Genomic DNA, 57,671 nt, shown 5'->3' with positions numbered 1-57,671 from the left:
CCGACCGCGATCCGGCCCGCATCCTCGACACCAAGCTTCCGCGACGCTTCAGGCCCCGCCATCCGCCACACCTGCTCGCGCGGGACACCGGCCGCCTCGAAGGCGCGCATCTCGTCATGCAGGGCGATGCCGGGGATGATGAAGGGTTGCTGGGTATCGGTGCCGAGCCTCAGGTCGACGCCCGCCTTGACCGCCTCTCCCACCACTTCGATCTTGCGCGCAAAGGCATCGCGGGCGCGGTCGAAATCCTCGGGCGTGATGCCGCGATAGACCGGCAGGCCGTGGTCAGGGTGCCAGACGATGTCGGTGTAGAAGCCGGGCAGCAGCCGGGTGTCGGGCGCGGTGCGTTGTGCTTCCCAATCCTCCATCCGCAGCAAGCCGCGGGTGGTGACAAGCGTGGGTGTCATGGCAAGGCCGTGGGCGAGGCATCCCTCGATCACCTGCTCGATCCGCGCGCGATCGACCGATTGCCAGTCGATGTTGCGATTGAGGATGTGATCGCGCCGCAGCGAGGCGGGTCCGGGGATGCCGAAACCGTGCTGCGCATCGGGAAGGCGCGCATCCTCGAGCCGGAGCGGCGTCGGAACGTGCCCCATGACCTGCATCCCCGCAGCCTCGGCGGCGCGGCACAGGGCGGCGATGCGCGGCGCATCGAGGTTCTCGTAGGCCTTGATCCAGCTTGCGCCGGCGAATTTGAGGCGATCGACAATCGCCTCGGCCTCGTCCGGGCGCGTCATGGCGATGGTGTTGCCCCAGCGGGCGCGACCGTCACCGACGAAGGCGTAGGCGTAGTGGATTTGCGGTCCGGGCAGCGCGCCCGACTGGACCAGTGCCAGCGCCGCCGGGGTCGACGAACCGTCCGGATCGCCCGCATCGCGCGCACGCACCACCCCGAAGCGCAGGTTCAGCAGCATGAACAGCGGGGTCAGCCGCAGGATGTTGTCCGGCGGCATGTGGATATGCATGTCGGTCAGCGCGGTTGTGACGACATGGCCGCGCAGTGCCTCGATCACCCGCACCGCGCCGCCGATGGTGCCGGGCGCGTGGATACCGGCAATCCGCCCGCCCTCGACCAACAGATCGACCAGCCCTTCCGGTGCACGGCCCGCCTCATGGAGGGTGACGCCCGGCAGGACGAATGGCCCGCGTTCCACCGGGACTTTTGGACGCGCCCCAGCCACGCTGTCGCGCCAGGCGGCAAAGCCTTTGTCCAGCAGCACGGCAGGCTTCGTCGCGCCGCTCGCCAGAGGCGCGCTCCCGCCGCCGCCCCCGCCGCAGCACGAGGCGTTGGTCATCTGATGGGCTGCATCGAGGAACGCAGGCCAGTCGTCGCCCGGCATTGTCGGGGCATGGTGATGATGGTGCAGATCGGGCATGAAGATATCTGATCATACGTTCAGATAGGAGTCGAGTCCCTATGCGAACATTTGTTCAGATTTCTGGCGGCAGCGAGCATGAGCCTTCGCCTGTCTGTCGGGGCGCATCAAAACGCTGCGCCCAGATGCCGACACTGAACTCGAAGCTGGAGATCCTGCTGTCGCAGACTGCGGTCCAGTGATCCTGATCTAATCGTACAACGAAAAAAATCATGCTGGCCGACTGCGGATCATCGCGGGCGGCGGCGTCATGGCTCCGAAGCAAAGGAGCAACGGCGTGACCGATCCCCAGCGGCGACTTGTGTGCGAGACCTATTCGCGGGCCTTCGGTGCCTGCATCGATCCTGCCTCCCAACAGTTCCTGTCCGAGACCCGGGCCGAAGTGCCGCTCGCCGTGCTGGGCTACACCCGCGCCGGGCCTGAGCCGCTGTTCCTCGAGCGTTATCTCGACGCGCCTGTCGAGACATTGGTCGGCGCGGCGTTCGGCTGCCGGGTGGGGCGTTCCCAGATCGTCGAGCTGGGCAATCTGGCTGCCTGCAACGGCTGGGCTGCGGTCAAGCTGTGGAGCCGGGCGGCCAATGATCTCGGCGCCGAGATGGAATTCGCGGTCGCCACGCTGACCGCTCCGCTCAGGGAGATGTTCGCGCGCATCGGCCTGCCGATCGCGGTGCTCGCACCCGCGCTGCCGTCTCCCGCCGAGCGCGCAAGCTGGGGCTCCTATTACGACGCCGACCCGCAGGTCTGCGCTGGCCGCATCGCTGCCGGGCAGGAGGCCATCGCCCGCTTTTTCGCCAACCGTCGCACCGGAGTTGCTGCATGACCCTGATGATCGAAACCCTGCGCCGTCACGCCGCCACGATCCCCGAACGGATCGCCATCGATCCGCTGGTTGGCACGCCGGTGTCCTATGCGGGACTGCTGGGGCAGGTCGAGACGGCGGCGGCGCAGCTGCATGCCGATTTCCCGCAGGGAGAAGCCGTCGCGCTCCAGTGCGATCACGGGGTGACGGCCACGGTCCTCGAACTGGCGCTGCTCGAGGCCGGCCTGCCGGTGCTCTCGCTCCCGCGCTTCTTCACGCCCGAGCAGACCCGCGGGGCGCTCGCCGCAAGCGGCATCGCGGCGGTGTTCGAGGAGGGCGAGACACTGCGCCGCCGCAGGGCCGCGCCCGCACCGTTGCCGGAGGGGACGGCGCGGATCACCTTCACCTCGGGCTCGACCGGCGATCCCAAGGGCGTGTGCCTTTCGGCTGCGCATATGCTGGAAGTGGCCGCTGCGATCGTCGCAGGCGTCGGGGCGCACCATGCCGGGCGCCACCTTGCATTGCTGCCGCCGGGAATCCTGCTGGAGACGGTCGGCGGGCTGTTCCCGACGATGCTTGCGGGCGGCACCTATGTCTGCCCGCCGCAGGCCGCCGTGGGCCTTGCCGATCCCTTCCGCCCCGACTTCGCCGCGATGCTCGACACCATCGAGACCGGCCGCATCACCTCGCTCATCCTCGTTCCCGAATATCTCGGCGGCCTCGTCCGCGAGATGGTCCGCAGCGGCCGGCGTCTCCCCCAATTGACGCTGGTCGCGGTCGGCGGCGCGCGTGTTCCCGCAGAACTGGTTGAGCACGCGCGTTCGCTGGGGCTGCCGGTGCGGCAGGGCTACGGCCTCACCGAATTCGGCTCGGTGGTCTCGCTGGAGAGCGAGCAGCCGGTGGGAACGGGTTCGGCAGGCCAGCTCCTCCCCCATGTCACCGCGCGCATCGCCAAGGATGGCGAGATCATTCTGTCCGGCCCGCAATGCCTCGGCACGATCGGCGCGCCCTCGGCGGGCGGCGAATATGCGACCGGCGACATCGGCAGGATCGACGCGGCCGGGCAGCTGTGGATCGAGGGCCGCAAGTCGAACCTCATCGTCACCAGCTACGGCCGTAACATCTCGCCCGAATGGATCGAGAGTGCGCTCGTCATGCAGCCGGAGATCCTCCAGGCGATGGTCCACGGCGAAGGCTTGCCGCAGCCCGAGGCGCTGATCGTTCCGGCCCATGCCGATGCCGACATCGCCGCCGCCGTCGCCCGGGCGAATGACGCGCTGCCCGACTATGCGCAGGTCGCCGCGTGGCGGGAGGTGGCGCACTTCACCCCGATGAACGGCCAACTCACCGGCAATGGCCGCCTGCGCCGCAAGGCCATCGCCGACCACTGGCTGTCCGGGGAGCTGAGCTTCTCCAAGCAGCTCGAGGCAGCGACGATCCGTGACCGGCTGCGCTTCCTCGCCGTGCCGCAGGTGCAGGCGGGGCTTTCCGGCGACATCAGCCTCACGGTCTATCGCAACTACCTCGCGCAGGCCTGGCACCATGTGCGCCACACCGTGCCGCTGATGGAGGAGGCCCGCGCGCGGCTTCTCCACCGTCCGGAGCTGGTCGAAGCCCTCGATGAATACATCGAGGAGGAGACCGGCCACGACGAGTGGATCCTCTCCGACATCGCGGTCGCCGGCGGGGATGCCGAAGCCGTGCGCCGCAGCGCCCCGGCACCCGCCACCGCCGCGATGGTCGCTCACGCCTACGAGACGATCCGGGGCGGCAACCCCGTGGCCTTCTTCGGGATGGTCTATGTGCTCGAAAGCGTCTCCGTCGCCCTCGCCTCACGCGGAGCCGGCGCGGTGGCCGAGAAGCTCGGCCTGCCCCCGCAAGCCTTCACCTACCTGACCTCGCACGGCGCGCTCGACATGGATCACATCGTGTTCTTCGCAAACCTTGTCGACGGGCTCCCGCACGAGGAAGACCGCGCCGCGATCACCCAGATGGCGCGCGAGATGTTCGGCCTGTTCGGCGGGATGTTCGCCGGGCTCGATCTGGAGGCCCAAGCCCATGAAGCCGCTTGAGGGAAGGATTGTCGCGATCACCGGCGCGGCAGGCGGGCTCGGCGCGCCGGTCGCCCGGGCGATGCGGGCGGCAGGCGCGCTGGTGATCGGGATCGACCGCGTGCCTTGCGCCGATTGCGATGCGAGCATCGTCACTGATCTGGCCGACGATGCCGCGCTTGCCGCGCTGGCCACAAGGCTGTCGCAGGACACGCCCGACATCCTCGTCAACATCGCCGGGGTGATGCGCTTCGGTCTCCACGAGAGCCAGCCCGACGAGGCCCTGGCCCTGTGCTACCGCGTCAACCTGCTCGTCCCCGCGATCCTCGTCCGCGCGGTGGCAGCGCCGATGCAGGCAAGGGGCAGCGGGCAGATCGTCAACATCGGCTCGGTGCTCGGCGCGATCCCCTATCCGTGGTTCGCCGCCTATTCGAGCAGCAAGGCGGGTCTCGCCGCCCTCAGCCAGGCGCTGCGGCGCGAGCTGGCGGGGAGCGGGGTGGTGGTCACCCACGTTAATCCGCGCGCGGCGAGGACACCGTTCAACAATGCACAGGTCAACCGCTTCCTCGAGATCACGGGGATGAAGGCCGACGAGCCCGAATGGGTCGCAGACCGCATCGCCCGCGCCATCCTCGCCCGCCGCGAGACTGTGTCGATCGGGTGGATGGAGCGGATCTACGCCGCGCTCAACTCGCTCGCCCCCGGGCTGATCGACACCGGCCTTGCCCCTCAGGTGCGCAAGGCGCGCGCCGAATTCCAACTGCCTTTCACAGGAGCCTGAACCATGAAGACCATCCCCACCCGCCTCAAGCTTGCCGCCGCCGCCGCGCTGCTCGCCTTCACCCCCGCCGCCGCCTTTGCCGGCATGAAGGAGGACGTGAAGGCCATCAACGACGGCTGGGCGCACATCGCCTACGAGGTGAAGGGATCGAGCACCCAGACCAAGGCGCTCGACAAGCTGGCCGCGCAGGCCGCCGCGCTGGTTGCGCGCTATCCGGGCAAGGCCGAACCGCTGCTGTGGCAGGGCATCGTTACCAGCGAACAGGCCAACCGCGCGAACATGTTCCACCAGCTCGGCCTGGCCAAGGAAGCGCGCGACATTCTCGTCAAGGCCTATGCCATCGACCCCAGGGTGGCCGCCGGCGGGGCGGCGATGAGCCTTGGTGTGCTCTATTACAAGGTGCCCGGATCGCCGATCGGCTTCGGTGATGATGCCAAGGCGAAGAAGCTGCTGAAGGAGGCGCTGGCGCTAGACCCCCAAGGGATGGATGCCAACTACTTCTATGCCGACTTCCTCCACGATCAAGGCGACGATGCCAGCGCCAAGCTGTTCGCCGAAAAGGCTCTGCGCGCCGCGCACGATCCCGCCCGGCCGGCATGGGATGCGGGCCGTCGCCGCGAGATCCAGGCGCTGCTCGCCAAGCTGCGCTGACCGTGACCGCCAGGGGACTGACCCGGACGCTGGCGCGGCAGCTCGCTCACCCGTCTGGGGTGGGCGGGCTGCTTCTCGGCAAGGCGATGGACCTCGCCAACCGCCGGCCGACGCGCCGTGCGGTCGAGCTGCTCGACCCGCGTGCCGGAGAGACCGTCTGCGATGCAGGCTGCGGCACCGGCCGCGCGCTCGGGCAGGTGCTGGCGCGGGCCGATTGCAGGGTGACCGGTATCGATCCCTCCGAGCGGATGCTGTCCGACGCGCGGCGGCATCTGGGCGGGCGCGCCGAACTCCTGCGCGGCACGGTCGAGCAGCACGGGCCTGGCGCGCGCCGCTTCGATGCGATGCTCGCGCTCAACGTACTCTACTTCGCCCGAGACGACGGTGCGATGCTGCGCGCGCTCCATGCCATGCTCGCCCCCGGCGGACGGCTCGTCGCCTATGTCACCGCGCGCGAGACGATGGCAGGATGGGGCTTCACCCGCGCCGGATATCACCGGCTCTACGATCCGGAAGAGCTGCTCGCCGCGCTGGTCGGCGGAGGTTTCCAGCCCGATCGCATCGCCATCCATCGCGAACCCGTCGGCTTCGGCGCGGTCGGGCTTTTCGCCATTGCCCAAGGCTGAGGCCTGCCTATGATCCGTGCCATGACGGCTGAGGGGCCCGGACGCACCAGCGCAGGACTGGCGGCGCTGATCGAGGCGCACCGGGGCGAGTTGCTGCGCTTTCTCGCCTCGCGCTGCGGCGATGCCGACGTCGCACAGGACCTGCTTCAGGAATTGTGGCTGAAGCTGGCCGACACCGATCCCGGCCCTATCGCCAATGGTCGCGCCTATCTGATGCGCGCCGCCAACAACCTCGCGCTCGATCGCCTGCGCGCCCGGCGCCGGGCCATGACCCGCGACCGGCGCTGGCTGGAGGAGGACGCGGGCGGCGACCTGCTGAATCGTCCCGACCCGGCCCCACGGGCGGACGAAGCGCTGCTCGAGGCGGAGGAGGCGGCCGTGCTCGAAGCGGCGATCACCCGCCTGCCGGACGGCGCGCGCCGGGCGCTGCGCCTCTACCGCTTCGAGGGGATGAAACAGCACGAGATCGCCGAGGTCATGGGCATCACCCGAAGCGGCGTCGAGAAGCACCTCGCGCTCGCCATGAAGCAACTGCGCGACAGCCTCGCCGACTGCGGATTTTTCGATGCGGCGGCGTCTCGGGAACAGCCACACACCAACCGCGGGGGCAGCCGCCAGGACGAGACGACATGAACAGGGACGCAGACACGATCACCGCGCGCGCCGCCCGATGGCACCTCGCCACCGCAAGCGACGACATGGACTGGGACGGCTTTGCCGACTGGCTCGACGCCGATCCGCGCCACCGCGCCGCCTATGACGAGATCGCGCTGACCGACGCCGCGCTCGGCGAAGTCGGCATGGCGGAAGAAGCGCCCGCACCCCTCGCCGCCAATGACGACGAGCGGCCGCCGCGCCGCCGCGGATGGGCGGTGTGGGGCGGCGGGGCGCTGGCGGCGAGCCTTGCGGCTCTTGCGCTTGTCACGCAGCTGTCCGACCCCGCGCCGGTAACCTATGCCACGCAATCCGGGGCGCAGACCATCGCGCTGGCCGACGGCTCGCGGATTGCGCTCGCCCCGCACAGCCGCCTCACCATCGAAGGCCGCCGGCAGGACCGCATCGCGCTCGAGGGCGGGGCATGGTTCGAGATCCGCCACGATCCCTCGCGCCAGCTGGTGATTGACGCGGGCGGGGTCGCGATCAGCGATGTCGGCACCAGCTTCGATGTGCAGACGACGGCCGGTCAGGTCGCCGTTGAGGTGGCCGAGGGGCAGGTCGCCCTGTCGAGCGATAGGCTCGAAAAGCCGGTGCAGCTCGTCGCCGGGCACGCCTTCCGGCTCGATGTGAAGGCCGGAACCGCCGTCACCCGTCCGTTGGAAGAAGGCGAGGCGGGCGAATGGCGCGAGGGGCGGCTCACCTATCGCAACGAAGCATTGGGGCTGGTCGCCGCCGACCTCGCCCGTTATGCCGGGGTCCGGATCGAACTGTCCGAGGGGATCGCAAATCGTCAGTTCTCAGGCACTCTGGCAGTGGGGAACGGCGAGGGCGCCGTGCGCGATCTCGCGCAGCTCATGGGCCTTGGCCTTGAGCGTAGCGGTACTGGCTATCGCCTGGTCGCCCGCTGAGGCGCAGACCCCGCCCGGCGCGGCACAGATCGACATCGCTCCGGGCTCGCTTCCCGCGGCCATCGCCGAACTCTCGCGCGAGGCGGGGGTGTCGATCGGCACCGAGGGCAGCCTGCCCGCCTTGCGCACCCCGCGGGTGAAGGGCCCGATGAGCGTCGATGCCGCGCTCGCCCGCCTGCTGGCAGGATCGGGCTACACCGCGCGCCGCGTCGGCCCGCGCGCCTGGCGGATCGAGCGCGCGCGGCCTGCTCCGCCGCCGCTCCCTGCCTCGCCTGCGCCGCCGATCGCTACGCCGCCGCCCGAGGCGATCGGCGAGCCCATCATCGTCACCGCCAGCAAGCGCGCCCGCGATCTCGCGGGCCTGCCGATGGCGGCGAGCGTGCTACGCTTTGCCCCAGATAGTATCGCCAGCACCGTCGAAGGCAGCGCCGGTATCGCCGGATCCATCGAGGGACTTTCCCTCAGCGGCCAGGGCCCGGGGCGAAACCGCATGTTCCTGCGCGGCATCGCCGACAGCCCCTTCAACGGCGAGACACAATCGACCGTCGCGGTGGTGCTCGACGACAGCCGCCTCACCTACACCGCGCCCGATCCCGATCTGCGGCTGGTGGATATCGAGCAGGTCGAAGTGCTGAAAGGCCCGCAAGGCTCGCTCTATGGTTCCGGCGCGCTCGGCGGCATCTACCGGATCGTCACCCGCAAGCCCGAACCGGGCGAGACCAGTCTCACGGTGTCGGCCGGCGGGCAGGTGATGGCGGCGGGCAGCACCGGCTATTCGCTCGCCGCTGTCGCAAACCTGCCCTTAGCCGGTGAGAGCGCCGCGGTGCGGCTGGTCGGCTACAGCGGCTATGACGCAGGCTGGATCGACAGCGGCCCGCGCGACGACGGCAACGCCACGCGGATCTTCGGCGTGCGGGGCGGCGTGCGGGTGCTGCTCGGCGGCGGGTGGGAAGCCGAGGCGGGCGGCGCGCTGCAATTGCTGGATTCGCAGGACACCCAATATGTCTACGCTCCCGAAAGGCGCAGCCGCCCCGCGCAGCTTGCCGAGCCGCACGACAATGACCTCACCCACGGCACGCTGCGGGTGACCGGGCGGATCGGCAGCGCCAACCTGACGGCCAGCACCGGCTACACCACGCACGAGATCAGCGAAGCCTTCGATGCCACGCAAGGCGCGCGAGGGTTCGGGCTGGCCGAACCCCGCCGCCTCGCCGACGACCGGCAGTTCCGCGTGTGGGACAGCGAGGCGCGGCTGAGCGGCAGCCTCGGCATGAGCGGGGACTGGCTGATCGGGGTCAGCCATCTCGAAGCGCGCCAGATACTTCGCATCAGCCTCGACAGCTTCAGCGTGCCGGGCGTCCTCGTGCTCGACGATGACCGGCGCACCAATGCCGACACCGCATTGTTCGGGGACATCTCGCTGCCGCTGAGCGCGAGCCTGCGGCTCGATGGCGGCGGGCGACTGTTCACAAGCACCACGCTCGAAAGCCGCGATCTTGCGGTCGGCCGCGTTGCGCGCCGCCAGACCAAGCGGGGTTTCACGCCGACGATGGCCTTGGCCTGGACCCCGCGCGCGGACCGGCTGATCTATCTGCGCTACGGGTCGGCGTTTCGTCCGGGGGGCGCGGATATTGCGGCGGACGGAACCCTCGAGCCGCTCGAGGCCGACGAGCTCCAGACGATCGAGGCAGGATGGCGCGAAACGCTGGCGGATGGCGGCACGCTGGAGGTGGGCAGCTATTTTTCGCACTGGGAGAATATCCAGTCCGATCTGCTGCGGCCCGACGGACTGCTGGAAAGCGCCAATGTCGGCACTGCGCGGATCATCGGCGCCGAAGCCAGCGCGTCCGTGCCCGTGGCGCCCGGCTGGCGGCTGGATGCCGGGGGCAGCCTTACCCATGCCACGCTGGTGAACGTTGCGGTGCCGCTGGGCCGCGATGATCTGCACCTGCCGGTGGTGCCCGATTTTACCCTGCGCGGCGGGCTCGACCACCGCTTCACGCTCGCCGGTGCGCCTGCCCGCATCGGGGTGCAACTGCGCTATCTCGGCCCGGCACGCCTGAGCTTCGACCCTGCCATCGACCAGCCGATGGGCAAGGTGCTGGAAAGCAACCTCACCGCGCAGGCGCGTCTGGCCGGGTTCGACCTCAGGCTCGACATCGACAATCTCCTCGACCGGCGCGACAACCTCTTCGCTTATGGCAACCCGCTGCGTTTCGCCGCTGGCCGGCAATTCACGCCGCAGAGCCCGTTCAGTGCAAGATTGACGTTGCAGCGGTCGTTCTAAGGTCTCGGGGACAATCCTGCCGCCAGAAGCGGCCTCGCCAAACAGTGGGTTCAGCCGAGAGCCGTCAAGCGACCCTTCAGAGCCCGACTGCCGACTTTGGACGGTTGCGTGCTCAGGCGATCACCGTCGGCAGCGCAGGGCAAATCGCGCTCGGCGGTGTAAGTTTCGGCAAGATCGAACTGGACCCATATGGCCTCCTTCGGCGCAAGGCGATCCGTAAGCTTACCCAGTCTCTCGGGCATAAACTGTTAGTTTACCCGTCTCCGCTATCTACGGCGTCGGAGTTTCCGTTCGACACGGCGGCGACCGCTGGAAGGAGCCCGGCCGGTTGCCGATCCTTTCGGGAGCCCTGTGTTCAAGAGAGGTGTGAGTCATGAGGTTCATTGCGCTGATCCTGGCTGCCGGCCTGATGGCCGCTCCGGGCGCAGCCGTGGCCCAGACCGTCACCTACAACGTCAATGCGCAGGTCCGGCAACTGTGCGGCGCCTACAACACCGAAGGCCAGGTGGTCGCGGTCGATTTCGGCGCGCTCGCCGACACCCCCCCCGCACAGTTCGTCCAGCGCGATGCGGGCGACATCACCTATCGCTGCAATGTCGCAGCCGGGTTCACCCGCACCGTCAGGTCGCAGAACAACGGTTGGCTGACGCTGGGCGGACAAGCCACCACCAGCGCCAACCGCCGCATCCGCTTCACCATGCAGCATCAGGGCGCCGACGGCTTCGGTTACGCCCAGCTGACCGCCCCGCGGGTGCGCACGCTGGTCGATGCGCCGGGCAGCCGCCGATACCTCAACGGCCAGACCGCGGTGATCCGCTTCCGCGCCTATGGCGTGCGCGGCCCCGCGACCACCGCCGGACCGGTCGGCACCACCGTCTTCGCGGGCAATTACCGCGACACCGTCACCCTCACCATCACCGCCAACTGACATGCGAAAGAAGGACAAGATTTTGCGCAAGTCCGCCCTCCTCGCCGCCGGCCTCGCCGCGCTTGCCGGAGCCCCGCTCGGCGCACAGAACCTCACCTACCAGATGAGCGCGCAGGTCGCGCCGGTGTGCGGCGTCTACAGCTCGAGCGGCACGGTGATCGACGTCAACTTCGGCTCGCTCGCGACCGTCGACCCCGCCACGACCGTGAACGCGGCTGCGGGCAGCGCCACCTATCGCTGCAACTCGACCGCCGGCTTCACCCGCACGATCGCCTCGCAGAACAACGGCTGGCTGACGCTCGACGGCGCGCCGACCACCCAGGACACCCGCCGCATCCGCTTCACCCTCGCCCACGGCGGCGGCAGCGGCCTCGGCTTTGCCGCGCGCCAGCTCACTGCGCCGGTGACCGGCAGCTTCCCCGGCAGCGGCACGTGGCTTGGGGGCCAAACCGGCGGGGTCTCGTTCCAAGCTTCCGGGGTGCGCGGTGCCCCGGCGGCCAACGGCGTGCCGGGCACGACCGTGCTTTCGGGCAACTACCGCGACACCGTGACGATCACGCTCACGGCCAACTGACCAGCGCTTGACCAACCGACCAGACCTTTCATTACCCAACCAGAGGACCAGACCAATGAAGACCAAGATTGCCCTTATCGCTGCCGGCCTCGCCGCTTTCGCTGCAGTCCCGGCCTCGGCCCAGAGCCTGACCTACAACCTCAACGCCCAGGTCGCGCCGACCTGCGGCGTGTACAACTCGGGCGGTGCGACCGTGCCGGTCGATTTCGGCCAGCTCGCCAGCGTTGCGACCAGCAGCACCGTCGACGTGGCGGCGGGCGAGGCGACCTATCGCTGCAACAGCGTGAACGGCTTCACCCGCACGATCACCTCGCAGAACAACGGCTACCTGACGCTCAACGGCACGACCACCACCGACAATGCGCGCCGTATCCGCTTCAACATGGCGCACACCGGCAACGCCGGTCTGGCCTTCACCGCCCAGCAGCTGGCCTCGCCGGTGAGCGCGACCTTCGGCGGCAGCACCGCGTTCCTCGCGGGCGAGACCGGCACCGTCAGCTTCCAGGCTTTCGGCGTGCAGGGTGCCGCAGGCGGCAACGGCGCACCGGGCACCACGGTCTATGCGGGCAACTACCGCGACACCGTGACCATCACCGTCACCGCGCTCTGAGTGTCCGGCCGGGGGCGCTGCCCCCCGGCACAGGGCCTGCGAAAAGTGGTGGAGCCCCGCTGCGGGTTCCACCACTTTTTTCATGCGCCGCTTGTCCGCGCTCCGAGTTAACCCTTATTAGCAAATCAGGTTAATTTCGCGGCACGAACGGCTCCCATCATCATGAACATCGGTACGAGGCTTTCGCTCATCGCCGGGCGCAGCACGCGTCCCCTGCGGCATATCGCGGTCGCCATCGCGGCGGCGCTCGCACTGGTGGTGGCGGGCGCGGTGCAGGCCTACGAGGTGACGCCGATGCGCGTCTTCCTCCAGCCCGGCGGTGGGCAGAACAGCGCCACCATCACGATCAACAACATCCGCACCGAGCCGCTCCCGGTCGAGATCCAGGTGTTTCGCCGGGTGGTCAAGGCGGACGGCGAGCAGGTGTTCGAGCCGGCCGACGACGAGTTCATCACCTTTCCTCCGCAGGTGCAGATTCCCGCCGGACAGTCGCAGGCGATCCGCATCCAGTATGTCGGCGAACTGGGCGAGACGTCGCAGGCCTTCGTCGTGCAGGTGACCGAGGTGCCGGTGAACAAGCTCGAGGGCACCGGCATCCAGTTCACCTACAACTTCGGCGTGGCGGTCTATGTCCAGCCGCCCCGGGCCCGCGCGCGGCTGGCGGTGAGCGAGGCGGCGGCGGCGGACGGCGTGCTGCGCTTCAAGGTCGCCAACAGCGGCAATGACTACGGTTTCCTGACCGGGCAGGTGCTTGAATACAATGTCGGCGGCACGCGCGTCACCTTGACCCCGGACGATGTCGCGACCCTCGTCGCCAACCCGATCGTGCCGCCGGGCGCGACCCGCGAATTCGCGCTGCCGCTCGACAAGAGCATCGCTGCCGCGGCGGCCACCGGGCCGGTCGACGTCCGGCTGCTGCGCGGTGAGAGCTGAGGCAGGCCGCCGTGCCCCCGCCCGGCCATGCGACGGGGGCCGGCGGGTGATGACGGCCTGACCGGTGGGGCGCGGGGGGCGTATTTCGGGCGTGACGCGGCACGGGCGGCTGATGCTGGTCCCGCTGCTGACGGCGACCGGCAGTGCCGCCTGGGCCGCGCCCGCGGCCATCGGCACGGATGCCGGCGCCGCGCCGATCCCTCCTGACCCGATCGCCCCCGACGTCGCCGCCGCCGTCGCCGCGACCGCCGCGATCCGGAACCCGCGCGCCCCGCAGGCGAGTCTGTTCATCATGCACCCCGTGCTCGAGGGTCACCGCCTGCCGCAGGTGACCGCCGAGTTCGATGCGATCGAATTGCGGGGGATCGAGGCGGGCTCGCTCTACTTCGCGCTCGGCCAGCGCCTCTCGGCGGTCCACCGCGACGAGCTGCGGCGCGAGGCGGGGCGCTTCCTGCCGGTGGCGCGGTTGCAGGACATGGGGATCGTCGCGGCCTATGATCCGGCAAACCTGACACTCAGCTTCGCGCTGGTGCCCGAGGCGGCGGCCGCGCCCGTGTTGTCACCTCCCGCCGACCCTCGCCTCATCGCGCCGCTGCGTGCGCTCGATCTGCGCGGGGGCGAGGCGCCTGTCCTGTTCGGCGCCCTTACCGATCTCGCCGAACAATCGCTGCGCAAGTTCGAAGGCAGCCGGCTGGTCGCGGTCCGGGCCGATGGCAGCGTGGTCCCGGTCGATGCCCCGCAAGGTCCGGCACCCAAGCCTCCGACGCTCGCCGCCGCCGAGCCGCGCGAAGGTGCCCGGGACATCCCTCCGCCCGCCCCCGCCCCGCCCCCGGCCGACCCCGCACCGCCCCCCGCCCCCGCAGCCCCGCGCCCGCCACGCGTCAGCCGGATCTCGATGCCACCGGTGCTCGGCGGCAACCGGCTCGCGCTGGTCACCGCCGAGCTGACCCTCACCGAACTGCGCGGCATCGAGGCCGGCTCGCTCGAAAGCGCACTCGGCGACAAGCTCGCCGCCGCGCGGCGGGGCGATCTGAAGCGCGAGGCGGGCAATTTCCTGCCCGTCGACCGGCTCGCCGCGCTCGGCATCACCGCCGCCTATGATCCGGCCAACCTCATTATCAACCTCGCCATCGCGCCCGAGGCGGTGGGGGCGCAGACCTTCGACTTCATGGGCGATGTCAAGCTTGGCGCAGCCGAGAGGGTCCAGCCCGCCGATTTCGCCCTCGGCATCACCGGCAATCTCGTGGGCAGCCACGATTTCAGCGATCCGCAGCGCAGCACGCGGCTCGCCTACAACTTCGCCGGCTTTCTCAACATCGGCGGGCGAGACCGCGGCGGCTATCTGCTGTTCGGCGGGCTGGTGAACCTTGCAGGCCGGGCACAGCGCACCTTCGAGCGCGACCGGCTGGTGCTGTTCAAGGACTTCGAGGGCCCGGCGCTGCGGGTGGCGGCGGGCGATCTCAACGCGGGGCTCCCGCTGATCGCGGGCGAGGTCGATGTCGCGGGAATCTCGCTCGAGCGGCGCTACGATGCGCTCCAACCCTTGCGCAACATCCGCCCCACCGGCCGCCGCCAGTTCACCCTCGACCGCCCGGCGCGGATCGAGATCTACGCCAACGGCGCGCTGGTCCAGGCGCTCGACGTCAATGCCGGGCCGGTCGATCTCAACCGCATCCCTGCGCTTTCGCTCTCGACCAACATCCGGATCATCGTCGAGGATGCGACCGGGCGGCGCGAGATCGACAGCTTCACGCTGGCCAACGACATCGAATTGCTGGGCAAGGGGCTAAGCGAATTCAACGTGACAGCGGGCTTCATGCGCAAGCCCGCCGCGAGCGGCTTCGCCTATTCCGCAACGCCCCTGCTGACCGGCCAATACGCCCGCGGCTTCAGCGACCTGCTGACCGCGGGCGCGCATTTCGCGCTGATGGCCGATTACCAGAACGTCGGCGTGACGGTGGCGGGCGTCGTGCCGGGCGGCACGCTGATCGCCGGCGCCAGCGCGAGCCACCACCGCCCCAGCGGCGATCTGGGATATGCGGTCAGCCTTGCCTATCGCGGCGATCCCTTTCGTCTCTCGGACCTCGGCGGCCAGCTCAATTTCCGGCTTGATTACCGGTCCGCCGATTACCGCCGACTGTCGCAGTCGCTCGCGCCCGATCCGGTCAAGCTCGACATGGCGCTCGATTACCGGGTGAGCCTGTCCGAACGCGTGGCACTTTCGCTCGGCGGCAATTATCTCGAGAACCACGGCGGCGCACCTGCCACCCGCGCGGTGTTCGCCGGCGTGCAGGCCTCCTTCGGCCGGGTGCTCGCTTCGGCGACCGCGCGCTATGCCGATATCGGCGGGCGCGAGGATCGCGGCATCCTTGCAACGCTGACCATCCCGCTCGGTCGGAGCCATTTCTCCACCGCGAGCTACGACACCGTCACCCGCCAGGCGCGGCTCGAGGCGCGGCGGGTGCGCGACATTACCGTGCCCGAGTTCGATTACGGGTTGATCGCAGAGCGCACTCCGCTGTTCGGCCGCCTCACCGGACAGGCGCGCTATGCCAATTCTCGGCTCAATCTCGATGTCGAGATGGTGGGGACCCGCGCGGAAGCGGCGAGCGGGCTGCGCGATTCCAACCTCGTCAATTTCCGCCTGCAATCGGGCATTGCCTTCGCCGACGGCGAGTTCGGCATCGGCCGCAACCCGGGGCGCGGCTTCGTGATGGTCGATCGCCACGCCTCGCTCAAGGACGCGCGCGTGGAGGTCGAGACCAGCGGCATCGGGCGGCGTGCGGGGCAGAGCAACCAGATGGGGCCCGCCGTGGTCGGCCAGCTTTCGGGCTACCGGCCCGACAATATCCGCGTCAGCGTGCTCGGCGCGCCGCCGGGTTACGATATCGGCGCGGGCGAATATCTCACCCTGCCCGGCGCCTTCAGCGGCGTGCGGCTGACGATCGGAAGCGACGCCTACCGTTCGGCGCTGGTGACCTTCGTCATGCCCGACGGCGCGCCGGTGAAGCTAGCCGACGGGGTGGTGCGCAACCTTGCGACGGGCGAGACCAGCGGGGTGTTCACCAATGCGGCAGGGCGCGCAGTGCTCTCCAAACTTGGCGCAGGGCACTACCGGGTGGAATTCGTGGGCGGGGACCTGGTGTTCGAATTCGCCGTGGCCGAAGATGCTCCAGCGATCATCCGGCTGGGGACGCAGAAGGTCGAGGTGGCACGATGACACGCGGTTGGATCACACCTTTGGTGCGCGCGGCTGCGTTGCTGGCGGTGTGGGCGGGGCTTGCGGCCAGCAGCGCCGCGCTGGCGCAGAACGGCGGCGGCGCCTGCCCGGGCGGCTACCAAATCACCGGGCGTCAGGCGAGCGGGCAGAGCTATGACCCCAACCAGGCCAACCGCACCGTGCTCCAGATCACGCTCCAGGCTGCGGGCGCGGACATCGCCCCCGGCTGCACCAGCGCGCCCGTCACCATCACCCCGCAATCGAGCACCGCCTTCGTTTTTGCCAACGGGGCCTATCAGTTGGGCTTCGTCCAGCTCAATTCGAGCCAGGTCTCGCGGGCCAACGTCACCCGCTTCGAGCTTTCGGGCAACGCCCGCAACCGGCTGGTGCGCGGCGAGGCGGTGACGATCGACCTGTTCGAGATCAGCGCCGGGCAGTTCCCCGCCGCGGGCGAATATCGCGGCACGGTGCTGGTGCAGGTCGGAAGCGCGCTGCCGCAGGCGGTGCTGTTCACGATCGCGGTGCGCCCGGCGATCAAGTTCCTCGCCGAGCAGGGCGCGACGACCCGCGATCTGAGCTTCGGCGAGGTGACCGCGGGCTCGGTGATCCGCACCGCCGTCTTCTACCAGAGCAATGCGGCGGTCAGCATCACCATCCAGTCGCAGAACCGCGGCCAACTGGTCCACACCGTGCTGGGGCCGATCCGCGCGATCCCCTACCGGCTGAGCTATGATAGCGCAGCGGTCAACCTTTCAACCGGGGCGCAGGTCAGCCGCCCGTTCCGCGGCCTCATCGCCCAGCGCGACGAGATGGTGCTCGAGGTCGCGCCCGGCACCGGGCGGCTCGCGGGCGAATACCGCGACGTGCTGACCTTGCTCTACACAGCCTATTAGAGCGGCTGGAGCGTCACGGCCACCTGCCCGGCGCCGACAGGCTGGGCGAGCTCGATGGTGGTCAGGGCATAGCCGGGGCGAAGGCTGCTGATGGTAACCGTACTGCCGCTGATTTGCACCGGCCCGGCTGTGCTGCGCGCCGCACGCAGGCTCCCCGCGCCGGTGCCACCGGAGACATTGAGCTGGTAGCGCTCGGCATTGCAGTTGGTGGCGACGGCAATTCCCGCATTCTGATCGCCAGGTGCTTCCACCGAAAGGATCGCACAGATTACCGGGACGCTCGCCTCGATCTGCCAGCGCAAGCCATCTGCCGCCGATGCGGCCGGGACTGAGACCGATGCAAGGGAGGAGCCCAGCATGAGCCCGAGCCGACCAGGCAAAGCAAGTCCGCGCGAAAGTCCGAACGGATGCGACATAGCTCGGCCTCCCTTGCCAACGGCATGACCTTTCGCGCGCCCTCCTCGAACGCGCCACGAGGCCCGTTGGGAGGCAGGACGGCGCGAATGTGATGCTCTTAAGGGGCTGTTAGCAATTGCCCGGGCTTGCGCGTCTTGGCGCTGTGCCGATGGGAGACGACCGTGGAGGCAAGCCTTAAGCGCCCGACGCTCGATCGATGTCTTGGCCGGTTCGCCTCACGCGGCGGATGGTTTCTCACGCCCGGACGATGCCGGAACCGGAGTGACTGCTTCTGTCGAAAGCCTGCTTGCGGGTGACGTTCTGGATGCTGCACATGGCCGTGGCACCCTGTTGTGGTGCTTCGGCCGGATGCGGTTGCAAGAAACGCGTTCTTTCGGTTTCTTGGATTTCTTCTGGCTGAGCATTCTTCCGCCCCAGCCCACCCCATTTTCGCAATGTTTCACGGGAAACACCGCCGCCAAGCGTCGCTGCGCTGGGGGGTAGAGGGGGTCTGAGCGGGGCTGGCGGGGGTCTAGGCGGGGTCTAGCGCCGGCCTGCCCTCAGCACAGCGCCCGCTCGCGCGCGATCATTGCGGCGTGGGTGCGGTTGCGCGCCGAGAGCTTGCGGCAGATCGTCTTCACATGGAGCTTGATCGTCGGCTCGCGCAGGTTGAGTTCGCGCGCGATCTCCTTGTTCGCCTGGCCCGAGCACAGCCGCGCCAGCACCTCGATCTCGCGCGGGGAGAGCCCCGAGGGCGCGGGCACCGTCGCCTGCGAAGGCCGATGCAGGTCGAGGGGCATATAGACCTCGCCCGCCGCCATGAAGCGGATCGCGTTGACCAGGGAGCGCGCCGGGAGCGTCTTGGGCAGGTAGCCCGCCGCGCCCAGGCCGAGCACCTTCGCCGCCACCCCCGGCGGGGCGAGGCCCGACATCAGCGCGACCGGCCTGCCGCCATTCGCGGCGATCGCCTTTGCGAGCCCCTCGTAGCCGTCCATCCCGGGCATCCCGTAATCGAGCACCACGAGATCGAAGGGCGCCTCGCCTGCGGCTTCGGCGATCCGGCCAAGCGCGGCGGGCAGGTCGGCGACCGTCTCGACGGTGAAGCCGCCCTCGGCTTCGAGATAGGAGCGCAGCACGTCGCGCAGCAGCTCGTGATCGTCGGCGATCAGGATGTGCATGACAGGGTCCTCTCCCGGGCCGCGGCGATCGCGGCGGCGGCGGCGGCGGCGAGCTGCGCGGTGGTGGCGGGCTTGCCGAGCACCCCGTCGAACAGCCCGACCTGCTTCTGGTGGAGCTTGTGGACGCGCGGCAGCGCGGTGAGCAGCAGGATCGGCAGGCCGGGCCGCAGCTTGCGCAGCCGCCGCGCGAAGTCCGCGCCGTTCATGCCGGGCATGTCGTAATCGGTGATGACGAGGTCCCACTGCGCGCGCGCCCCGCGCGCATCGTCGCGGATCGCGGCGATCGCGTCGCGCGCGTCGAGGCACGGCCCCGCCTCGGCGCCCACCTCCTCGAGCATCGCCACCAGCGTGTCGACCACCGCCGGGTTGTCGTCGACCACCAGCACGGTCCGCCCGGCAAGCGCAGCGAGCGGACCGCAGTCCTCGGCGCGCGCCGCCGCATCGCCGCGCTCGCTGTGGAGCGGCCAGAACACCTCGAAGATCGTGCCGACCCCGGGCCAGCTCTGCATCGCGAGCGCGCCGTCGTTGCCCGCGATCACCCCGGCGACGACCGCGAGGCCGAGCCCGGTGCCGGCCTCGCCCTTGCGGGTGAAGAAGGGCTCGAACACCTTGTTCATCTCTTCGGGCTCGATCCCGCAGCCGGTGTCGCTGATGCGGATGAGGACGCTCGGCACCGTCGGGACCCGGCCGATCACCAGCCGCCCCTCGGGCGCGAGGCCCTCGCCCGCCAGCACCTCGACGCGGATGCGCCCGGTCTCGCCGGGGCGCAGCGCGTCGCGGGCGTTGAGCACGAGGTTGAGGAGCACCTGATTGAGTTCGGTGTCGTCGGTCTGGAGCATCACCGGCCCCTGCGGCAGGGCAAGCTCGATGCGGTGGAGCGGATCGGCGAGGCTCGGCGCGGCGAGGTCGCGCACGTCGCGGACCATGCGCGCGAGGTCCACCATCTTGGGATGCGGCACCTTGCGCCCGAGCGTGAGCATCTTCTCGACCAGCCGCGCCGCCGTTCCCGCAGCCGAGTGGATGCGCTGCGCATGGGGCATGATGCGCGGATCGCCGAGGCCCCGCAGCAGCTCGGCCGTGCCCGCGATCGCGGTGATGAGGTTGTTGAAATCATGCGCGATCCCGCTCGCCAGCTGGCCGACCACCTCCTGCCGCTGGGAGAGCATCAGCTGTTCGCGCAGGCGCGCCTTCTCGCGCTCCATCGCGTGCCGCTCGCCGACGTCGCGGGTGACGCAGACGATCCCGTTCTCGGGGGACAGGGAGAGCGCGATCTCCTGTTCGATCGGGCTGCCGTCGCGCTTCCTCCCTTGCGTCTCGCCGCGCCACTGGCCCTGCGAATAGAGGATCGGCAGGGCCTCCTCGGCGATGCGCCGGGCCTCCGCGGCGTCGTAGAGCACGCTCCACGGCTTGCCGATGAGATCGGCGGGGTCGTCATGGCCGAACATCGCCGCGTGGGCGCGGTTCATGAAGATGAAGCGACCTTCGGCGTCGGTGATGCCGATGCCGTCGTCCGAGGCCTCGACCGCGGCGAGATAGCGCGCGTCGCGCGCCTCGGTGGCGGCGCGCTCGGCCTCGGCGGCCTTGCGCGCGGAGACGTCGCGCATGATCGCCGCGAAGCCCGCCGGCTCGCCGCTGTCGGACCCTTCCGCGGGCCACATCGCGAGGCTGAGTTCGATCGGCACCTCGCGCCCGTCGCGGGTCAGGGCGGGCACCTCGACCGTCTTGCCGACGAGGCGCGTGGGGGCGCCGCCGCGCAGCCGCTCGACCCCTGCGGCGTGCCCGGCGCGGTGCCGGTCGGGGATGATGAGCGCGAGCGGCTGGCCGATCGCCTCCTCGGCGCGCCAGCCGAACAGCATCTCGGCGGCGCGGTTCCAGAGGGTGATGCGGTTCATCGCGTCGGCGCAGACGAAGGCATCGGTGGTGGTGCGCGCGATGAGGTCGGAGATCTGCTGGCGCTGGCGGATCTCGCGGCTCTCGAGGAAGGCGACGACCTGGCTTGCCATGAGCCTGAGGATGCCGCGGTCGTGCGCGGACATCGCCTGGCGCGGCGCGGGGTCGATGACGCACAGCGTGCCGACCGCGTGGCCGCTCTTCAGCACCAGCGGCGCGCCCGCGTAGAAGCGGATGTGCGGCGGGCCGATCACCAGCGGGTTCGCACTGAAGCGCGCGTCGCGGCTCGCATCGGGGACGACCATGACGCCCTCGCCGGCGATGGCGTGGGTGCAGAAGCTGTGGCTGCGGCAGGTTTCGGTCGCGGCGAGGCCGAAGCGCGACTTGAACCACTGGCGCTCGGCATCGACGAGGCTGACCAGCGCGATCTGGGTGTTGAAGCGGTCCGCGGCGAGGCGGGTGATGACGTCGAGCTCGGCATCGGCGGGCGTGTCGAGCACGCCCAGCGCATCGAGCGCGGCGAGCCGGCCGGGCTCGTCGGCGCCGAGGGGAAGGTTGATGGGCTGGTGCATCGACATGGCAGGCGGTTTCCGGTTCGCCGGCGGGCGTGCGCGGCGGATTGTCCCGTCTCACGCGGCCCTTGCCGGCACAATCCGCCCCTTAGGCGAGGAAGTCTTATCCTTTCGTATAGGTTGCCCCCCTCCTCCGGCGATTTCGCTATTCCCCGGGGTGCCTGCGTTAACCGGAGGCGGGCGGCGGGCCATCCTTGCGCGGCGTCTTCTATACCCTCGCCCAAATGACAGGCCCGGTCCTGCCGGCCATTGGGAGCGGGCCACGGCAGAACCCGCCGCTGGTTTTGACCAGACCGAAAAGGACCAATGACATGAACAAGATGCTTGCAATCGCCGGCGCCATCGCCGCGCTCACCGCCGCCACTTCGGCGCAGGCCCAGTCGGCCGACGCCGGCGCGGGCGCCAAGATCGTCGCCCCGCTCGAGATCAGCAACGTGACCGACCTCTACTTCGGCACGATCGCCCCCTCGACCACCGTCGCCGACAAGGTGGTCGTCGGTTCGGACGGCAGCCGCAAGTGCGGTCCGGCGCTGACCTGCCTCACCGCCGACCACACCGCCGCGGCCTTCGCGGTGACCGGCGAGGCTGGCGCCTTCTACACCATCTCGCTCCCCAAGGAGATCAAGATCGTCAACGAGAACGGCAACGCCATGCTCGTGTCGGACTTCTCCGGCTCGAAGGACAAGGGCCAGCTCCTCAAGGGCGAGGACAGCTTCACCGTCGGCGGCACGCTCGATGTCGGCGTGCGCCAGGAAGCGGGCAAGTATACCGGTAGCTTCACCGTCGCGGTGGAATACCAGTAAGCCCTCCGTGGCAGGGGGAGAAGGGAGCCGCGTGTCCCCCGCGCGGCTCCCCGATCCGAGTCCTTGCCGCCCTACCGCTTCGCTACTTGAGGGCGGGTGGCCCCAACCCCCCAGCCGGCACCCGCCCTCCCCTTACTCGAGACCACCCCTGCCAATGTGAGGTCTTCCCCCATGCTCCGTTTTCCCCTCGCCGCGGCCCTCGTCGCGGCGCTCGCCCTTCCCGTGCCCGCCGCCGCCGAGCTGCTCGTCGCGCCGACCCGCGTGGTGCTCACCCCCGAGACCCGCGCCGCCGAGCTGGTGCTCGTCAACAAGGGCACCGAGACCGCCGCCTTCCGCATCGGCATCGAGAACCGCCGGATGAACCCCGACGGCAGCCTCGAGGACGCCCCGCAGGCGCAGGACGGCGAGCTCTTCGCCGACGACAAGCTGCGCTACTCGCCGCGCCAGCTGGTGCTCGAGCCCGGCGCGCGCCAGGTGGTGCGGATCATGGCGAGCGCGCCCGGCGATCTCGCCCCCGGCGAATACCGCTCGCACCTGCGCCTGATGTCCGCGCCCGTCAGCGCCGCAAGCGCAGCGCCCGCCGCCGCCGGGCAGCAGCCTGCCGACAACAGCCTCTCGATCGAGCTCGTCGCGATCCGCTCGATCACCATCCCCGTCATCCTCCGCGTCGGAAAGCTCGAGGCGAGCGTCACGATGGACGGCGCCGCGCTCGCCAAGGACGCGCCCGAGCAGCTGACGGTGCGCCTCACCCGCGCCGGGACGCGCTCGACCTATGGCGACCTCAGCCTCACGCCCGAGGGCGCGAAGGAGCCCGCCTGGGTGGTGCGCGGGGTCGCGATCTACACCCCCAACACCGCGCGCGACGTGATCGTCCCCCTCCCCCCCGAGGTGCGCGCGGCGCTGGCGGGCAGGCAGGTGCGGATCGACTACACCTCGACCGACGCCGCCGACCCCGCGAGCGCCGGCAAGCGCCTCGCGACGCTCACCGCCCGCCTCTGACCCCCGCCCCCGTGCGCGCTCCGGCCTGCCGCCATGCCCCGCCCCGCGCACCGGCTCCGCCGCCGCCTGGCCCTGCTCGCCCTCGCCCTCGCGGCAGGGGTGGCAGGGCCGGTCCCGGCGCGCGCGCAGGACGGGAGCGTCTTCGACCGCCTGTTCGGTAGCGACCCCGCCGCCGAGCGCGCCGGCCTGGCGGCGGACGGCCTCGCCCTCCCCGCGCTGTTCGAGGGCCGCAGGCGGATCGCCGAGGCCCTCCCGCTGCACGATCTCGGCGCCACGGGAGGTGCCGCCTGCGTCGCCATCGTCCCCCTCCTCGATGCGCTGGAGCTCGCCCACGAGGACGCGCCCGAGGGGATCGCCGTCACCCTCCCCCAGCCGCGCCGCACCGTCATGCTCCCCGCAAGCGCGCTGCTCGACAGCCCGAGCGGCTCCTGCTTGCCGCTCGCGAAGCTCCCCGATCTCCTCCCCCTCTCGCTCACCCACGACACCGCGAGCCAGCGCCTCCTCCTCACCGCGAGCGCCGCGCTCCCCGTCCTGATGCGGCTCGAGCGCGAGGAGCGGCGCGCGCGGCTCGTCCCCGAGACCCTGCGCCCGGCCTTCCCGCTGCTCCCCCGCGCCCCCCGCGCCGCCGAGCTGTGGAGCGCCGACTTCGCCGCCAGCGCGGGCCTCTCCGGGGGCACGCGCCGCGTCTCGGCGAGCCTCCTCGCGAGCGGCGCGGTGCTGGGGCTCGCCGGACGGGTCAACCTCGTCGCCGACGAGCGGGGGCGCATCACCCCGGGCGTGACCTTCTCCGAGAGCCGCGACACCCCCGACCTCCTCGGCCCCCTCAAGGCGCGCAGCCTCGCGCTCGGCGACATCGCCGCCCCCGCCCAGCCGCTGATCGCCGACAGTCTCTCCGGCCGCGGCCTCGTCGTCTCGAGCCGCGCGGGCTGGCGGGCCGATCTCGTCGACACCATCACGCTTTCCGGCCCTCTCCCGGCCGGATGGGAGGCCGAGCTGTGGCACGAGGAGCGCCTCGTCGCCGTCACCCGCGAGGGCGGTGCGGCGGGCCAGTGGCAGTTCGCCGACGTGCCCCTGCGCATCGGCGAGAACCGCTGGGAGGTGCGCCGCTACGGCCCGGGCGGCGAGACCGACAGCCAGGTCTTCACCCGCCTCGTGGGCACCGAGATGAACCCCGAGAACGAGGTCGGCTACAGCTTCGGCTTCGTCGACGGCGGGCGCCCGCTGGTCCCTGCGGGCGCCGCCGCCGGGACGACGAGCGAGCCCGCGGGGCCCGCCGCCTTCGCCACGTTCGACTACGGGCTGTCGGGCGCGGTGACCGCGCGGCTCGACATGAGGGTGGGCACGCGCGGGGAACCGGCGGTGGCCGTGGGGCTCAACGGCGCGCTCGGCGGCGGGCTGTGGGCGGTCACCGGCGCGCGCGACCGAGAGGGGGGACTGGCCGGCGCGCTGCGGCTGGCGCGGGCCTTCGGCTCGCAGGACCTGAGCTTCGACCTCGCCCGCTACGGCCGCGACACCGGCCCCGGCGCGCCCCCGCAGGCGCGCGAGTTCGAAGGGCTCCTCGCGCTGAGCGGCCAGGGGCGCATCGGCCTCGGGCGCCTCAGCTTGCCCTGGCAGGCGCGCTACCAGGCGGGGGCCTTGCGCAGCGGCGGCACGCGCGAGGTCGCCGCGGCGCGGATCGTGCTCCCCATGCCCGACTGGCAGGCGAACCTCGCGCTCGGGGCGACACGCGAGGGCGGGGACGGTTGGCGCCCCACCGCCGCCCTCGGCCTCACCGCGCGCCGCGGCGAGTGGCGGCTGCGCAGCGGCGTCTCGGCTTCGGCCGATGGCGGCGCGTGGCGCGTGGACGGCGCCTCGCTCAGCGCCGCGCGGCGGCTCGGCGGCTCGGGCAACCTCGCCTTCGACCTCGACTGGCAGGCGCGGGACGGCACCCTGGGCGGCGGGTTGACCTATGCGCGGCAGTTCGGCCCGCTCGGCCTCAGCGCCTCGGCGGGGCGCGACGGACAGGGGTTTCGCGCCGGGATCGGGGTCACCCTCGGCCTGTTCCGCGGCGCGGGCCGCTGGCACGCCGCGCCTTCCGGGGTGGCACGCTCGGGCGCGATCCTTGCCGAGATGTTCGTCGATGCGGACGGCGACGGCGTGCGCGGGCCGCAGGAGGAGGCGGTCGAGGGCGGGCGCTTCATCGTCGGCGCCGCGCTGCGCAAGGAGGCGACCGACGCCGCGGGCCGCGTGCTGATCGGCGGGATCGCGCCCGGCCCCTCGGTCGCAATCGAGACCCAGATGTCCTCGCTCACCGACTTCACCCTGCGCCCCGCGCGCCCCGGCGACCGCGTCGTCCTGCGCCCCGGCGAAGTCCGCCACCTCGCCGTGGCGCTGCGCCCGACCGGCTCTATCGAAGTGCAGGTCCTGCTCGTCGCCGGAGACCGCCGCACGCCGCGCTCGGGCGTCCCGGTGGTGCTGCGCGGGGCGGACGGCCGGGAGGCGGCGCGGGCGGTCACCGATTTCGACGGCTTCGTGCTGTTCGAGGGCCTTCCCTTCGGGCCTTTCCGCGCCGAGGCGGCGGGGCAGGTTTCCGAGGTCCTCGCCGTCTCGCGCGAGAGCCCGGATGCGCGCGCCAGGGTGCTGATCGCACCGGCCTTGGGCGGATAGTCGCAAAGTGCTGGAAAACTCGCGGGTACCGCTTTGCCGCCCGCGCCCGCGCCCGTAACGCTCGGGGGCATGACGGCACGGATCGAAATCGGGCGCGACGCGGGCGGGCAGGCGGTGGGGATCGACCTCGCCGAGCTCCTCGCCACGCGCCTGCTCGTGCAGGGCAATTCGGGCTCGGGCAAGTCGCACCTCTTGCGCCGCCTGCTCGAGGAATGCGCCGGGCAGGTCCAGCAGATCGTGATCGATCCCGAGGGCGATTTCGTCACCCTCGCCGACGCCTTCGGCCACGTGGTGATCGACGCCGCGGCCTATTCCCCGCGCGAGATCGAGGCGCTTGGCCAGCGCGTGAGGCAGCACCGCGCCTCGGTGGTGCTGGCCCTCGACGAGCTCGAGGTCGAGCAGCAGATCCGCTGCGCCGCGCTGTTCCTCACCGCGCTCTTCGACGCCCCGCGCGAGCACTGGTATCCGGCGCTGGTGGTGGTCGACGAGGCGCAGATGTTCGCGCCGGCTGCCGCGGGCGAGATGAACGACGAGGTGCGCCGCATGACGCTCGCGGCGATGACCAACCTGATGTGCCGGGGGCGGAAGCGCGGGCTGGCGGGGATCGTCGCCACCCAGCGGCTCGCCAAGCTCGCCAAGAACGTCGCCGCGGAAGCCAGCAACTTCCTGATGGGGCGGACTTTTCTCGACATCGATATGCAGCGCGCCGCCGACCTTCTCGGCATGGACCGGCGGCAGGCCGAGCGCATCCGCGACCTCCAGCGCGGGCAGTTCCTGGGGCTCGGCCCGGCGATCAGCCGGCGGCCGGTGGCGGTTGAGGTCGGCGCGGTGCGGACCGCCGGGCGGGGTGTCGCGCAGGGGCTGATCCCGCTCCCCGAGGCTGCCGCGGGCGGGATGGAGGCGCTGCTCACCGAGCGGCTTTCCGAAGCCGCCGCCGCGCCGCAGCCGGTCCGCCGCGCAGCCCCGCCGCCGGTTCCGAAGGCCGAGGTGGAGGAAAGGATCGCCCTCGCCCCCGTGCTGCCGGAGGTCGTTCCTACCGCCGAGCCGCTGCCGCTGCCGGAGCCCGAGCCCGCCCCCCCTCCGCCGCCCTCGGGCGAGGTCGAGGGCGTGGTGCGCGAGATCGCGGGCGAGGAGGGCGCGAGCTTCCGCCCGGCGGCGGCCCTGTTCCGCGACTTCGCGGTGCGCTGCCGCCAGCGCGGCATTCCGTCAGCGCACATCGACCTCCCCCGCTTCCGGCGGCTTTTCGCCATTGCAATCAGCGGCCTGGACCGCCTCGCCGAGCCCGCTCGCAGCGCCGTCGAGGGTGCCGCCGAGGGCATCGAGGACGACCTCCTCGCCCCCTATCTCGCGATCCTCATCGCCGCGCACCTCGGACGCCCGATGCCGGGCGAGGAGGAGCTGGGGCGCCTCTACGGCAGCGCCTCGCCCAGCCGGGTGCGGCGGCTGCTCGACCATCTCGAGCGGCTCGGGCGGATCGTGGTCCGCGAGGATTTCGGCGGGGAGCGCACCATCACCGTCCCCGCGATCCCCGAGGCCGCCTGATCGGGCCGTGTTTCACGTGAAACCTCGCTCCAGCGGGGGTCTGGAGGGGGTCTAACGGGGGTCTAGGCGGGGTCTGGCAGGGTCCGAGGGCCGCTTGGGACCGGCCGGCGACAGGCTCAGAACAGCCTCGCCCCGAGCGGCACCGCGCGGTCGGGCTGGAACAGCACCACCCGGCCTTGCTCGTCCGGAAAGCCGAGGGTGAGCACCTCGCTCATGAACTTGCCGATCTGGCGCGGCGGGAAGTTGACCACCGCCGCGATCATCCGCCCCTCGAGCGCCTCGGGCGTGTAGAGCTCCGCCACCTGCGCCGAAGAACGCTTCACGCCGACACCTGCGCCGAAATCGATGGTGAGCTTCAGCGAGGGCTTCCGCGCCTCGGGATAGGGCTCGGCCTTTACGATCCGCCCGGCGCGGATGTCGACCTTGAGGAAGTCGTCGAAGGCGATCGTTTCGGCGGGCGGCGCGGCGGGGTCGTGGACAAGGTGCATGAGGAGGGGCTTCTCCCGATAGGTTGCATTTGACAATGGTTTTGCGCTCTTGCAGCTAGACCGCGATAGAGAGAGTTCGGGAAAGGGATCGACCGATGCAAGCGCAAATGCTCGCGCCCGCCGCCGTGCTGGTGGTGTGGTCGCTGATCGTCATGCTGTGGATCGTGCCGGCGCGGTTCGGTGCGGTGGCGAAGATGGAGGACAAGTCGGCGCTGCCGCGCAAGCCAGGCATGCGCGGCGCCGATCTCGAGGGCGTGCTGCCCGACAAGGCGAACTGGCCGGCGCACAATTTCACGCACCTGATGGAACAGCCGACGGTGTTCTACCCGACCGTGCTGATCCTCGCCGTGACGGGTCCCGGCGCGCTCGACGTGGCGCTGGCCTGGACCTACGTCGCGCTGCGGATCATCCACTCGCTGTGGCAGGGCCTCGTCAACACCGTGGTGGTGCGCTTCGCGCTGTTCATCTCCGCGAGCCTCGCCCTCATGGCGCTCGCGATCCGCGCGGTGATGGCGACCGCCTTCGCGGACCCGTCGGCGCTGCCGGTCTGACCTGATCCAAAGGGGGAGAGAAACACATGATCGAAGCCGCAATCCTGAAGCCCGTCGTCGCGCTGCTGGCGTGGACGATGGTGATGTGGGTGTGGATGTACGTGACCCGCATCCCCGCGATGCTCGCGGCGGGGATCGACGCGAAGGGGATGGTCGGCTCGACCGGCGCTTCCTTGCGCGCGCAGCTCCCCGACCGGGTGAGCTGGAAGGCGGACAACTACAACCACCTCCACGAGGCGCCGACGCTGTTCTACGCGGTCGCGATCGTGCTGGCGATCACCGGACAGGGCGACGGCCTCAACGCCACCATCGCCTGGGCCTATGTCGCCTTCCGGGTGCTGCACTCGGTGGTGCAGGCGACGTGGAACAAGGTCGCGGTGCGGTTTGCGCTGTTCGCGCTGTCATCGCTGGCGCTGATGGCGCTGATCCTGCACGCGGCCATCGCGGTGTTCTGAACTTCGTGCCCACCCCCGACCCCTCCCGCAAGCGGGAGGGGTACTGGAAGCGCTGATCCTCCCCTCCCGCTTGCGGGAGGAGTCGGGGGTGGGAATTCCTTACTCTGCCGCTTCCGCCTGCAACCCGGCGTGGGCGCGCGAAGCGAGCCAGCGTTCGGCATCGAGCGCGGCCATGCAGCCCATGCCCGCGGCCGTCACCGCCTGACGATAGACGTGATCGGTCACGTCGCCGGCCGCGAAAACGCCGGGGATCGCGGTCTTGGGCGTGCCCGGCTCGGTGAGCAGGTAGCCGCTCTCGTCCATCGGCAGCTTGCCGACGAACAGCGAGGTCGCGGGCGCGTGGCCGATCGCGACGAAGGCGCCGTCGACTTCGAGCGTGCTCGCCTCGCCCGTCACGGTGTCGGTGAGCGCGAGATACTCGAGGCAGCCGGTCGGACCCGCCTCGAAGCTGTCCACCGCCTTGTTCCACAGCACGGTGATCTTGGGATGCGCGAAGAGACGCTCCTGGAGGATCCGCTCGGCGCGCAGGGTGTCGCGGCGGTGGATCAGGGTCACGTTGTCGGAATGGTTGGTGAGGTAGAGCGCCTCCTCGACCGCGGTGTTGCCGCCGCCGATCACCGCGACGCGCTTGCCGCGGTAGAAGAAGCCGTCGCAGGTCGCGCAGGCGCTGACGCCCTTGCCGCCCAGCGCGAGCTCGCCCGGGACGCCCAGCCACTTGGCCTGTGCGCCCGTCGCGATCACGAGGCAGTCGGCGATGTATTCGTCCCCGCTGTCGCCGATCGCGCGGAACGGCGAGCCGTGCTCGAGGTCGACCGAGACGATCGTGTCCCAGATCATTCGCGTGCCGACGTGCTCCGCCTGGGCGCGCATCTCCTCCATCAGCCACGGGCCCTGCACCACGTCGCGGAAACCGGGATAGTTCTCGACATCGGTGGTGATGGTGAGCTGGCCGCCGGGCTGGAGGCCCTGGACGACGATCGGCTCGAGCATCGCGCGCGCGGCGTAGATCGCGGCGGAGTAGCCCGCGGGGCCGGAGCCGATGATCAGGAGCTTGGTGGTGTGGGTGGCCATTTTGCGTGTGCCTTGCGGTGGGAAACTCAGGTGAGCGATATGGGGCTGCGGCGCGCGATTGTCACGCCACGAACCGGGCGCGGAGACGCTCTTTTCTTGCCCCATCCACACCCAGGATTGTCTCGCAATAGGCGTCGAGCGAGCCGTGCTCGCGGGTCACCTCGGCGATGTAGGTGTCGATGTATTCGGGGAGCACGCCCATCAGGTTGTGGAGGGCCTCGGGGTCCATCTTGCCGTAATGCGCCTCCATCCGGGGGAGCGACTGGCGCTCGAGGATCGCGCGGGTGGGCGCGTCGTTGGTGCGCAGGAACTCGGCGGTATAGTCGTCGCGGTGGACGCCGAGGACGTGGAGGAGGAGGCTCGCGGCGATCCCGGTGCGGTCCTTGCCCGCGAAGCAGTGGACGAGGCTTGCGCCCTCGTGCTCGCCCAAGGCGCGGAAATATTCGCGGAACACCCAGATCATCGCCGGGTTGACCGGCATCCGGGTGTAGACCGCCAGCATCCGCTCGCGCGCCTTCTGCGGGGTCATGACGACCTGCCCGCCGCCCCCTTCGTGCGGCGGCGAGTTCGAGGTTTCGCCGTCATAGGCGATCACCTGCGCCGCGAAGGCAGGGTGGCGGCGGCAGGGGAAGCCCTCGCGCTCGGAGGTGCCGCGCAGGTCGATGACGGTGCGGATATCGAGCGCATGGACGAGCTCGAGGTCGCGGTCCGAGGCCTCGATGTGCTGTCCGGAGCGCAGCAGCAGGCCGGTCCGCACCCGCCCTCCCCCGGCGACCGCATGGCCGCCGTAGTCGCGCAGGTTGTGGATGCCCTCGGTGACGTAGAAGGGGCCGATCCGGGGGTGCTGGGGAGAATCGCTGGTCATTGCGGGCGACCCTTACAGCGCCCCGGCGGCGGCACAAGCGGCGCTCGGGGGAAGCCCTTAGGGTGCAATGCGGGGGGGCGCGGCAGGCGGCTCCCAAGGCGCGCGTGGTTAACCCTCGATTTCCCCTTTCGAGAAACCACGGCAGACCCGCAAATGGCCCGCATCCTGATTGCCGACGACGACGAGCTGATCGCGGAACTCGCGAGCGAGGTGCTGATCGATGCGGGCCACGCCTGCGGCTGGGTCACCACCGCGTCGGCCGCCTGGACCTGCGTGCTGAGGAAGCGCCCCGACCTCCTGCTGCTCGACCAGGGGATGCCCGGCGAAAGCGGCCTCACCCTGTTGCGCCGCCTGCGCCGCTCGGCCGAGCTCTACGACCTGCCGGTGATGATGTTCACCGCGATGCACGGCGATGAGGACAAGGCGCAGGCGATCTTCGCGGGCGCGCAGGACTTCCTCTCCAAGCCCTTCGAGCCCTTCGATCTCGTGCGCCGCGTCAACCGTCAGCTCAAGCTGCGCGAGAACCGTCCGCGTCACGTCGACCTCAGGCAGGCGGTCGCGCCCGACCCGCACCGCGCGGTGCTGCCCGACGTCGCGGTGCGGCGCCTGCTCTAGGCCGCCGCGGCGGTCGCCTGCGCGGCGAGCAGCCCGCGGCCGATCACCTGCGCCTGGATCTCGGCGGCGCCCTCGAAGATGTTGAGGATCCGCGCGTCGCACAGCACCCGGCTGATCGGATATTCGAGCGCATAGCCGTTGCCGCCGTGGATCTGCACCGCGTTGTCGGCCGCGCTCCAGGCGACCCGCGCGGCGAGGAGCTTGGCCATTCCCGCCTCGATGTCGCAGCGCGTTCCCGTGTCCTTGGCGCGCGCGGCGGCATAGGTGAGCTCGCGCGCCATCACCGTCTCCACCGCCATAGCTGCGAGCTTGTCGGCGACGCGGGGGAAGCGGGTGAGGCTCTCGCCGAACTGCCTGCGCCCCAGCGCATAGTCCATCGCGAGGTCGAAGGCGTTCCACGCGACGCCCACCGCGCGCGCGGCTGTCTGGATGCGCGCGCCCTCGAAGGTGCGCATCAGCTGCTTGAACCCCTGCCCCTCGCGTCCGCCGAGAAGCCCGTCGGCCGCCACCCGGAAGCCGTCGAGCCCGAGCGCATATTCCTTCATCCCGCGATAGCCGAGCACCGCGATCTCGCTGCCTTCGATCCCTGCGTCGGGGAAAGGCACGGTCTCGCTGCCGCGGGTCTTTTCCGCAAGCAGCATCGAGAGGCCCCCGTAGCCCGGCGTGCCGGGGTCGGTGCGGACCAGCATGGTCATGAGGTCGGCGCGCGCGGCGTGGGTGATCCAGGTCTTGGCTCCCGTCACTGCCCACGCGCCGTCCGGCCGGCGCTCGGCGCGGGTGCGCACCGCGGCGAGGTCGGAGCCGGTGTCGGGCTCGGTGAAGACCGCGGTCGGCAGGCACGATCCGTCGGCGATGCGCGGGAGCCAGCGCGCCTTCTGTTCCGGGGTGCCGTTCTCGCCGATCAGCTCGCCCGCGATCTCGCTGCGGGTGCCGAGGCTCCCGGCGCAGATCCAGCCGCGCGACAATTCCTCCGAGACCACCGCCATCGCGAGCTTGCCGAGGCCGAGGCCGCCATAGGCTTCCGGGATGCACACCCCGAACACGCCGAGCGCCGCCATCTCGGCGATCACGGCGTCGGGGATCAGCGCGTCGGCGAGGTGCCAGCGTTGCGCGTGGGGGGTGATCGCCTCCGCCGTGAAGGCGCGCATCTGGTCGCGCACGAGGTCGAGCGCCTCGTCCCCTAGACCTTCGTCGGGCCGCGCGCCCTCGGCGAGCAGCGCCGCAAGGCGGGCGCGGGTTGCGGGGGTGCTGCCCTCGGCGATGCAGCGCGCCGCCGCCGGGTGCGCCGCGAGCGCGCGCCCCGCCTCGGCGGTGCCGAGCGCGGACGGGCGGACGATCTCGTGGGCGCTCATCGGCAAGCCGCCCGCGATCTGCGCGCAATATTCCCCGAAGCCCACCGCCAGCACCAGCGCCTCGACCTCGCCGAAGCGCCCCGCCCTCTCGGCGCGCACCGCCCAGTCGAGGGTCGCCTCGAGCGCGGCGATCGTCGCGGCGACCCAGGCGAAGCCGTGGACGCGGTGCTGCTCGCGGGTCAGCAGGCCTGCATCGGGCACCCCGCCGGGCGCGACCGCGCGCGCCGTCTCCGCGCGCACCGCCGCGCCATAATCGCGCAAGGGCCCGAGCGCCGCGCGCGCGGTGGAAATCCAGTCGTCTCGGGTCGCATCGCTCATGACGCAAGGTGCTAGCAGAGCGCGCCCGGGCCTGCGAAGCGGCAATTTCGCGAGGCGCCCCGGCCGATTGTGGCACGCGGGACACACCTCGCGCGCGATCGCGCCGGAGCGGGGCGGCTTACGTCAAACGACCACTAACCACGAAAAGCGTCAAACGTAATACCGAGGCTCGGGGAAGCCGGAACACCGGCACCCCGATCGTCTGGGGGCAGACAAACGACAGGGGTGCAACAGGCCCTGCATCTGACCCTCGCGCAGGAAGGACCGACAGGACGCGGCGCTGGCCCCGGGGAGAGCAACAGGCTCCCCGCCCGCGATGCCCCTGGCGACGACGGCACGGCCCGGCCGGTTCGTAGCCGGCAGGCCCTGTCCCGGGCACACCCACGCGAGGACTAACCATGCGCAACCTCAAGCTCTCTCTCCGTTCGTCATCCCTTCCCGCTCTCGCCGCCGCGCTGCTGCTTTCCGGAACCGCTCCGGGCGTCGCCCATGCGACGGAAAGCGCCGAGGAAGGCGTCGCCGAGGAGGCCCTCGTGCAGGACAGCGTGGCCGACGAGGACCCGGCGAGCGAAGATTCCCAGCCGATCGTCGTCACCGGCTCGCGCATCGCGCTCGACAACGTGACCTCGGCGGCGAGCCCGATCACCGTGGTGACCGGCGAACAGATCCTCACCAGCGGCCAGGCTGACGTCGGCACGCTGCTGCGCAGCATTCCTGCCCTCCAGGGCACGCTGCCGGGCATCGATTCGGTCAACCAGGACGAGCCCGGCGCCGGGGCCGGCGACAGCTCCGACCTCGGCCTCAGCGTCCTCAACCTGCGCAACCTGGGCTCGGTCCGCACTCTGGTCCTGGTCGACGGGCGGCGCCACGTGCCCGGCACCGGCGGTTCGGCGGCGGTCGACATCAACCACATCCCGCAGGCACGCATCAAGAGCGTCGACGTGTTCACCGGCGGCGCCTCGTCGGTCTACGGCGCCGACGCGGTCACCGGCGTGGTCAACTTCAACCTGCGCACGGGCCGCGACTTCGACGGCATCGAATACAACTTCCAGGGCGGCATCTCCGATCGCGGCGACGCCGAGAGCTTCACCGGCTCGATCGCGTGGGGCGGCGAGTTCGCCGACGGTCGCGGCAGCGCGGTGATCTCGGCCGAGTACCGCAAGCAGGCCTCGCTGATCGCCGCCGACCGGCCCTTCGCGGGCAAGGGCCAGTTCAGCCTCAGCGCGGCGAGCCAGCGCACGCTCGACCTGCTCGGCATCACCCAGGATCAGCTCCGGCTGCCGGCGGGGACGATCCCGGCCAACGCCTTCGTGCCCGACTACACCCTGCCGATCTCGAGCGGCTACGGCATCATCGCGATCGACCGCTCGGCCTTCGTCGCCGGCCGCAACGCCGGCCGCGCCGGGGTGACCGCGAACATCCCGGGCACCAACATCCCGACCGCGCAGGTGCTCGACAACGGCGTGCTGCGCGCCTTCAATCCGGGCGTCTCGGTCGGCGGCTTCGACAGCTCGGGCGGGGACGGCATCGGTGCCAACCCGCTCGGCATCATTCTGCCCGACCTCGACCAGGTGGTGGTCAGCGGCGGGGCCGATTACGAGGTGACCCCGGGCATCACCGCCTTCGTCGAGGGCACCTTCGCCTTCACCTCGGGCCGCGACCAGGCCGGCATCCCGTTCAACGACGAGATCCCGATCCGGCTCGACAACCCCTTCATCCCCGCCGCGCTGCGCACCCAGATCGACACGGTGCGCGCCGCCGGCCGTCCGATCAACCTCAACCTCCAGCGCGACCTTCTCGATGCCGACGTGCAGCCCTTCGAGGACACCGAGCGCACCACCTGGCGGGTGGTCGGCGGCTTCAAGGGCGAGTTCGACGAGCTCGGCTGGAACTGGGAAGTCTCCTACAACTACGGCCGCACCGAGGTGGAATCGACCTTCCGCAACACCCGCATCGAGGACCGCTACTTCTATGCGATCGACGCGGTGGCGCTGACCGCGCAGAACATCGGCAGCTTCCGCCCATCCTCGGCGACCAAGGCGATCCGCAACGGGCAGGACATCACGATCAACGCAAGCTCGGCGCAGATCGGCGACATCATCTGCCGCTCGCAGCTCGACGGCTCGGCCCCCGGCGTCTCGCCCTTCCCCGAGCCGCCGACCAATCCCGACGGCACCGGCAAGGCGCTGACCTTCAACCCGGGAGACGGACAGTGCGCGCCGATCAACATCTTCGGGCTGAACTCGATCAAGGGTGCGGGCGCGGACTTCGCCTTCCTCGACATCATCGATTCCACGGTCATCACCCAGCAGCAGTTCCTCGCTAGCCTTTCCGGGGATTCGGCGAAGTTCTTCGAGCTGCCCGGCGGCCCGCTCGGCTTCGCGGCCGGCTTCGAATACCGCAAGGACACCAGCCAGTACACGCCCTCGACCCTGCGCTACGCCCCGGCGATCACCTCGGGTGCGGTCAACTCGGGCCCGACCCGGCCCTCGCCCGACCCGTCCTTCCCCAATCCCGACATCTCGGTCTACGAAGTCTTCGGAGAGCTGCGCGCGCCGATCCTCGCGGACCTGCGCTTCATCGACCTGCTCGAGGTCCAGGGCGCGATCCGCTATTCGGACTACAACACCATCGGCAAGACCCTCGCCTGGTCGGCGGGCGGGCGCTACAAGCCGATCGACAGCCTGACCTTCCGCGGCACCTACTCGGTCGCGGTGCGCGCGCCGAACCTCGCCGAGCTGTTCGGCCCGCTCACCCCGGCGACGCTGGGCCTGACCGCGGACCCCTGTTCGGTGGTCAACATCAGCGCCGGCAGCTCGTTCCGCAAGGCGAACTGCGACGCGCTGGTGGGTCCGAACTTCGACCCGACCAACTTCGCCTCGGCGTTCCGTCCGGGCACCAGCGGCGGCAACCCGAACCTCTCCGAGGAAGAGGCCAAGACCTTCACCGCCGGCTTCGTGTTCGAGCCCACCTTCGTCCCCGGCCTGACCCTGATCGCGGACTATTACGACATCAAGATCACCGGGGCGATCGGCTCGCTCACCGGGGCCGAGATCGCCGCGGCCTGCGTCGACCTGCCGACCACGAACAACCAGTTCTGCGCGCAGATCGACCGTGACCCGACCACCAAGGTGATCAGCTTCTTCCGCTCGGGCCTCGTCAACCTCGGGGCGCTGAACGTGAAGGGCGTCGACTTCGCGGCGACCTACAGGTTCGACCTCGCCGACGTGATCGGGAGCGACGCGGGCAGCCTGTCGCTCTCGGCGACCGGCACGCGGTTCATCAAGGACGAGCAGGTGTTCGACGCGACCGCCGACGTCCTGATCGCCGCGATCACCGATCCGCTCGAGCGCGAGCGCGCGAGGATCTCGAACAGGATTACCAACGACAACCTCGGCACGCTCGGCAATCCCGAGTGGATCGCCAACTTCGGCATCACCTGGAATTACGACAAGCTGACGCTCGGCTGGACCGGCCGCTTCGAGAGCAGCCAGCTGTCGCCGGGGATCGACAACATCGAGGTCAAGGACGTGGTGATCGAGAACGGCGCCGTGGTCGTGAAGGACGACGACACCTTCGTCCCCCGCCCGCAGCGCGACACCGGCAGCTCGCTGGTCAGCGACTTCTTCGGAAGCTACGACTTCAGCGAGGCTTTCGGGATCTACGGCGGGATCAACAACGCCTTCGACCGCGAACCCTATCTCGGCAGCCTGGTGCGCCCGATCGGCGTGCGCGGGCGCTACTTCTACCTCGGCGTGCAGGGCAAGTTCTGAGCCACGCGCCGGCTGACAAGCAGGGGGCGGGGCGGCGACAGGGCCGCCCCGCCCCTCGGCGTTTCAGGGGCCGAAAAGTCCCTCCCTGTTGCGAAGCAATGGGGAGGCACTTCAGCAGGACCTACTCGCTCGTCCCCAGCAGCCCGCGGGCGACCACCCAGTTGTGGATCTCGCTCGGCCCGTCGTAGATGCGCATCGTGCGCAGCTTGTTGCTCATGAGGTAGAGCGGCAGCTCGCGGGTCATGCCCATGCCGCCGTAGAGCTGCATCGCGTGGTCGACGATTGCGTAGGCGCTCTCGGTGCAGAAGCTCTTGATCATCGAGATTTCGCTGCGGGTGTCGCGGCCCTGGTCGATCTTCCACGCGCAGTCATAGGTCATCAGCCGCATCGCGTGGATCTTCGTCGCGGCATCGGCGATCCAGTTCTGCACCGTCTGGCGCGCGGCGAGGGGCTTGCCGAAAGTGGTGCGCTGCGGCGCGTAGTCGATCATCATGTCGAGCGCGCGCTGCGCCATGCCGATCGACCACGAGGCCATCTCGATCCGCCGCGTGCCGAGCCGCACCTGCATCGGCGCGAAGCCCTGGCCGCGCTTGCCGAGCAGCTTCCAGCCCGGCACCCGGCAGTCCTCCAACGCGATCTCGTAGGTCGCGGTCCCGTCGATCATCGGGATCTTGCGGGTGACGTTGAAGCCCGGCGTGCCCTTGTCGACGAGGAAGGCGCTGATGCCGTTGCGCCCGCCGGGGTTCTTGTCGGTCACCGCCATGAGGATCGTGAAATCGGCCTCGGCGCCCTTGGTGATCCAGATCTTGCGACCGTTGATGATCCAGTCCTCGCCGTCCTCGACCGCGCTGGTGGTCATCCGCGCCGGGTCCGCGCCCGCGCCGGGCTCGGAAATGCCGATCGCCGAGATCGTCTCCCCGCGCACATAGGGCTCGAGATAGGCCGCGCGCTGGCGCTCGTCGGCGGCGACCATCAGCATCCTGAGGTTGGGCGAATCCGGCGGGAGGTAGTAGGGCACCACGGTCTTGCCGAGCTCCTCGGAGACCCCGACCATCGCCACCATCGGCAGGTTCATGCCGCCCACCTCCTCGGGCGCGTCGAGGCCCCACAGGCCGAGCTCGCGGCCCGCGGCGTCGACCTTGGCGGTCTCCTCGGGGGTGAGATAGGTGCCCTGCCCGATGTTCTCGCGGGCGATCACGGCGCTCTCGTAAGGCATCAGCTGGTCGCGCACGAACTTGCCGACCAGCTCCTTGAGCATCGCGTGTTCGTGATCGAGCTCGAAATTCATGTCTCTCTCTCGTCCCTGTTGGTTCGCGGCGCCTCTGACACCACACATTACGCGCCCTGTCACCAGCAGGATTGAGAGGGGCCGCGAAATCGCGCGCGCCTTGACGCTACGTGCGTGGGGCCATACCTTCTGTCCTCGCTATCTGCGAACATTCGCAGACACATCGAGCCGGAAGGAGCCCCGCCCCATGTCCCGTTTCGCCCAAGGCGTGGTCCGCTTCCAGCGCGAGGTCTTCCCCGAGAAGCAGGCGCTGTTCGAGCGGCTCTCGACCGGGCAGAGCCCCGAGGCGCTGTTCATCACCTGCTCGGACAGCCGGATCGAGACCGCGATGCTGACCCAGACCGATCCGGGCGAGCTGTTCATCTGCCGCAATGCGGGCAACATCGTGCCGCCGCACACCAACCAGACCGGCGGGATGACCGCCTCGATCGAATTCGCGATCGGGGCGCTGCGCATCCCCAACATCGTGATCTGCGGGCACACGCAATGCGGGGCGATGAAGGGGGCGATGAACCGCGAGGGCCTCACCCGCCTGCCGCACGTGCGCGAATGGCTGGGCTTCGCGCAAGGGGCGGTCGACATCACCGAGGCGCTCGGCGCGGGGCTCGATCCGGAAGCGAAGATGCGGATGCTGCTCGAGCAGAACGTGATCCTGCAATTGCAGCATCTGAAGACCCACCCGACCGTCGCGGTGGCGCTCGCGCGCAAGGAGCTCGAGCTCCACGGCTGGGTCTACGACATCAAGACCGGCGAGGTCGAAGCCTTCGACGAGGGCTCGGGCGCTTGGGTGCCGGTCGAGGAGCGCTACGCCGCCGAGCTCGTGCCGCAGATGCGCGCCGCCCACGCCTGCTGACGCGCGCGGGCCACCGGTCAGGCGGCGGCGGCGGTGTCCGCCGGCTCGGCCTCGGCCTCCCACAATTGCTTGGCATGGGCGATGTCGTCGGGCGTCGCGCGGCTGAGGCGGTGGGCGATGAAGTCGATCCCCTCGATCAGCCACGCCGCGAGCGCCGGCTGGGCGAGGCGATAGACCCGCTTCTGCCCGAAGGTGCGCGTCTCGACCAGCGCGACCGCGCGCAGCACGCCGAGGTGCTGCGACACGCGGGTCGGCGAGATCTCGAGGATTTCGCCGAGCTCGTTGACGGTCTGCTCCCCGGCCTGGAGCTTGAGCAGCAGGCGGATCCGGTCAGGGTGCGAAATCTGCCGCAGGACATGGGCCAGCTCATGGGCAACGATCTTGCGGCTCGGCATGGGCGACCCTTTTCGTGTGTTACGACTTCGCGAGATTTGCAGACACAATGCGCAAGGTCGGCGTTGGTGCCCGGAAAATCCACTTATGTTGGTTTTTTCGGTCATGCCAAGTGCCTTGCGCGCCGTGACCCCCTGAAATCGCTGCGGTCTCGCGGCACAGGAGGGCGATGAACCCGGCCTCGCCGACCTCGCAGGCATAGGGCGCCTCGCTGCCCCTGCCGCGGGTGGTGACGCCGCGCGCGCGCAGCAGCGCCCAGCCCTCGTGGAGCCGCCGCGCGGCCGCGCACTCGCCGACGGCGCCGAGGGTCAGCGCCAGCGCGAGCACCAGCGCCTGCGCGTCGAGGGGCAGCGGGTTGCTCGCCGCCTCGCCCACCCGCTCGCAGGTGACGGCGACGAGGCCCTCGCCGTGCCACAGCATCGGTGCGGGGGCGCTGAGGCCGGTCGCCTCGGCGAGCAGCGCGGCGACGATGCCGCGCAGGTCGGGCATGACGATCACCGCGTCCCACGCGGCGCGCGGGCGCAGCAGCGCGGGGATCGCGGCCTCGATCGCGAGGATCTCGGGCGCGGGCCCCTCGTCCAGCCGAAGCGCGGCGAGCGTGGCGCGCTGGCGCTCGTGGACGATCAGCGCCGTCCGCTCCCGCCCCTGCTCCCGCGCGGCGCCGAGCATCGCGCGCAGGGTGTCGGCATCGCCCTCGCCGACAGCCGGGTGCGGGGAGAGCAGCATGATGTCCGCCCCGCCCGGGACCGGGTCGATGCAATGGCTCGCCGCGAAGCGCGCAGGCGGCAGCACCGGGGCGCCGCCGTCCTGGAAGACCGCGGGGCTCCAAGAAGTCCACGGCGCGAAGCCGGCGGGGAGGCGCGCGGGCTCGATCGCGAAGGCGTCGGTCAGCGCCGCAAGCGCCGCGCGCCACTCCGGGGGCGCGTCCGGAGCGAGGCCGAAAGGCGGCGAGACGAGCGCGAGCGACGGACGCACGGCGCGCGCCGCAGGCCGCTCCGGCACCTCGCTCGTCTGGTCCATCGCCCCGATCCTTCGTTGTCCGCCCAAGATCTCGGCCGCTGTTAGAGCGCTGCGGATGATCGGAAAACTTCAATCTTTCTTCGCAAACGTTCCAGAATATGGATGATTGCAGGTGACGCAGCGCCGCCGCGCACGAGGCCCGCTTGAAATGGCCTCGGCTTGGCGGCATCACCTCGGGCGGGAGCAGAGGGGGAACCGTCACCATGAACAACGCAAGTTTGCGCGCCGCGAGCGCGCTCGCACTCGTCTTCGCCGCCGCGGGGCAACTCGCCGCGCAGGAGGCCGGGGAGGCGAGCGCGTCGACCCGCGCGGAGAACGCCGCGATCCGCGCCGAGCTCCCGCCGGAGGGGACCCGCGACGAACGCGACAGCCAGCGCGGTTTCCTCGCCACCCGCGCCGATCCGGTGATCCTCAATGCCGCCGGCAAGCCGGTCTGGAACCTTGAGGCCTATGCCTTCGTCACCGGCCCCGCGCCCGACACCGTGAACCCCTCGCTGTGGCGGCACATGACGCACCTGAAGCGCCACGGGCTCTTCGAGGTGACGCCCAACGTCTGGCAGGTGCGCGGCTTCGACGTCTCGAACATGACGATCCTCCGGGGCGCTTCGGGCTGGATCGTGATCGACCCGCTCACCACCGTCGAGGCCGCGCGGGCGGCGATGGAGCTCGTCGACCAGACGCTCGGCAAGCGCCCGGTGAGCGCGGTGATCTATTCGCACAGCCACGGCGACCATTTCGGCGGCGCGAAGGGCGTGGTCGATCCGGCGGACGTCGCCGCGGGCAAGGTCCCGGTGATCGCGCCCGCCGGGTTCATGGAGGAGGCGACCTCGGAGAACGTCATGGCCGGCGGCGCGATGAGCCGCCGCGCCGCCTACCAGTTCGGCACCGGGCTCGCCCCCGGCGCGAAGGGCCAGATGGGGAGCGGCATCGGCAAGGGCCTGTCGGTCGGCACGCTGTCGCTGATCCCGCCGACCGACACTGTCGCGAAGACCGGCGAGACGCGGGTCGTGGACGGCGTCGCGCTCGAGTTCCAGATCGTCTCGGGCACCGAGGCCCCGGCCGAGTTCAACGTGCTGGTGAAGCCGGAGAAAACCTTCCTCGCCGCCGAGATCGCGACCTGCAGCTTGCACAACATCCTCACCCCGCGCGGCGCCAAGGTGCGCGATGCGCGGGCCTGGGCGCACTATCTCGACGAGGCGGCGATCCGCTACGCCCCGCAGGCCGACGCGGTGATCTCGAGCCATTGCTGGCCGGTGTTCGGCCGCACCGAGGGCACCGCGTGGCTCGCGGCGCAGCGCGACACCTATCGCTGGCTCCACGACCAGACCGTGCGGCGCATGAACCGCGGCGAGACCATGGCCGAGATCGCCGAGGCGCTCGAGGCCGCGCCCCCGCCGGTCAATGCGCAGGAGTGGGCGACACGCGGCTACTACGGGACGATCAGCCACAACGCCAAGGCGATCTACCAGTTCTACCTCGGCTGGTACGACGCCGTCCCGGCGAACCTGCATCCCTATCCGCCAGCGGAGCGGGCCACGAAGCTGATCGACGCGCTGGGCGGCGCTGACCGGACGCTAGCGCTGGCGCGCAATGCGATGGCCGCGGGCGATTATCGCTGGTCTTCGGACCTCCTCCAGAACCTCGTCTTCGCCGCGCCCGACAACGCCGCGGCCAAGGCGCTGCTCGCGGAGAGCTACGAGCAGCAGGGCTACCAGGCGGAGAGCGCGATCTGGCGCAACCAGTTCCTCGCCGCCGCAAGCGATTTGAGGCGCGGGCGCGCGGCGGTCAGCGCCGCGCAGCCCACCGACCTCATCGCCGCGCTGGCGACGCAGGAGCTGCTCGACGCCGCCGCGACCCGCTTCGCTCCCGAGAAGCCGGGTCCGCGCGGGATCACGATCGGGATCGAGCTTACCGACCGCAAGGAGCTTGCCGGGCTCGAGATCACCCCGCAGGCGATGATCGGCCGCGTCGGCGCGCTCCCCGCGAACCCCGCGGTCAGCATCAGGGGCCCGCGAGCGCTGCTGCTCGCGATGCTGTTCCTGAAGCAGCCGGTCGCGGTGCTCGAGAAGGCCGGGCTCGAGGTGACGGGCGACAGGGCGGCCTTGCAGGCGCTGATCGACAACCTCGACCCGATGCCGCAGGGCTTCGAGATCGTGATGCCTTGATGCGGCGGCCCTAGAAGGAGCACTCCGCGCCCGCGGCGCTCTCGTCGCGGGTGATGGCGCTGACCTGGAAGGCGAACGGCGCCTCGGAGGCAAAGGTCAGCTTGCCGCCGGTCTCGCCGAGGCAGGCCTTGGTGAGCACCATCTCGCGCCACCCCTTGCCCTCGGCGACCGAGAGCCCCTGCGCGATGTCGAGCGGCTTGCCGCTCCCGGCCGCGACCGTGACCGGCGCGGCCGGGCGGGCGGTGACCTGGTAGGCGATCCGCCACGCCGCCCCGCTCGCCGGGCCGGTGAGCGTGAGCCGCGCGCCGGGCCCGAAGGCGATGCGGCGCGCGTCCTCCTGTGCGCGGCGGTCGACCCCGGTGACGACGATCCCGTTGCCGCTGCCGCGCAGGTCCGGGAGCAGCGCATTGTCGGCGACGGCCTGCACCTGGGCTCCGAGCCTGCCATTGGCGAACCACGCCGCCCCCACGTCATGGGTGAGCGCGGCGCAGGTCTCGTCGAGCCCGGTGACGGCGCGCGCGGTCTCGAAGGGGAGGCCGTAGCCGACCGGGAAGAGCGTGCGCGCGGGATCGCCCTGGGGGCCGCCCTCGCAGGTCTTCGGCCAGCCGAAAGAAAGCCGCCCGGTCGGACGCACCTTGCCGAACAGCACGTCGGCCACCCCTGCCCCCTCGCTCCCCGGGAGCCAGGTGGCGACGAAGGCGTCGGCGGCGTTCAGCTCGCGATTGACCCACAAGGGGCGCCCGGAGAGGAACACCGCGACCGTCTTCACCCCCCGCGCGCGGTAGGCCTTGAGGAGCTTCAGCCCCTCCTCGTCGCGGAAGGCGAGGTCCTTGCGGTCGCCGACGAACTCGGCATAGGGCGGCTCGCCGAAAACGACGATCGCGACGTCCGGCTTGCTTGCCGCGTCGCCCCTGGGCGCCAGCCGCGCCTCGCCGCCTGCCGCCTTCGCGGCCTCGGCGAGTCCTGCATAGATCGAGGTTGCTCCGGGGAAATCGGCGGCGGTGAGGTCGCCCCCGCCCTGCCAGGTCACCGACCAGCCGCCGGCCTGCTGCGGGATGTTGTCCGCCGCACTCCCGGCGACCTCGATGAGAGCGCCGGGCTTGAGGGGCAGGACGCCGTGGTTCTTGAGAATTACCTGCGACTTCGCCACCGCCTCGCGGGCGAGCGCGCGGTGTTCGCTCGATCCGAGCAGCTCCCAGCGCCCCCCGTTGGCGCGCGCCGAGGGCTTCACTTCGCCGGCGAAGATCCCGAGCTTCTGCTTCAGGCGCAGCACCCGCAGCACCGCCTCGTCGAGCCGGGCCTGCGGGATCGTGCCGTCCTTCACCTGCCGCACCAGCGCGGCGTGGAGAGCCTTCCAGTTCTCGGGCACCATGTAGACGTCGAGCCCGGCGAGCAGCGCCTGCGGGCAGTCGGCATTGGTGCAGCCCTTGACCTGGCCGTGGCCATTCCAGTCGCCGACCGTCACCCCCGCGAAGCCGAGCTTCCCGCGCAGCTCGCCGGTGAGCAGCGGGGCATTGCCGTGCATCTTGACGCCGTTGATCGAGTTGAAGCTCGCCATGACGCTCGCCACCCCGGCGCCGATCGCGGCCGGGTAAGGCGCGGCGTGGATCGCCATGAGGCTTGCAAGGTCGCCGTTGACGTCGCCCTGGTCGACGCCCTGCGCAGTGCCGCCGTCGCCGAAGAAGTGCTTGGCGGTGGCCGCGACCTTGCCCGTGCCGAGAAAGCCCGCCTCGCCCGCGCGGCCCTGGAGCCCCTCGACCATCGCCGCACCGAGCCGCGTGACCAGCGCGGGGTCCTCCGAATAGCTCTCGTAGGCGCGGCCCCAGCGCAGATCGCGCGCGACCGCAACGGTCGGCGCGAAGGTCCAGTCAAGCCCGGTCACCTCGATCTCGACCGCGGTGGCGACGCCGATGCGGCGGACGAGGTCGGTATCGCCGGTCGCGCCCAGCGCGATGTTGTGCGGGAAGACCGTCGCGCCGGGCACGTTGGCGTGGCCGTGGACCGCGTCGGTCGCCCACAGCGCAGGGATCGCGGGCTCGCCGTCCGGCAGGGGAGCGGTCGAGGCCTCCCAGAAGGCGTCGGCGAGTTTCAGCCAGTCGGCCGCCGCGGCCTTGTCGTTGCCGTAGGGGCCGGAATTGCCGCCGTTGAGGATCGTGCCGAAGCGGTATTGCTTCACGTCCTCGGGGGTGATCGCGCCGATGTCGGGCATGATGATCTGCGCGACCTTGCGCTCGAGGCTCATCCGCGCGAGCAGCGCCTCGGGGGTGTCGGCGGCGGCAGGGGCCGCGGCGACCGGGGCGCTTGCCGAGCGGACCTCGCCCGCACCCGAGCACCCGGCGAGCAGCGCACCGAGCGCCGCTCCGCCCGCCAGCCGCACCCACCCGTATCGCGCCATCACCCTGCAACCCTCCCGGCGCTGTGCGCCGCTTATTCTTGAGAACGTTATCAGAGTAGGCCGGGAGCGCCCTTTTGGCAAGCGCCTCAGGCGCGCGGGCGGGCGGTGGCGAGCAGCACGGCGCTCGCCAGCGAGAGCGCGGCGAAGAGCAGGAACAGGCCCGCATAGCCGAAGCGCGGCACCAGCAGCACGGTCAGCCACGGCATCACCATGCCGGGCACGGTGTTGGTGAGGTTGAACAGCCCGAGATCGCGCCCGCGGTGCTGGGGCAGCGCGAGGACGCGCAGCGTCTGGCTCGAATGCAGTGCGAGGAACACCGCCGCGGCGAGCCCGAACAGCACGTAGCCGGCGACCGCCTGCGCGAGGCCCTGCGCGGCGGCCATCGTGAGCATCCCCACCGCACACAGCACCGCGCTCGCCGCGAGCGGGCGGACCGGGCGCCCGCGCCGGTCGGTCCAGCGCCCGAGCCACAGCGACAGCGGCACCGAGGCGACGAGCACGACCGAGAAGACATTCGCCGCGGCATTCTCGGGAAAGCCGGGCGCGAGCGAGCGCAGCCAGTAGAGGAGGAAGGCGAACATCCCCCCTTCGGCGACCTGCACCAGCAGCCGCGCCGCCCACATCCGCGCGACCACCCCGCTCTGCCGCGCGCGGGCGCTCGCGGGGGGCACGGGCGCGACCAGCGCGGGCCTCACCCGCCCCTTGCCGAGCAGCACCGCGGGAAGCACGAGCGCGCTCACCAGCCCGGCGACCACCGGCAGCCGCGCGTCCGGGTCGACGAGGCCCACGTAGGTGACGAGCGAGCCCGCCAACGCCCCCAGCGCCGGGGCGAGCGCCAGCGCGCCGCCGAGGATGCCCTTCTGCGCGTCGGGGAAGCAGTCGCCCGCCCAGGCCATGAGGGGGCTGAGCATGAGGTTGAGCGCGACCTGCCAGACCATCACCAGCACGACGACCTGCGCGACGCTCTCCGCCTCCCCGACCGCGAGCAGCAGCAGGTTCGAGGCGAGGAGGCCGGCGAGGATCCACGGACGCCGGGTGCGGCTGCGGTCGCTCAGCCAGCCGACCGCGATATTGGCAAGGCTCGCCATCACCGCGCCGAGGAAGGTCACCTGCGCGAGCGCGGCGACATCCTCGCCGCCCTGCATCTCGGCGATCCGCTGGGGGAGAAGCACCGTCAGCAGCGGCACATAGGCGACCGCGCCCCCGGCGGCGGAGAGCGCGAAGAGGGCGAGGAACCAGCCGGGCTGGCGCTCCGGCGGAGCGGCGGCGGCTGGCGGCGCGGTCAAGCGCGCGCCGCGGGCGGCGGCGCGGTCGAGGAGCGCTCGACGAGGCCCGCGGCGACCTCGATCACCTTGGCGCCGCCCTCCTTCGGGGGCGCGCGCGCGATCAGCTGCTCGACCGCGCGGCTGACGGTCTCGGCGATCGGCTGGTCGATCGCGGTCAGCGGCGGCTGCGAGAAGCGCACGATCGGGGTGTTGTCGAAGGAGATCAGCGACAGGTCGCGCGGGACCATCAGCCCGCGGTCGCGCGCGACCTCGAGTGCGGCGAGCGCCATCTGGTCGCTGGAGGCGATGATCGCGGTGAGATCGGGGTTGCGGTCGAGCAGCGCGCGCGCGGCGCGGGTGCCGCTCTCGTAGCCGAAGTCGCCGACCTCGAGCAGCCCCTCCTGCGGCAGGCCGCGCTCGGCGAGCGCGCGCTTCCAGCCCTCGATCCGCCAGCCCGAGAGGCTGTAGGACGAAGGCCCCGCGATCATGGCAATCCGCGTGTGGCCGAGCGCCGCGAGACGCGTGGTGGCGAGATGCGCCGCGCCTTCATCGCCCATCGTCAGCGGGATGCCGGGCCCCGCCGCGTCCGAGCCGATCCGCGCGAAGGGAATGGAGCGGCCCGCGAGAAGCTCGGTGATGAGGCGGTTTTCCGAGTGCGGCGGGGTGAGGATCACCCCGTCGGGCTGGAGCGCCGAGAGCGCCGCGCCGAGTTCGCGCTCGACGTGGTCCGAGTGGGTGTCGACCAGCTCCACCATCATCCGGTAGCCGTGCTTCGAACAGGTGAGGATGCCGCCGAGGAGCATCTGGTCGACCCAGTCGGTCCCGCGCCGCTCGCGCCAGTCGGCGAGCGTGCGCTCGCGGTCGTTGATGGCGAGGATGATGTAGGAGCGCGACCCGCTCATGCGCTGGGCGGCGAGCGAGGGGACATAGCCCAGCCGCTCGATCGAGGCGCGCACCTTGTCGCGCACCTGCGGGCGCACGTTGGGTCCGCCGTTGACGACGCGGCTCACGGTCTGGAGCGACACGCCCGCGTCCTCGGCGACGTCCCTGATCGTGACTGTCTTGCGCACCCGCGCCATCAGCGTTTCGCGTCCCCGTCCGCTACCGGATGCAGGCGCTTCCCGTCGCGGGATCGCCGGCGCAGCGGTAGACCCTTATCCAATCGATTGCGAATTGCGCGGGAAAGCTGCTCGCGGCAACCCCCTTGGCGTTGTTTTCTTCCGACAATCGCCCGCCCACGGCAAGGTTCGCCATCAGGTAGAAGGGCTGGTCGAAGGGCGCGGCGGACCGACCCTTGGCCTGCGGGGCGGCGGTGCTCCACTCATCGGCGGTGACGGTGAGGTGCACGCGGTCATCGACGAGGAAGCGGATCAGCCCCTCGCCCCATTCGACCGCATAGACGTGGAAGTCCTCCGAGGGGAGCGCGCCGCCGGGCAGGGTGTTGCGGTGATCGACGAAGCGGTTGGCGGGCGGGACGTTGCCGAAGTGCAGCGCGCTGATCGTGCGGTTCTCGGCGCCGCCCGCGCAGGTCTTGCAGGGCGCGCCGATGTTGACCGCCTCGAGGATGTCGATCTCGCCCGAGCGCGGCCAGGCGCCGTAGGCGGGCGCGTCGGGCATCATCCAGATCGCGGGCCAGGTCCCCTGCCCCGCCGGCACCTTCGCGCGCGCCTCGATCCGGCCATAGCGCCAGGCGTGGAGGCCGATGGTGCGCACCTTGCCCGAGGTGTGCGACTGGATCACGGTGGGGTTGTCGTATTCCGCGATCTCGGGCGGGCGGGCGGGGCCGGCGTGGCGCTCCTTCCGTGCCTTGAGGAGCAGCATCCCGCCTTCGACCGCGATGTTCTCGGGCCGGTCGGTGTAGCACTGGCGCTCGTCATTGCCCCCGCCCCAGCACGAGACTTCCGGGGTCCACTTGGAGCGGTCGAGCGCGGTGCCCTCGAACTCGTCGGCCCAGACCAGCTCCCAGCCCGCGCCCTCGAGCGGGGCGAGCGGCCGGTCCCCGGGCGAGGCTGCGCCCGAAAGCAGCAGGGCCGCCGTCAGCGCGCTCGCCTTCAGCAGCCCTGCCCTGGTCATGTCGCGGTCTTTCCCGTCAGAAGTCGAAGCGCGCGAGGAAGGTGAAGCGCCGGTCGTTGCGGAACGCCGACCTTTGCACCCGCGTGCCGTCGAAGTCGATCACCTGGCTGGTGCGAAACACCTCGTCGAGCAGGTTCACCCCCTGCACCCCGAGCTTCACCCCGTCGGTGACGGTGACGAAGATCGAGGCGTCGAGCTGCCCGGTCTCCTCGCCCCAGATCGGCGAGAAGGGGAAGATGTCGTCGCGCGGGGTGATGAGGAAGGCCGAGCGCCAGTTGTAGGCGGCGCGCGCCGAGAGCCAGTCCTTCTCGAAGAACAGCACCGCGTTGACGGTGTGCTTGGAAATCCCCGCGAGCGGCTGGAAGGCGGCGAAGTCCCCCTGGTTGTTCGCGAGGTTGGTGTTCCGGAAGTCGCTTCCGTCGACATAGGTGTAGGTGAGCTGCGTGCCGAGCCCGCTGAGGAACCCCGGCAGGAAGTCGTAGGTCTGCTGGTAGGCAAGCTCGACCCCCTTCATCACGCCGTTCTGGCGGTTGTCGGGGCCGTTCACCTCGACCTCGAGGTCGAGCCCGCTCGGGGACACGAAGTTGACGAGGTCGACCCCGTTGTTGACGATCCCCTTGATGTCCTTGGCGAAGGCCGAGACCGTCAGCGAGCCGACCCGGTCGAAGTACCACTCGACCGAGAGGTCGTAGTTCCAGCTCTCGATGGGGCGCAGGTTGCGGTTGCCGGTGAAGATCTGGAACAGCGGCCCCGTCTCGAGGGTCCCTTGCGAGCGAAGGTCCCCGGTGTTGTCGCCGATCCCCCCGCCCGAGCGGAAGGCGGCAAGGTCAGGGCGCGAGATGCCCTTGGAAACCGCGGCGCGGAACAGCAGGCCGTTGCCGGTGTCGAGCAGCGCGTTGAAGCTCGGCAGCCAGTTGTCGAAGGTCACCGCGCGGTCGTCGAGCACGACTTCCCCGGTGTGCGCGGCGGCGAACTCGGCACGGCGGGCCTGCGAGAGACGGCAATAGGCCGGCAGCTGATCCGGCGGCTGCTGCGCGGCACGGGCACAGGCGGCATTCACCTCGGAGAGCTGGGCAACGCCGTCGCCGTTGCCGCCCGACTGCACGTTGTCGAAGAAGAACGGGTTGGGGAAGCCGATCAGGCCCGCCGCGACGACCTCGGTCTGGACATAGCGCAGGCCGATATTGCCGGTGACCTTCCAGCCGTTGGCAAAGTCCGTGCCGTAGTCGAGGCGCGCATAGGCGGCCTTGGTTTCTTCCGAGACGTCACTGATCTCGTTCTCGCAGAAGGGCGTGCACTGGGTCGTCTGCCGCGTCAGGGCGTTGGTGAAGCTGCGGTTCTGCACCCCGAAGAACGGGTTCGGGGTCTGCGAGAAGGTGTTGATCTCGCGCGCCTGGCGGGCCGAGGCGCCCGAAAGGTATTCCTTGAGGAAGCTGTCGGCGCCGAAGAAATGCGCGCCCCCCGGCAGCGGCGCGGGGGCATTGCCGCGCTGGAAGCCGTTGTCGAAAGGGGCGCGCAGGTTGGCGTAGTTCGGGAAGTCGTCGACGAAGGCACCGCCCGCGATCGCGAATTCCTGGCCGGGCAGGCCCGTGAAATAGCGGCCCGGCACGAAGCCGTTGGTGCGCTGATCCGGGAAGCGGCGGTTCGGATCGAAATCCGGGTAAACCAGCACGCCCGGCGCCGTGGCGCTGCACCCGTCACCCTGTCCCCATGGCGCGCAGCCCGCGCGGCCCGCCCAGGGTGCCGAGAGGTTGCCCCAGGTGCTGAAATTGGTGTCGCGCGTGGTCTGCCCGCGCTCCGACCAGCGCGCGCCGAACTTGACCTGCTTGAAGAAGCCCTCGTCGCTGATGTCGTATTCGGCATCGAAGCGCAGCGTGTCGAGATCGCCGTCGTTGCGCGCGATCGAATCGAGCAGGAACCAGTAATAGGTGTTGCGGCCGGAGGTGAAGTAGTCCGCCGGCGCCCCCGGAGGCGCGAGGAACTGCACCTTGGGCACCTTGCCGCTGACGTCGAGGTCGATGTTCGCCCAGGTCGACATCGTGCCGATCACCGAATCCTGTCGCAGGTCGGACTGGATCCGCTGCGCCTCGAAATTGACGCGCAGACGGTCGGTGATGGCCCAGTCGACGTCGAGCGAGTAGTCCTCGGTCGAGGCGAGCGTGTTGCGCTCGAAGCGCAGCAGCTCGAGCGGGATGCCGCCGCGGCCGAGGGGGTTGGCATAGGCATCCCCGATGCGCTGGCTGAGGATGCCCCGCTGGAAGAAGCCGTTGCTGTCGAATTCCCAGGTGCTGCCCGCCGCGGGGACCGGGAACAGCGCATCGTCGTTGACCAGCGCAACCGCGGCGTTCTCCTTGGTGAAGAAGCTCGTATCGGCGCGCAGCCACTCGAAGGTGACGAGCAGGTCGCGGTTGGGGCTCTCGTACTGCATCACCGCCGAGATGGCCTCGCGGTCGCGCTCGAGATCGGTGGTGCGCACGCCCGCGCCCTTGGGGACGACCACGGCGCCCGCGGGCGGGAAGTTGTCGGGGCCGAACACCGGGCCGCCGCTGAACCCGCCGCTGCCGACCGGGCGCACGCGCAGGCACGAGCCCTGGAGGTTCGCGGCGCGGTAGCAGGGGTCGGCGACCTGCGAGGCGTCGGTGCGGCTGATGAGCTCCGAGCGCGCATAGCCGAGCTGGAAGCCGAGCGTGCCCGCGTCGGTCTCCCAGGTGGTCGAGGCGAGCACCGAGCCGCCGGGCGACCATTCCTCGGCAAGGTCGCCGACATTGGCCTCGATCGTGCCCGCGATGTGGGTACCCGGCCGGTCGAGCGGCTTGCGGGTGACGAGGTTGACGGTCCCGGCGATCCCGCCTTCGACCATGTCGGCGGTGAGGTTCTTGAACACCTCGACCCGGCCGAGCAGTTCGGGCGAGACCTCGTTGAAATTGAGAACGGTTCCGCCGTTCGCCGAGAAGATGTCGCGGCCATTGAGCTCGGAGCGCACGAAGTTGAGGCCGCGGATGATGACGCCGGTCCCCTCGACCGAGAAGCGGTCGGGGTCGGAGGGCTTCTCGAAGCGGCCGATGTTGACCCCGGGCACACGCTGGAGCGCCTCGGCGACCGAGCGGTCGGGGAGCGCGCCGATGTCCTCGGCGGTGATGACGTCGACGAAGGTGTCGGCATCGCGCTTGATGTTCTGCGCCGATTGCAGCGAGGCGCGGTAGCCGGTGACGATGATCTGCTCCTCGCTGACCGGCTCGGCAGCGGCGTCGGCGGCGTCCTTGTCCTGGTCCTCGGCCGCAGCGTCCTGCGCCAGCGCCGGGCTGGCGGCGACGATGGCGAGCATCGAGGCGGTACCAAGTGCGAGCAGACGCCGGCGCGGCGCAACGGTTGCGGTTCTCATGATCGTTCAACTCTCCCCATGCCGCGCGACGGTTTCTTGCCGGAAGCTGCGGTCCGGCTTGTGGTAACGCATCTTGAGAGCGTTCTCAAGACTTGTAATCCTGCGTTCATATTGCATTCTGGCAACACATCGCGGAGGCGGGTGCGGTGCCTTTCGCGAGGGCCGGAACCGGTCCAGGGGATGCGAGGAAATCGTGGCAATAGAGCGGATTATCATCGTCGGGGGCGGAACGGCCGGATGGATGGCGGCGGCGGCGCTGTCGCGGCTCAAGGCGGGGCGGGCTGTGGATATCCTTCTCATCGAGTCCGAGGCGATCGGGACCGTCGGGGTGGGCGAGGCGACGATTCCCCCCTTCGTCGGCTTCAACCGGCTGCTCGGCATCGACGAACGCGAAATGCTCAGCGCTGTCGGCGGCACCTTCAAGCTCGGCATCCAGTTCGAGAACTGGGGCCAGCTCGGCGACAGCTACATCCATCCCTTCGGCGCCTATGGCTACAGCATGGGCGGGATCAGCTTCCACCACGTTTGGCACCGCATGGCGGAAACGGGCGACCGGCGCCCGATCCAGGTCTTCAATCTCGAGACGATGGCCGCCTATTTCGGCAAGTTCGCGCGCACCGAGGACTACCAGCGCGACGACCTGCCGCCGGTCAACTATGCCTATCACCTCGACGCGGGGCGCTATGCCGCCTTCCTGCGCAAGCTGGCCGAAGGCCGCGGCGTGGTGCGCCACGAGGGCAAGGTCGCCGATGTCGCGCTCCACCCGGAGACGGGCTTCGTCACCGCGGTGACGCTGGACGATGGCCGCCGGTTCGACGGCGACCTGTTCATCGATTGCTCGGGCTTCCGCGGCCTTCTCATCGAGCAGGCGCTGAAGACCGGCTATGACGATTGGAGCCACTATCTGCCCTGCAACCGTGCGGTCGCCCTGCCCTGCCTGCGCGAGGACGGCAGCCCGCCCCCGCCCTTCACCCGCGCTACCGCCCACTCGGCCGGCTGGCAGTGGCAAGTGCCGCTCCAGCACCGGAACGGCAACGGCCATGTCTATTGTTCGGAGTTCATGGAGGACCAGGCGGCGCTCGACATCCTCCTCGGCAATATCGCCGGAAAGCCGCAGGCCGAGCCCAACTGGCTGCGCTTCACGACCGGCAGGCGCAAGAAGTTCTGGAACCGCAACGTCGTCGCGCTGGGGCTGGCTGCGGGGTTCATGGAGCCGCTCGAATCGACCTCGATCCACCTCATCAACACCGGCATCGACAAGCTGATCTCGCTGCTGTCGCTGGACGGGATCACGCAGGTGCAGGAGGACACCTTCAACCGCCTGACGGGCCGCGAATATGCCCGGATCCGCGACTTCCTGATCCTGCATTACAACGCCACCGAGCGGACGGATTCGGACTTCTGGAACCACTTGCGCACCATGGCGGTGCCCGAAACGCTCACCGAGAAGGTCGAGATCTTCAAGGCCAACGGCCAAATCTTCCGCGAGGAGGACGAGCTCTTCACCGAGACCAGCTGGGCGGCGGTGATGATGGGCCAGCGGATCCGCATGGGCGGCCGCAACGCGATGGCCGACGCGCTCGACCCGGTCCAGACCCGCAGCGAGGTCGACGAGATGGAGAAGTCGATCCGTTTCCTCGTCGAGCGGATGCCGGGACACGGCGATTACCTGAAGCGCTACTGCCCCGCCCCGATGGCGGCGTGAGGCTTCAGGCCGCGGCGCGGCGGCGGGCCATGATCTCGGTCGCGCAGGCGTGGGTGCGCTCGTTGTCGACATCGATCGCGTAGCTGCCGTCGGCGAGCACCACGGGGACCAGGCGCACCTTCATGCGCTTCGAGATGCGCTGGAAGGCCCCCGCAAGGCTCAGCCAGCCCTGGCGGAACATCAGCGTGTTGACGAGCCCGAAGGCGTTGATGACCCTGCGCGGGTTCTTGGCGAACTGCCCGCCCTCGCGGAAAATCTCGACCACGCGCAGCACCTGCGGCGCGGCGATCCAGTAGGTGTTGCAGTTGGAATAGCCATCGTCGGCGAATTCGTAGAACCGCCGCTGGCCTTCCGGGTGCGCGGCGAGGATGTCGGCCTTGCGCGCAAAGGCGGCCGCGGCGTCGGCATCGCCCGCGCCTGCGACCATCAGCGCGATGCTGTCCGGCGTCATCAGCACGTTGTCGGCGGTGGTGATGAGGATCGGAAACTGCGCCTGCGCGGCGGCGGCGAGCACGCTTTCGGCGAGGTTGTGCTCGGCCTTCAAGGCGGTCAGACGCCCCTCGGCGACCAGCCGGTCGGCGGTGGGCAGGCCCTGAAGGATCGCCGGATCGTTGATCGAGATGACGACGTTCCCGACCTCCGGCGCCGCCACCAGCGCCTGAAGCACATGCTCTATGCAGGGCGTGCCCAGCACCGGGACGAGGCACTTGTCGGCAACGCCATGCGCCGCCGCGAGCGGATCGATGCTCCCGTCGCGGCGACCCGCCAGCACGAGCGCGGTCGCCTTCCTGCCCGCCGTCATTGCGCGAACAGACCCTGCCGCAGCATGCTTTCGGCGACGATCGTCTCGATCAGGTCTTCCTGCGTCATCCCGGCGAGGATCGCCGAGCGGCCGAAGACCTTTTCCGACCACAGGTTGCAGTTGAGGTTGACCTCGAGGAAATCGATCCGCCCGCTTTCATCGTCGACCCGGAATTCGAAGCGCCCGTAGTCGAAGGGGTCGAAGATCCCCATCAGCTTCTCGGTCATCTCGGTGATCCGCGCGACCATCTCGGGCCGGTCGTAATGGACGAGGCTGTACTTGTTCGAGCGGTCGACGAGGTCGCGCTTCTCGTAATAGGTGCGAAGGTGCGCCGGGTCCTGTTGGAGGAACTGCATCATCGGCATGATCGTCGGGCGGCCGTTCACGGTGATCACCGGCACCTCGACATCGCTGCCGACGAGGAAGGGTTCGACGATCGCGTCATGCCCGTCGGCATGGACCGAGGCGATCGCGGTCTCGAGGCTCGCGGCATCGGTCGCATCCTGCACGCCCCAGCTTGCCGAGGAAGCGTTGGGCTTGATCACCCAGCGCTCGGCGGGGGGGACGATGCTCACGTCCACCGGCGCGCCGCGGCGGAAGATCGCCCAGGGCGCGGTCGGCACGCCGCGCGCGTGGCATTCGAGCTTGGAGAGGTGCTTGTCGTCCGAGAGGCCGCGCAGGATCGGGGTCGCGCCGATATAGGGCAGCCCGAGCCGGGTGCAGAGCAGCGGCAGCATCATCTCGGAATTGAGGAAGCCCCCGCGATTGAGCAGCGGGAAGACGAAATCGACGCCCTCGGGCTTCTCGAACAGCGCGTTGTAGCTGTTGGCGACCTTGAGGCCGATGCCCAGCCCTTCGAGGATCGTGCGCACCTCGTGGTGGTAGATCGCATGGTTGCCGTCTTCGGGATGCAGCGACCCGTCGCCCAGCGCGTGCTTGGCGATGAACAGGATGGTGAGGCGCTGCTTGGCGTCCTCGGGGATACGGGTCGGGCGGATGGTCTGCGTCACGGGCGTCTCGCGTCCTTTGGGGAGAGGCGGGCCTATTGGGATCAACGGTGCCGAAAATCAACCGCTACCATTTGGTCGCTGACATGGGCTAAGGGCGCGCGCATGAGCGAAACCCGCAAGTCCGACGCGCGCCTCGGCGAACTTTTCAGCACCGGCGGCGACGCCCGGATCGTCATCGACCCGGCGACCCGCCGCAACCAGTACATGAGCTCGCCCTGGCCGGTGGCGACGGTCGCCTATGCCTCCTCGACCGCGAACGACGTCTCGGCCGATGCCTATGCGCACGGGCTGGAGCGCCTCGCCGCGTTAGCACCCGATGGCGCGCTCTCGCCCGAGGGCTATGCTGCGGCGCTCGAGGGCCTGCGCGGGCGCATCCTCGCGGCCTATGGCGTGACCACTCCGGCGAGCGTCGTCTTCGCCGCCTCGGGCACGGACCTCGAATATCTCGGCCTCGCCCACGCCAAGGGGCGCAGCAGCATCGGCATCCGCAACGTGCTTCTGGGCGCGGACGAGGTCGGCTCGGGCTGCGTCTACTCGGCGAGCGGGCAGTTCTTCGCAGGGCTGACCGCGCGCGGCGTGCCGGTCGCCAAGGGCGAACCGATTGGGGGCGACCTGCCCGCGCGCGTCGAGCTCTACAACATCCCCGTGCGCGACGACGCGGGCCGCGCGGTCAGCGCCGCCGAGATGGCCGACGCGATCGACCGCGCCGTCGCCGAGGCGCACGCCGAGGGCAAGCACACGCTCGTCCACGTGCTCCACGGCAGCAAGACCGGGCTCGTGGTGCCGCATTTCGAGCACATCGACGGTCTGCGCGAGCGCCATGGCGCGGCGGTGAGCTTCATCGTCGATGCCTGCCAGGCGCGGATCACCTCGCAGGCGATCCATGCCTACCTCGCGCGCGGCTGCATCGTCATGCTGACCGGCTCCAAGTTCATGGGCGGCCCGCCGTTCAGCGGCTTCGCGCTGGTGCCGCAGGCGCTGATCGACGCCGCCGCCGAGCTGCCGCGCGGGCTCGCCCAGGTGTTCCGCCGCGCCGAGTGGCCCGCCGACTGGCCGGGCGTCGGCCAGCTCGACGAGGAGGCGAACCTCGGCCTGCTGATGCGGCTCGAGGCGAGCATCTTCGAGCTCGAGCACTTCCAGGCGATCCCCATCGCGCGGGTCGAGCGCGTGGTGCTGGCCTTCCACGCCGCGGTGCGCAGCGCTTTCGTCGAGCGGCTCGGTGGCCGCCGCCTTGCGCCCTACGAGCCCGGCGCGCTCGCCGAGGGCGATGCGCACCCGGTCGAGATGCGCACGCTCTCGACCATCGACCTGCGCGGCCTCCCGGGTGCGCCCGACTTCGACGACGCCGTGGCGCTGCACAAGGCGCTGGTGGAGCGCGACGTGCGGCTCGGCCAGCCGGTGAAGTGCGTGAAGCTCCCCGACGGGCGCTGGGGCGCGACGATCCGGGTCGGCCTTTCGATGCCGCAGGTCACCGCCTTCGACCGTATGGACGACGCCGCGATGACGGCGAAGCTCGCGGCCGACATGGACCGCATCGTCGCCGCCATCGAGGACGTGCGCGCGGCCTAGGCGCCGGCGGCGATCACCGCCTGCGCGAGCGCGCGGCCCGAGAGCCACGCGCCCTCGACCCGCGGGCTGTGCAGCCAGTCGCCGGCGACTCCGATGTTGATGTCGGGGTCGTGGAGGGGGCCCTCACCCTCGCGGGCCTCGGGCAGGGCATAGAGCCAGCGGTGCGCGTCGAAGTGGATCGGTGTGGCGGGGGCGATACCCGCGGCGGCGAAGAAGTCGGCGAGAAGCGTGGCGGCGACCTCCTCCCTCGGCGCCTCGACCAGTTCGCGGCTGCGCTGCGGCGAGGCATGAATCACCCAGGCCTCGCCGCCCGCGCGCCCGGGCTTGGCCGAGTTGCGCGCCGCCCAGGCGATCGGTCCGGCCTCGGAGCGGAGGGTGTCCGGGAGCGGCAGGGGCGCGGCGAAGCCAGCCATCACCGCCCAGCACGGCGCCGAGGCGACCCCCGCCGCGAGCGCCGCGAAGGCGGGCGCGGCCTCCGCGAGCAGCACCGCCGCCTGCTCGGCCGGGACGGCGACGAGCACGGTCGCGGCGGTGAAGCTCGCCTCCCCCGCCTCGACCTGCCAGAGCGCGCGGTCGCGGCGCATCCGCTCGGCGCGCAGGCCCCAGCGCACGTCGAGACCCTCGGCCATCGCCTTCACGCAGGCGTTCATGCCCGGGGTGCCGACCCACGCCTCCTCGCCCGCCGCAGGCCAGCGCGCGACGACGCCGGCCTGCTCCCAGGCGGCGACGGCCTCGCGGAAGGCGGGATCGCGCGCGGTGAAATATTGCGCGCCGTGGTCGAAGCGCAGCGTCCCGCCGCCCGCCTCCACGCGCCGCGTCGCCATCCGCCCGCCGGGGCCGCGGCCTTTGTCGAGCACGATGATCCGCCTGCCCGTCGGTGCGAGAGCGCGCGCGGCCGAGAGGCCCGCCATGCCGCCGCCGATGATGAGAATGTCTGCTTGTC

General features: G+C 70.4%; 45 protein-coding genes (2 of these 45 running past the window's edge). 26 read left to right on the top strand and 19 right to left on the bottom strand.

The genetic code is table 11. The features are described 5' to 3' along the window. Nucleotides 1-1,376, bottom strand: partial view of an amidohydrolase family protein gene (locus ACLBKU_RS15905; protein WP_410180538.1) — the 5' portion only. The gene continues 226 nt to the left of window position 1, outside the view; 1,376 of the gene's 1,602 nt are visible here — the first part of the coding sequence; its start codon is at nt 1,374-1,376; the stop codon falls past the left edge of the window. 277 nt (nt 1,377-1,653) lie between these two features. Here ACLBKU_RS15905 and ACLBKU_RS15900 point away from each other — a divergent pair, with 277 nt between their 5' ends. From ACLBKU_RS15900 to ACLBKU_RS15835, 14 genes are all read left to right on the top strand, one after another. Beyond that, entirely contained in the window at nt 1,654-2,196 is a 543-nt protein-coding gene (locus ACLBKU_RS15900; protein WP_410180537.1) for a thermostable hemolysin, read from the top strand. Next, nucleotides 2,193-4,247 carry an AMP-binding protein gene (locus tag ACLBKU_RS15895; RefSeq protein ID WP_410180536.1) on the top strand — a complete coding sequence of 685 codons (2,055 nt, stop codon included), beginning with the start codon at nt 2,193-2,195 and terminating at the stop codon, nt 4,245-4,247. Before ACLBKU_RS15900 ends, ACLBKU_RS15895 begins: the two co-directional genes overlap by 4 nt. Further along, nucleotides 4,234-5,007: an SDR family NAD(P)-dependent oxidoreductase gene (locus ACLBKU_RS15890; RefSeq protein WP_410180535.1), complete on the top strand. Its 774-nt coding sequence runs from the start codon at nt 4,234-4,236 to the stop codon at nt 5,005-5,007. The genes ACLBKU_RS15895 and ACLBKU_RS15890 overlap by 14 nt, the downstream gene beginning before the upstream one ends. A 3-nt stretch (nt 5,008-5,010) precedes the next feature. Beyond that, nucleotides 5,011-5,658 carry a tetratricopeptide repeat protein gene (locus ACLBKU_RS15885; protein WP_410180534.1) on the top strand — a complete coding sequence of 216 codons (648 nt, stop codon included), beginning with the start codon at nt 5,011-5,013 and terminating at the stop codon, nt 5,656-5,658. A gap of 2 nt (nt 5,659-5,660) precedes the next feature. Further along, nucleotides 5,661-6,284 (top strand): class I SAM-dependent methyltransferase, encoded by a 624-nt coding sequence (locus ACLBKU_RS15880; RefSeq protein WP_410180533.1) that lies wholly within the window; start codon nt 5,661-5,663, stop codon nt 6,282-6,284. A gap of 21 nt (nt 6,285-6,305) precedes the next feature. After that, nucleotides 6,306-6,917, top strand: a complete 612-nt coding sequence (locus ACLBKU_RS15875; RefSeq protein WP_410180532.1) for an RNA polymerase sigma factor — start codon at nt 6,306-6,308, stop codon at nt 6,915-6,917. Next, a complete protein-coding gene (locus tag ACLBKU_RS15870; RefSeq protein ID WP_410180531.1) occupies nt 6,914-7,849 on the top strand; it encodes a FecR family protein in 936 nt (311 codons plus the stop codon). Before ACLBKU_RS15875 ends, ACLBKU_RS15870 begins: the two co-directional genes overlap by 4 nt. Then, nucleotides 7,809-10,136, top strand: coding sequence for a TonB-dependent receptor domain-containing protein (locus ACLBKU_RS15865; protein ID WP_410180530.1), 2,328 nt, complete (start codon nt 7,809-7,811; stop codon nt 10,134-10,136). The genes ACLBKU_RS15870 and ACLBKU_RS15865 overlap by 41 nt, the downstream gene beginning before the upstream one ends. A 373-nt stretch (nt 10,137-10,509) precedes the next feature. Then, the gene (locus tag ACLBKU_RS15860) at nt 10,510-11,064 is read left to right on the top strand and encodes a hypothetical protein (RefSeq protein ID WP_410180529.1); all 555 of its coding nucleotides are present in this window, start codon (nt 10,510-10,512) and stop codon (nt 11,062-11,064) included. Nucleotides 11,065-11,086: 22 nt separating this feature from the next. Continuing rightward, complete coding sequence (locus tag ACLBKU_RS15855) at nt 11,087-11,638, top strand: hypothetical protein (protein WP_410180528.1); 552 nt, start codon at nt 11,087-11,089, stop codon at nt 11,636-11,638. 55 nt (nt 11,639-11,693) lie between these two features. Next, a complete protein-coding gene (locus tag ACLBKU_RS15850; protein ID WP_410180527.1) occupies nt 11,694-12,248 on the top strand; it encodes a hypothetical protein in 555 nt (184 codons plus the stop codon). Between the two features lie 162 nt (nt 12,249-12,410). Then, the gene (locus ACLBKU_RS15845; protein WP_410180526.1) at nt 12,411-13,181 is read left to right on the top strand and encodes a molecular chaperone; all 771 of its coding nucleotides are present in this window, start codon (nt 12,411-12,413) and stop codon (nt 13,179-13,181) included. 91 nt (nt 13,182-13,272) lie between these two features. Further along, a complete protein-coding gene (locus tag ACLBKU_RS15840) occupies nt 13,273-16,401 on the top strand; it encodes a fimbria/pilus outer membrane usher protein (RefSeq protein WP_410180525.1) in 3,129 nt (1,042 codons plus the stop codon). After that, nucleotides 16,398-17,294, top strand: coding sequence for a hypothetical protein (locus ACLBKU_RS15835; protein ID WP_410180524.1), 897 nt, complete (start codon nt 16,398-16,400; stop codon nt 17,292-17,294). Before ACLBKU_RS15840 ends, ACLBKU_RS15835 begins: the two co-directional genes overlap by 4 nt. Here ACLBKU_RS15835 and ACLBKU_RS15830 read toward each other — a convergent pair. The 3 genes from ACLBKU_RS15830 to ACLBKU_RS15820 form a co-directional block, all read right to left on the bottom strand. After that, nucleotides 17,291-17,653, bottom strand: a complete 363-nt coding sequence (locus tag ACLBKU_RS15830; protein ID WP_410180523.1) for a hypothetical protein — start codon at nt 17,651-17,653, stop codon at nt 17,291-17,293. The two genes, ACLBKU_RS15835 and ACLBKU_RS15830, sit on opposite strands and share 4 nt — an antisense overlap. A gap of 597 nt (nt 17,654-18,250) precedes the next feature. Further along, nucleotides 18,251-18,868 (bottom strand): response regulator, encoded by a 618-nt coding sequence (locus ACLBKU_RS15825; RefSeq protein WP_410180522.1) that lies wholly within the window; start codon nt 18,866-18,868, stop codon nt 18,251-18,253. Next, the gene (locus ACLBKU_RS15820) at nt 18,856-21,330 is read right to left on the bottom strand and encodes a PAS domain S-box protein (protein WP_410180521.1); all 2,475 of its coding nucleotides are present in this window, start codon (nt 21,328-21,330) and stop codon (nt 18,856-18,858) included. Before ACLBKU_RS15820 ends, ACLBKU_RS15825 begins: the two co-directional genes overlap by 13 nt. A 311-nt stretch (nt 21,331-21,641) precedes the next feature. Between ACLBKU_RS15820 and ACLBKU_RS15815 the strand changes: the two genes are divergently transcribed. From ACLBKU_RS15815 to ACLBKU_RS15800, 4 genes are all read left to right on the top strand, one after another. Continuing rightward, nucleotides 21,642-22,133 carry a DUF4402 domain-containing protein gene (locus ACLBKU_RS15815; RefSeq protein WP_410180520.1) on the top strand — a complete coding sequence of 164 codons (492 nt, stop codon included), beginning with the start codon at nt 21,642-21,644 and terminating at the stop codon, nt 22,131-22,133. Between the two features lie 171 nt (nt 22,134-22,304). After that, nucleotides 22,305-23,132: a molecular chaperone gene (locus ACLBKU_RS15810; RefSeq protein WP_410180519.1), complete on the top strand. Its 828-nt coding sequence runs from the start codon at nt 22,305-22,307 to the stop codon at nt 23,130-23,132. 33 nt (nt 23,133-23,165) lie between these two features. Beyond that, on the top strand, nt 23,166-25,778 hold the full coding sequence (locus ACLBKU_RS15805; protein ID WP_410180518.1) for a hypothetical protein: 2,613 nt from the start codon (nt 23,166-23,168) through the stop codon (nt 25,776-25,778). Between the two features lie 69 nt (nt 25,779-25,847). Next, nucleotides 25,848-27,320, top strand: coding sequence for a helicase HerA domain-containing protein (locus ACLBKU_RS15800; protein WP_410180517.1), 1,473 nt, complete (start codon nt 25,848-25,850; stop codon nt 27,318-27,320). Between the two features lie 116 nt (nt 27,321-27,436). Here the strand turns inward: ACLBKU_RS15800 and ACLBKU_RS15795 are convergent, their stop codons facing one another. Beyond that, nucleotides 27,437-27,808: a tRNA-binding protein gene (locus tag ACLBKU_RS15795; RefSeq protein WP_410180516.1), complete on the bottom strand. Its 372-nt coding sequence runs from the start codon at nt 27,806-27,808 to the stop codon at nt 27,437-27,439. 95 nt (nt 27,809-27,903) lie between these two features. On the opposite strand from ACLBKU_RS15795, the gene ACLBKU_RS15790 reads away from it, so the two are divergent. Next, nucleotides 27,904-28,359 carry an MAPEG family protein gene (locus ACLBKU_RS15790; protein WP_410180515.1) on the top strand — a complete coding sequence of 152 codons (456 nt, stop codon included), beginning with the start codon at nt 27,904-27,906 and terminating at the stop codon, nt 28,357-28,359. Nucleotides 28,360-28,385: 26 nt separating this feature from the next. Beyond that, entirely contained in the window at nt 28,386-28,814 is a 429-nt protein-coding gene (locus ACLBKU_RS15785; protein ID WP_410180514.1) for an MAPEG family protein, read from the top strand. Between the two features lie 99 nt (nt 28,815-28,913). Here the strand turns inward: ACLBKU_RS15785 and trxB are convergent, their stop codons facing one another. Beyond that, on the bottom strand, nt 28,914-29,885 hold the full coding sequence (gene trxB / locus ACLBKU_RS15780; RefSeq protein WP_410180513.1) for a thioredoxin-disulfide reductase: 972 nt from the start codon (nt 29,883-29,885) through the stop codon (nt 28,914-28,916). A 61-nt stretch (nt 29,886-29,946) separates the two neighbouring features. Further along, on the bottom strand, nt 29,947-30,750 hold the full coding sequence (locus ACLBKU_RS15775) for a tyrosine-protein phosphatase (protein ID WP_410180512.1): 804 nt from the start codon (nt 30,748-30,750) through the stop codon (nt 29,947-29,949). Between the two features lie 153 nt (nt 30,751-30,903). On the opposite strand from ACLBKU_RS15775, the gene ACLBKU_RS15770 reads away from it, so the two are divergent. Next, a complete protein-coding gene (locus tag ACLBKU_RS15770) occupies nt 30,904-31,365 on the top strand; it encodes a PleD family two-component system response regulator (protein ID WP_410180511.1) in 462 nt (153 codons plus the stop codon). Here ACLBKU_RS15770 and ACLBKU_RS15765 read toward each other — a convergent pair. Continuing rightward, complete coding sequence (locus ACLBKU_RS15765; RefSeq protein ID WP_410180510.1) at nt 31,362-33,035, bottom strand: acyl-CoA dehydrogenase family protein; 1,674 nt, start codon at nt 33,033-33,035, stop codon at nt 31,362-31,364. The two genes, ACLBKU_RS15770 and ACLBKU_RS15765, sit on opposite strands and share 4 nt — an antisense overlap. 398 nt (nt 33,036-33,433) lie before the next feature. Here ACLBKU_RS15765 and ACLBKU_RS15760 point away from each other — a divergent pair, with 398 nt between their 5' ends. After that, nucleotides 33,434-36,808, top strand: coding sequence for a TonB-dependent receptor domain-containing protein (locus ACLBKU_RS15760; protein WP_410180509.1), 3,375 nt, complete (start codon nt 33,434-33,436; stop codon nt 36,806-36,808). A gap of 121 nt (nt 36,809-36,929) precedes the next feature. Here the strand turns inward: ACLBKU_RS15760 and ACLBKU_RS15755 are convergent, their stop codons facing one another. Next, nucleotides 36,930-38,096: an acyl-CoA dehydrogenase family protein gene (locus ACLBKU_RS15755; protein ID WP_410180508.1), complete on the bottom strand. Its 1,167-nt coding sequence runs from the start codon at nt 38,094-38,096 to the stop codon at nt 36,930-36,932. 187 nt (nt 38,097-38,283) lie between these two features. Here ACLBKU_RS15755 and ACLBKU_RS15750 point away from each other — a divergent pair, with 187 nt between their 5' ends. After that, complete coding sequence (locus ACLBKU_RS15750; protein ID WP_410180507.1) at nt 38,284-38,949, top strand: carbonic anhydrase; 666 nt, start codon at nt 38,284-38,286, stop codon at nt 38,947-38,949. A gap of 17 nt (nt 38,950-38,966) precedes the next feature. On the opposite strand, the gene ACLBKU_RS15745 is transcribed toward ACLBKU_RS15750, so the two are convergent. Beyond that, entirely contained in the window at nt 38,967-39,344 is a 378-nt protein-coding gene (locus tag ACLBKU_RS15745; RefSeq protein ID WP_410180506.1) for an ArsR/SmtB family transcription factor, read from the bottom strand. A 19-nt stretch (nt 39,345-39,363) separates the two neighbouring features. Then, nucleotides 39,364-40,362, bottom strand: coding sequence for a hypothetical protein (locus ACLBKU_RS15740; protein ID WP_410180505.1), 999 nt, complete (start codon nt 40,360-40,362; stop codon nt 39,364-39,366). Between the two features lie 203 nt (nt 40,363-40,565). Here ACLBKU_RS15740 and ACLBKU_RS15735 point away from each other — a divergent pair, with 203 nt between their 5' ends. Continuing rightward, nucleotides 40,566-42,527, top strand: coding sequence for an alkyl/aryl-sulfatase (locus tag ACLBKU_RS15735; RefSeq protein ID WP_410180504.1), 1,962 nt, complete (start codon nt 40,566-40,568; stop codon nt 42,525-42,527). A gap of 10 nt (nt 42,528-42,537) precedes the next feature. Here ACLBKU_RS15735 and ACLBKU_RS15730 read toward each other — a convergent pair whose 3' ends face one another. From ACLBKU_RS15730 to ACLBKU_RS15710, 5 genes are all read right to left on the bottom strand, one after another. Further along, nucleotides 42,538-44,922: a glycoside hydrolase family 3 N-terminal domain-containing protein gene (locus ACLBKU_RS15730; RefSeq protein WP_410180503.1), complete on the bottom strand. Its 2,385-nt coding sequence runs from the start codon at nt 44,920-44,922 to the stop codon at nt 42,538-42,540. An 86-nt stretch (nt 44,923-45,008) separates the two neighbouring features. Then, nucleotides 45,009-46,208 carry an MFS transporter gene (locus ACLBKU_RS15725; protein ID WP_410180502.1) on the bottom strand — a complete coding sequence of 400 codons (1,200 nt, stop codon included), beginning with the start codon at nt 46,206-46,208 and terminating at the stop codon, nt 45,009-45,011. Beyond that, nucleotides 46,205-47,266: a LacI family DNA-binding transcriptional regulator gene (locus ACLBKU_RS15720; RefSeq protein ID WP_410180501.1), complete on the bottom strand. Its 1,062-nt coding sequence runs from the start codon at nt 47,264-47,266 to the stop codon at nt 46,205-46,207. The genes ACLBKU_RS15725 and ACLBKU_RS15720 overlap by 4 nt, the downstream gene beginning before the upstream one ends. 22 nt (nt 47,267-47,288) lie before the next feature. Beyond that, a complete protein-coding gene (locus ACLBKU_RS15715) occupies nt 47,289-48,260 on the bottom strand; it encodes a family 16 glycosylhydrolase (protein ID WP_410180500.1) in 972 nt (323 codons plus the stop codon). Nucleotides 48,261-48,276: 16 nt separating this feature from the next. Further along, the gene (locus ACLBKU_RS15710; RefSeq protein ID WP_410180499.1) at nt 48,277-51,642 is read right to left on the bottom strand and encodes a TonB-dependent receptor domain-containing protein; all 3,366 of its coding nucleotides are present in this window, start codon (nt 51,640-51,642) and stop codon (nt 48,277-48,279) included. Nucleotides 51,643-51,835: 193 nt separating this feature from the next. On the opposite strand from ACLBKU_RS15710, the gene ACLBKU_RS15705 reads away from it, so the two are divergent. Next, nucleotides 51,836-53,347: a tryptophan halogenase family protein gene (locus ACLBKU_RS15705; protein ID WP_410180498.1), complete on the top strand. Its 1,512-nt coding sequence runs from the start codon at nt 51,836-51,838 to the stop codon at nt 53,345-53,347. A 4-nt stretch (nt 53,348-53,351) separates the two neighbouring features. Here the strand turns inward: ACLBKU_RS15705 and ACLBKU_RS15700 are convergent, their stop codons facing one another. Next, complete coding sequence (locus ACLBKU_RS15700) at nt 53,352-54,149, bottom strand: NTP transferase domain-containing protein (RefSeq protein WP_410180497.1); 798 nt, start codon at nt 54,147-54,149, stop codon at nt 53,352-53,354. After that, complete coding sequence (locus ACLBKU_RS15695) at nt 54,146-55,159, bottom strand: phosphoribosylglycinamide synthetase (RefSeq protein ID WP_410180496.1); 1,014 nt, start codon at nt 55,157-55,159, stop codon at nt 54,146-54,148. The genes ACLBKU_RS15700 and ACLBKU_RS15695 overlap by 4 nt, the downstream gene beginning before the upstream one ends. A 102-nt stretch (nt 55,160-55,261) precedes the next feature. Here ACLBKU_RS15695 and ACLBKU_RS15690 point away from each other — a divergent pair, with 102 nt between their 5' ends. Beyond that, a complete protein-coding gene (locus ACLBKU_RS15690; protein WP_410180495.1) occupies nt 55,262-56,728 on the top strand; it encodes a hypothetical protein in 1,467 nt (488 codons plus the stop codon). Here the strand turns inward: ACLBKU_RS15690 and ACLBKU_RS15685 are convergent. After that, on the bottom strand, nt 56,725-57,671 hold the 3' portion of the coding sequence (locus ACLBKU_RS15685) for an NAD(P)/FAD-dependent oxidoreductase (protein ID WP_410180494.1). It continues 7 nt past the right edge of the window; 947 of the gene's 954 nt are visible here — the last part of the coding sequence; the start codon falls outside the window, past its right edge; its stop codon occupies nt 56,725-56,727. The genes ACLBKU_RS15690 and ACLBKU_RS15685 overlap by 4 nt on opposite strands.

This window comes from Erythrobacter sp. NE805 (genome assembly GCF_046452355.1).
Lineage (GTDB): Bacteria > Pseudomonadota > Alphaproteobacteria > Sphingomonadales > Sphingomonadaceae > Erythrobacter.
Note: the sequence above shows the minus strand (reverse complement) of the source record. Positions and strands in the feature narration are given on the sequence as shown.

What these genes read in the sequence shown, in the direction of transcription:
- ACLBKU_RS15850 (WP_410180527.1), top strand. Translation starts at nt 11,694, where the DNA reads ATGAAGACCAAGATTGCCCTTATCGCTGCCGGCCTCGCCGCTTTCGCT.
- ACLBKU_RS15835 (WP_410180524.1), top strand. Translation starts at nt 16,398, where the DNA reads ATGACACGCGGTTGGATCACACCTTTGGTGCGCGCGGCTGCGTTGCTG.
- ACLBKU_RS15735 (WP_410180504.1), top strand. Translation starts at nt 40,566, where the DNA reads ATGAACAACGCAAGTTTGCGCGCCGCGAGCGCGCTCGCACTCGTCTTC.
- ACLBKU_RS15720 (WP_410180501.1), bottom strand. Translation starts at nt 47,266, where the DNA reads ATGGCGCGGGTGCGCAAGACAGTCACGATCAGGGACGTCGCCGAGGAC.
- ACLBKU_RS15815 (WP_410180520.1), top strand. Translation starts at nt 21,642, where the DNA reads ATGAACAAGATGCTTGCAATCGCCGGCGCCATCGCCGCGCTCACCGCC.
- ACLBKU_RS15690 (WP_410180495.1), top strand. Translation starts at nt 55,262, where the DNA reads ATGAGCGAAACCCGCAAGTCCGACGCGCGCCTCGGCGAACTTTTCAGC.
- ACLBKU_RS15820 (WP_410180521.1), bottom strand. Translation starts at nt 21,330, where the DNA reads ATGCACCAGCCCATCAACCTTCCCCTCGGCGCCGACGAGCCCGGCCGG.
- ACLBKU_RS15800 (WP_410180517.1), top strand. Translation starts at nt 25,848, where the DNA reads ATGACGGCACGGATCGAAATCGGGCGCGACGCGGGCGGGCAGGCGGTG.
- ACLBKU_RS15805 (WP_410180518.1), top strand. Translation starts at nt 23,166, where the DNA reads ATGCCCCGCCCCGCGCACCGGCTCCGCCGCCGCCTGGCCCTGCTCGCC.
- ACLBKU_RS15885 (WP_410180534.1), top strand. Translation starts at nt 5,011, where the DNA reads ATGAAGACCATCCCCACCCGCCTCAAGCTTGCCGCCGCCGCCGCGCTG.
- ACLBKU_RS15775 (WP_410180512.1), bottom strand. Translation starts at nt 30,750, where the DNA reads ATGACCAGCGATTCTCCCCAGCACCCCCGGATCGGCCCCTTCTACGTC.
- ACLBKU_RS15700 (WP_410180497.1), bottom strand. Translation starts at nt 54,149, where the DNA reads ATGACGGCGGGCAGGAAGGCGACCGCGCTCGTGCTGGCGGGTCGCCGC.
- ACLBKU_RS15730 (WP_410180503.1), bottom strand. Translation starts at nt 44,922, where the DNA reads ATGGCGCGATACGGGTGGGTGCGGCTGGCGGGCGGAGCGGCGCTCGGT.
- ACLBKU_RS15810 (WP_410180519.1), top strand. Translation starts at nt 22,305, where the DNA reads ATGCTCCGTTTTCCCCTCGCCGCGGCCCTCGTCGCGGCGCTCGCCCTT.
- ACLBKU_RS15895 (WP_410180536.1), top strand. Translation starts at nt 2,193, where the DNA reads ATGACCCTGATGATCGAAACCCTGCGCCGTCACGCCGCCACGATCCCC.
- ACLBKU_RS15870 (WP_410180531.1), top strand. Translation starts at nt 6,914, where the DNA reads ATGAACAGGGACGCAGACACGATCACCGCGCGCGCCGCCCGATGGCAC.
- trxB (WP_410180513.1), bottom strand. Translation starts at nt 29,885, where the DNA reads ATGGCCACCCACACCACCAAGCTCCTGATCATCGGCTCCGGCCCCGCG.
- ACLBKU_RS15750 (WP_410180507.1), top strand. Translation starts at nt 38,284, where the DNA reads ATGTCCCGTTTCGCCCAAGGCGTGGTCCGCTTCCAGCGCGAGGTCTTC.
- ACLBKU_RS15830 (WP_410180523.1), bottom strand. Translation starts at nt 17,653, where the DNA reads ATGCTGGGCTCCTCCCTTGCATCGGTCTCAGTCCCGGCCGCATCGGCG.
- ACLBKU_RS15755 (WP_410180508.1), bottom strand. Translation starts at nt 38,096, where the DNA reads ATGAATTTCGAGCTCGATCACGAACACGCGATGCTCAAGGAGCTGGTC.
- ACLBKU_RS15785 (WP_410180514.1), top strand. Translation starts at nt 28,386, where the DNA reads ATGATCGAAGCCGCAATCCTGAAGCCCGTCGTCGCGCTGCTGGCGTGG.
- ACLBKU_RS15710 (WP_410180499.1), bottom strand. Translation starts at nt 51,642, where the DNA reads ATGAGAACCGCAACCGTTGCGCCGCGCCGGCGTCTGCTCGCACTTGGT.
- ACLBKU_RS15875 (WP_410180532.1), top strand. Translation starts at nt 6,306, where the DNA reads ATGACGGCTGAGGGGCCCGGACGCACCAGCGCAGGACTGGCGGCGCTG.
- ACLBKU_RS15745 (WP_410180506.1), bottom strand. Translation starts at nt 39,344, where the DNA reads ATGCCGAGCCGCAAGATCGTTGCCCATGAGCTGGCCCATGTCCTGCGG.
- ACLBKU_RS15890 (WP_410180535.1), top strand. Translation starts at nt 4,234, where the DNA reads ATGAAGCCGCTTGAGGGAAGGATTGTCGCGATCACCGGCGCGGCAGGC.
- ACLBKU_RS15760 (WP_410180509.1), top strand. Translation starts at nt 33,434, where the DNA reads ATGCGCAACCTCAAGCTCTCTCTCCGTTCGTCATCCCTTCCCGCTCTC.
- ACLBKU_RS15715 (WP_410180500.1), bottom strand. Translation starts at nt 48,260, where the DNA reads ATGACCAGGGCAGGGCTGCTGAAGGCGAGCGCGCTGACGGCGGCCCTG.
- ACLBKU_RS15845 (WP_410180526.1), top strand. Translation starts at nt 12,411, where the DNA reads ATGAACATCGGTACGAGGCTTTCGCTCATCGCCGGGCGCAGCACGCGT.
- ACLBKU_RS15795 (WP_410180516.1), bottom strand. Translation starts at nt 27,808, where the DNA reads ATGCACCTTGTCCACGACCCCGCCGCGCCGCCCGCCGAAACGATCGCC.
- ACLBKU_RS15860 (WP_410180529.1), top strand. Translation starts at nt 10,510, where the DNA reads ATGAGGTTCATTGCGCTGATCCTGGCTGCCGGCCTGATGGCCGCTCCG.
- ACLBKU_RS15740 (WP_410180505.1), bottom strand. Translation starts at nt 40,362, where the DNA reads ATGGACCAGACGAGCGAGGTGCCGGAGCGGCCTGCGGCGCGCGCCGTG.
- ACLBKU_RS15825 (WP_410180522.1), bottom strand. Translation starts at nt 18,868, where the DNA reads ATGCACATCCTGATCGCCGACGATCACGAGCTGCTGCGCGACGTGCTG.
- ACLBKU_RS15790 (WP_410180515.1), top strand. Translation starts at nt 27,904, where the DNA reads ATGCAAGCGCAAATGCTCGCGCCCGCCGCCGTGCTGGTGGTGTGGTCG.
- ACLBKU_RS15765 (WP_410180510.1), bottom strand. Translation starts at nt 33,035, where the DNA reads ATGAGCGATGCGACCCGAGACGACTGGATTTCCACCGCGCGCGCGGCG.
- ACLBKU_RS15770 (WP_410180511.1), top strand. Translation starts at nt 30,904, where the DNA reads ATGGCCCGCATCCTGATTGCCGACGACGACGAGCTGATCGCGGAACTC.